General features: G+C 65.3%; 51 protein-coding genes, 1 tRNA gene and 1 pseudogene. 30 read left to right on the top strand and 23 right to left on the bottom strand.

Annotated features, from left to right (window positions below; translation table 11 throughout):
* A partial coding sequence (locus ACT53T_RS11920; protein WP_476161506.1) for a transposase occupies positions 1 to 149 on the bottom strand: 149 nt, incomplete at its 3' end.
* A 63-nt stretch (positions 150 to 212) separates the two neighbouring features.
* On the opposite strand from ACT53T_RS11920, the pseudogene ACT53T_RS11925 reads away from it, so the two are divergent.
* Positions 213 to 680: pseudogene (locus ACT53T_RS11925) on the top strand (transglutaminase-like domain-containing protein); the annotation flags it as partial.
* Positions 681 to 947: 267 nt separating this feature from the next.
* Here ACT53T_RS11925 and ACT53T_RS11930 read toward each other — a convergent pair.
* The gene (locus ACT53T_RS11930; RefSeq protein WP_476161357.1) at positions 948 to 1,511 is read right to left on the bottom strand and encodes a hypothetical protein; all 564 of its coding nucleotides are present in this window, start codon (positions 1,509 to 1,511) and stop codon (positions 948 to 950) included.
* A gap of 458 nt (positions 1,512 to 1,969) precedes the next feature.
* On the opposite strand from ACT53T_RS11930, the gene ACT53T_RS11935 reads away from it, so the two are divergent.
* From ACT53T_RS11935 to ACT53T_RS11950, 4 genes are all read left to right on the top strand, one after another.
* Positions 1,970 to 2,203: an AI-2E family transporter gene (locus ACT53T_RS11935; protein WP_185966546.1), complete on the top strand. Its 234-nt coding sequence runs from the start codon at positions 1,970 to 1,972 to the stop codon at positions 2,201 to 2,203.
* Positions 2,200 to 2,616 (top strand): CsbD family protein, encoded by a 417-nt coding sequence (locus tag ACT53T_RS11940; protein ID WP_476161358.1) that lies wholly within the window; start codon positions 2,200 to 2,202, stop codon positions 2,614 to 2,616. Before ACT53T_RS11935 ends, ACT53T_RS11940 begins: the two co-directional genes overlap by 4 nt.
* 213 nt (positions 2,617 to 2,829) lie before the next feature.
* Positions 2,830 to 2,973, top strand: a complete 144-nt coding sequence (locus tag ACT53T_RS11945) for a DUF3096 domain-containing protein (protein ID WP_083967044.1) — start codon at positions 2,830 to 2,832, stop codon at positions 2,971 to 2,973.
* A 164-nt stretch (positions 2,974 to 3,137) separates the two neighbouring features.
* Positions 3,138 to 3,773 carry a VIT1/CCC1 transporter family protein gene (locus tag ACT53T_RS11950; protein WP_476161359.1) on the top strand — a complete coding sequence of 212 codons (636 nt, stop codon included), beginning with the start codon at positions 3,138 to 3,140 and terminating at the stop codon, positions 3,771 to 3,773.
* 1,170 nt (positions 3,774 to 4,943) lie between these two features.
* Here the strand turns inward: ACT53T_RS11950 and ACT53T_RS11955 are convergent.
* From ACT53T_RS11955 to ACT53T_RS11965, 3 genes are all read right to left on the bottom strand, one after another.
* Entirely contained in the window at positions 4,944 to 5,780 is an 837-nt protein-coding gene (locus tag ACT53T_RS11955) for a TauD/TfdA dioxygenase family protein (RefSeq protein WP_476161360.1), read from the bottom strand.
* 123 nt (positions 5,781 to 5,903) lie between these two features.
* On the bottom strand, positions 5,904 to 6,581 hold the full coding sequence (locus ACT53T_RS11960; RefSeq protein ID WP_018264844.1) for a DUF3313 domain-containing protein: 678 nt from the start codon (positions 6,579 to 6,581) through the stop codon (positions 5,904 to 5,906).
* 296 nt (positions 6,582 to 6,877) lie between these two features.
* Positions 6,878 to 7,537, bottom strand: coding sequence for an outer membrane protein (locus ACT53T_RS11965; protein ID WP_476161361.1), 660 nt, complete (start codon positions 7,535 to 7,537; stop codon positions 6,878 to 6,880).
* Positions 7,538 to 7,709: 172 nt separating this feature from the next.
* Here ACT53T_RS11965 and ACT53T_RS11970 point away from each other — a divergent pair, with 172 nt between their 5' ends.
* On the top strand, positions 7,710 to 8,399 hold the full coding sequence (locus ACT53T_RS11970; protein WP_476161362.1) for a TetR/AcrR family transcriptional regulator: 690 nt from the start codon (positions 7,710 to 7,712) through the stop codon (positions 8,397 to 8,399).
* Positions 8,400 to 8,796: 397 nt separating this feature from the next.
* Here ACT53T_RS11970 and ACT53T_RS11975 read toward each other — a convergent pair whose 3' ends face one another.
* The 4 genes from ACT53T_RS11975 to rpe form a co-directional block, all read right to left on the bottom strand.
* Positions 8,797 to 10,821 carry a tyrosine-type recombinase/integrase gene (locus ACT53T_RS11975; protein ID WP_476161363.1) on the bottom strand — a complete coding sequence of 675 codons (2,025 nt, stop codon included), beginning with the start codon at positions 10,819 to 10,821 and terminating at the stop codon, positions 8,797 to 8,799.
* A gap of 95 nt (positions 10,822 to 10,916) precedes the next feature.
* Positions 10,917 to 10,991 (bottom strand) — tRNA-Gln (locus ACT53T_RS11980).
* A gap of 79 nt (positions 10,992 to 11,070) precedes the next feature.
* Positions 11,071 to 12,561, bottom strand: a complete 1,491-nt coding sequence (locus ACT53T_RS11985; protein WP_476161364.1) for a pyruvate kinase — start codon at positions 12,559 to 12,561, stop codon at positions 11,071 to 11,073.
* 83 nt (positions 12,562 to 12,644) lie between these two features.
* A complete protein-coding gene (rpe, locus tag ACT53T_RS11990) occupies positions 12,645 to 13,331 on the bottom strand; it encodes a ribulose-phosphate 3-epimerase (RefSeq protein WP_476161365.1) in 687 nt (228 codons plus the stop codon).
* Between the two features lie 177 nt (positions 13,332 to 13,508).
* Between rpe and ACT53T_RS11995 the strand changes: the two genes are divergently transcribed.
* Positions 13,509 to 13,871 (top strand): hypothetical protein, encoded by a 363-nt coding sequence (locus tag ACT53T_RS11995; protein ID WP_476161366.1) that lies wholly within the window; start codon positions 13,509 to 13,511, stop codon positions 13,869 to 13,871.
* A 53-nt stretch (positions 13,872 to 13,924) separates the two neighbouring features.
* Here ACT53T_RS11995 and fba read toward each other — a convergent pair whose 3' ends face one another.
* From fba to ACT53T_RS12010, 3 genes are all read right to left on the bottom strand, one after another.
* On the bottom strand, positions 13,925 to 15,007 hold the full coding sequence (gene fba / locus ACT53T_RS12000) for a class II fructose-bisphosphate aldolase (protein WP_400767176.1): 1,083 nt from the start codon (positions 15,005 to 15,007) through the stop codon (positions 13,925 to 13,927).
* 265 nt (positions 15,008 to 15,272) lie between these two features.
* Positions 15,273 to 17,273: a transketolase gene (tkt, locus tag ACT53T_RS12005; protein ID WP_476161367.1), complete on the bottom strand. Its 2,001-nt coding sequence runs from the start codon at positions 17,271 to 17,273 to the stop codon at positions 15,273 to 15,275.
* Positions 17,274 to 17,286: 13 nt separating this feature from the next.
* A complete protein-coding gene (locus ACT53T_RS12010) occupies positions 17,287 to 18,162 on the bottom strand; it encodes a phosphoribulokinase (protein WP_400767179.1) in 876 nt (291 codons plus the stop codon).
* On the opposite strand from ACT53T_RS12010, the gene ACT53T_RS12015 reads away from it, so the two are divergent.
* The 9 genes from ACT53T_RS12015 (at position 18,152) to ACT53T_RS12055 (ending at position 26,085) form a co-directional block, all read left to right on the top strand.
* Entirely contained in the window at positions 18,152 to 18,412 is a 261-nt protein-coding gene (locus ACT53T_RS12015; protein WP_476161368.1) for a hypothetical protein, read from the top strand. The two genes, ACT53T_RS12010 and ACT53T_RS12015, sit on opposite strands and share 11 nt — an antisense overlap.
* A 68-nt stretch (positions 18,413 to 18,480) precedes the next feature.
* Entirely contained in the window at positions 18,481 to 19,482 is a 1,002-nt protein-coding gene (locus ACT53T_RS12020) for an adenosine kinase (protein WP_476161369.1), read from the top strand.
* Between the two features lie 162 nt (positions 19,483 to 19,644).
* Positions 19,645 to 20,406, top strand: a complete 762-nt coding sequence (ubiE, locus tag ACT53T_RS12025) for a bifunctional demethylmenaquinone methyltransferase/2-methoxy-6-polyprenyl-1,4-benzoquinol methylase UbiE (protein ID WP_142862480.1) — start codon at positions 19,645 to 19,647, stop codon at positions 20,404 to 20,406.
* Positions 20,407 to 20,442: 36 nt separating this feature from the next.
* Entirely contained in the window at positions 20,443 to 22,011 is a 1,569-nt protein-coding gene (gene ubiB / locus ACT53T_RS12030; RefSeq protein ID WP_400767183.1) for a 2-polyprenylphenol 6-hydroxylase, read from the top strand.
* A gap of 5 nt (positions 22,012 to 22,016) precedes the next feature.
* Complete coding sequence (locus ACT53T_RS12035; RefSeq protein ID WP_476161370.1) at positions 22,017 to 22,925, top strand: hypothetical protein; 909 nt, start codon at positions 22,017 to 22,019, stop codon at positions 22,923 to 22,925.
* Positions 22,926 to 23,085: 160 nt separating this feature from the next.
* Positions 23,086 to 23,766, top strand: coding sequence for an FAD-dependent thymidylate synthase (gene thyX / locus ACT53T_RS12040; RefSeq protein ID WP_476161371.1), 681 nt, complete (start codon positions 23,086 to 23,088; stop codon positions 23,764 to 23,766).
* A 6-nt stretch (positions 23,767 to 23,772) separates the two neighbouring features.
* Positions 23,773 to 24,645 (top strand): bifunctional DNA-formamidopyrimidine glycosylase/DNA-(apurinic or apyrimidinic site) lyase, encoded by an 873-nt coding sequence (gene mutM, locus ACT53T_RS12045; protein WP_476161372.1) that lies wholly within the window; start codon positions 23,773 to 23,775, stop codon positions 24,643 to 24,645.
* 109 nt (positions 24,646 to 24,754) lie between these two features.
* Entirely contained in the window at positions 24,755 to 25,630 is an 876-nt protein-coding gene (locus ACT53T_RS12050; protein WP_476161373.1) for an FkbM family methyltransferase, read from the top strand.
* Positions 25,631 to 25,692: 62 nt separating this feature from the next.
* On the top strand, positions 25,693 to 26,085 hold the full coding sequence (locus tag ACT53T_RS12055) for a hypothetical protein (RefSeq protein ID WP_476161374.1): 393 nt from the start codon (positions 25,693 to 25,695) through the stop codon (positions 26,083 to 26,085).
* A 276-nt stretch (positions 26,086 to 26,361) separates the two neighbouring features.
* On the opposite strand, the gene ACT53T_RS12060 is transcribed toward ACT53T_RS12055, so the two are convergent.
* Positions 26,362 to 26,610 carry a hypothetical protein gene (locus tag ACT53T_RS12060; RefSeq protein ID WP_018264892.1) on the bottom strand — a complete coding sequence of 83 codons (249 nt, stop codon included), beginning with the start codon at positions 26,608 to 26,610 and terminating at the stop codon, positions 26,362 to 26,364.
* A 149-nt stretch (positions 26,611 to 26,759) separates the two neighbouring features.
* Between ACT53T_RS12060 and ACT53T_RS12065 the strand changes: the two genes are divergently transcribed.
* From ACT53T_RS12065 to ACT53T_RS12080, 4 genes are all read left to right on the top strand, one after another.
* Positions 26,760 to 27,551, top strand: coding sequence for an ABC transporter ATP-binding protein (locus tag ACT53T_RS12065; protein WP_476161375.1), 792 nt, complete (start codon positions 26,760 to 26,762; stop codon positions 27,549 to 27,551).
* Positions 27,548 to 28,333, top strand: coding sequence for an ABC transporter permease (locus ACT53T_RS12070; RefSeq protein ID WP_476161376.1), 786 nt, complete (start codon positions 27,548 to 27,550; stop codon positions 28,331 to 28,333). The genes ACT53T_RS12065 and ACT53T_RS12070 overlap by 4 nt, the downstream gene beginning before the upstream one ends.
* Before the next feature lie 153 nt (positions 28,334 to 28,486).
* Positions 28,487 to 29,167, top strand: a complete 681-nt coding sequence (locus tag ACT53T_RS12075) for a response regulator transcription factor (RefSeq protein ID WP_476161377.1) — start codon at positions 28,487 to 28,489, stop codon at positions 29,165 to 29,167.
* Between the two features lie 11 nt (positions 29,168 to 29,178).
* The gene (locus ACT53T_RS12080; RefSeq protein WP_476161378.1) at positions 29,179 to 30,612 is read left to right on the top strand and encodes a sensor histidine kinase; all 1,434 of its coding nucleotides are present in this window, start codon (positions 29,179 to 29,181) and stop codon (positions 30,610 to 30,612) included.
* On the opposite strand, the gene ACT53T_RS12085 is transcribed toward ACT53T_RS12080, so the two are convergent.
* From ACT53T_RS12085 to ACT53T_RS12095, 3 genes are all read right to left on the bottom strand, one after another.
* Positions 30,573 to 31,415, bottom strand: a complete 843-nt coding sequence (locus ACT53T_RS12085) for a tRNA nucleotidyltransferase (RefSeq protein WP_476161379.1) — start codon at positions 31,413 to 31,415, stop codon at positions 30,573 to 30,575. The two genes, ACT53T_RS12080 and ACT53T_RS12085, sit on opposite strands and share 40 nt — an antisense overlap.
* Before the next feature lie 56 nt (positions 31,416 to 31,471).
* Complete coding sequence (locus ACT53T_RS12090; protein ID WP_476161380.1) at positions 31,472 to 33,220, bottom strand: SulP family inorganic anion transporter; 1,749 nt, start codon at positions 33,218 to 33,220, stop codon at positions 31,472 to 31,474.
* 71 nt (positions 33,221 to 33,291) lie between these two features.
* Positions 33,292 to 33,561 (bottom strand): helix-turn-helix domain-containing protein, encoded by a 270-nt coding sequence (locus ACT53T_RS12095; protein ID WP_476161381.1) that lies wholly within the window; start codon positions 33,559 to 33,561, stop codon positions 33,292 to 33,294.
* A gap of 132 nt (positions 33,562 to 33,693) precedes the next feature.
* On the opposite strand from ACT53T_RS12095, the gene ung reads away from it, so the two are divergent.
* From ung to ACT53T_RS12110, 3 genes are all read left to right on the top strand, one after another.
* Entirely contained in the window at positions 33,694 to 34,359 is a 666-nt protein-coding gene (gene ung / locus ACT53T_RS12100; RefSeq protein WP_036290088.1) for a uracil-DNA glycosylase, read from the top strand.
* 292 nt (positions 34,360 to 34,651) lie between these two features.
* The gene (locus ACT53T_RS12105; RefSeq protein ID WP_476161382.1) at positions 34,652 to 35,590 is read left to right on the top strand and encodes a phosphatase PAP2 family protein; all 939 of its coding nucleotides are present in this window, start codon (positions 34,652 to 34,654) and stop codon (positions 35,588 to 35,590) included.
* A gap of 306 nt (positions 35,591 to 35,896) precedes the next feature.
* Complete coding sequence (locus ACT53T_RS12110; protein ID WP_018264901.1) at positions 35,897 to 36,424, top strand: hypothetical protein; 528 nt, start codon at positions 35,897 to 35,899, stop codon at positions 36,422 to 36,424.
* Positions 36,425 to 36,523: 99 nt separating this feature from the next.
* Here the strand turns inward: ACT53T_RS12110 and ACT53T_RS12115 are convergent, their stop codons facing one another.
* The 4 genes from ACT53T_RS12115 to recF form a co-directional block, all read right to left on the bottom strand.
* A complete protein-coding gene (locus tag ACT53T_RS12115; RefSeq protein ID WP_161914382.1) occupies positions 36,524 to 36,781 on the bottom strand; it encodes a hypothetical protein in 258 nt (85 codons plus the stop codon).
* Positions 36,782 to 36,844: 63 nt separating this feature from the next.
* A complete protein-coding gene (locus ACT53T_RS12120) occupies positions 36,845 to 37,654 on the bottom strand; it encodes an SGNH/GDSL hydrolase family protein (RefSeq protein ID WP_476161383.1) in 810 nt (269 codons plus the stop codon).
* A complete protein-coding gene (locus tag ACT53T_RS12125; protein ID WP_476161384.1) occupies positions 37,609 to 38,709 on the bottom strand; it encodes an OpgC family protein in 1,101 nt (366 codons plus the stop codon). Before ACT53T_RS12125 ends, ACT53T_RS12120 begins: the two co-directional genes overlap by 46 nt.
* A gap of 108 nt (positions 38,710 to 38,817) precedes the next feature.
* Complete coding sequence (gene recF, locus ACT53T_RS12130) at positions 38,818 to 39,981, bottom strand: DNA replication/repair protein RecF (RefSeq protein ID WP_476161385.1); 1,164 nt, start codon at positions 39,979 to 39,981, stop codon at positions 38,818 to 38,820.
* Between the two features lie 144 nt (positions 39,982 to 40,125).
* On the opposite strand from recF, the gene ACT53T_RS12135 reads away from it, so the two are divergent.
* Positions 40,126 to 40,554: a hypothetical protein gene (locus ACT53T_RS12135; RefSeq protein WP_476161386.1), complete on the top strand. Its 429-nt coding sequence runs from the start codon at positions 40,126 to 40,128 to the stop codon at positions 40,552 to 40,554.
* Positions 40,555 to 40,888: 334 nt separating this feature from the next.
* On the opposite strand, the gene ACT53T_RS12140 is transcribed toward ACT53T_RS12135, so the two are convergent.
* Positions 40,889 to 41,299 (bottom strand): hypothetical protein, encoded by a 411-nt coding sequence (locus tag ACT53T_RS12140; protein ID WP_476161387.1) that lies wholly within the window; start codon positions 41,297 to 41,299, stop codon positions 40,889 to 40,891.
* Between the two features lie 408 nt (positions 41,300 to 41,707).
* Here ACT53T_RS12140 and coaBC point away from each other — a divergent pair, with 408 nt between their 5' ends.
* From coaBC to dnaA, 6 genes are all read left to right on the top strand, one after another.
* On the top strand, positions 41,708 to 42,958 hold the full coding sequence (gene coaBC / locus ACT53T_RS12145) for a bifunctional phosphopantothenoylcysteine decarboxylase/phosphopantothenate--cysteine ligase CoaBC (protein WP_476161388.1): 1,251 nt from the start codon (positions 41,708 to 41,710) through the stop codon (positions 42,956 to 42,958).
* Positions 42,955 to 43,440, top strand: a complete 486-nt coding sequence (gene dut / locus ACT53T_RS12150; RefSeq protein WP_476161389.1) for a dUTP diphosphatase — start codon at positions 42,955 to 42,957, stop codon at positions 43,438 to 43,440. The genes coaBC and dut overlap by 4 nt, the downstream gene beginning before the upstream one ends.
* Positions 43,437 to 43,883 (top strand): RrF2 family transcriptional regulator, encoded by a 447-nt coding sequence (locus ACT53T_RS12155; RefSeq protein WP_476161390.1) that lies wholly within the window; start codon positions 43,437 to 43,439, stop codon positions 43,881 to 43,883. The genes dut and ACT53T_RS12155 overlap by 4 nt, the downstream gene beginning before the upstream one ends.
* A 37-nt stretch (positions 43,884 to 43,920) precedes the next feature.
* A complete protein-coding gene (locus ACT53T_RS12160; RefSeq protein WP_476161507.1) occupies positions 43,921 to 44,694 on the top strand; it encodes an enoyl-CoA hydratase in 774 nt (257 codons plus the stop codon).
* A 147-nt stretch (positions 44,695 to 44,841) separates the two neighbouring features.
* A complete protein-coding gene (gene rpsT, locus ACT53T_RS12165; RefSeq protein ID WP_108918235.1) occupies positions 44,842 to 45,108 on the top strand; it encodes a 30S ribosomal protein S20 in 267 nt (88 codons plus the stop codon).
* Positions 45,109 to 46,012: 904 nt separating this feature from the next.
* Entirely contained in the window at positions 46,013 to 47,500 is a 1,488-nt protein-coding gene (dnaA, locus tag ACT53T_RS12170) for a chromosomal replication initiator protein DnaA (RefSeq protein WP_476161391.1), read from the top strand.
* 22 nt (positions 47,501 to 47,522) lie between these two features.
* Here dnaA and ACT53T_RS12175 read toward each other — a convergent pair whose 3' ends face one another.
* The gene (locus tag ACT53T_RS12175) at positions 47,523 to 49,553 is read right to left on the bottom strand and encodes an O-linked N-acetylglucosamine transferase, SPINDLY family protein (protein ID WP_476161392.1); all 2,031 of its coding nucleotides are present in this window, start codon (positions 49,551 to 49,553) and stop codon (positions 47,523 to 47,525) included.
* Positions 49,554 to 49,650: 97 nt separating this feature from the next.
* Entirely contained in the window at positions 49,651 to 56,109 is a 6,459-nt protein-coding gene (locus tag ACT53T_RS12180) for a hypothetical protein (RefSeq protein ID WP_476161393.1), read from the bottom strand.
* Positions 56,110 to 56,448 lie beyond the last annotated feature (339 nt).

Genomic DNA, 56,448 nt, shown 5'->3' on the forward strand with positions numbered 1-56,448 from the left:
GCGTCCTTCCATTGCAGGCCGTTCTTGATGACGTAGACGATCCCGCTGACCACGCGGCGGTCGTCCACCCGCGGCACTCCGTGCGCCAAGGGAAAATGAGGGGAAATCCGCGCCATCTGCGCTTCGCTCAGCAAAAACAAATCACCCATCAAAGCCTCCATATCGGAGACCTTGAATCACGCCTCACTCGAAATTAATAGGTCCTGAGCCTAGAACTCTCCTGGACGCTATTCGGCTCCGCGACGCCCGGACGAGGTCGGGTACAGGCGATCTGCGACTTCGTGCATCACCATATCTGCTTTGGTTACGAGCACGCGCGGGCGACGCGAACGGCATGCGAGGCCTATGAAGAGCGTCTCGGCGTCTGTCGCGATTATGCGCATCTGGCCATCGCTTTTTGCCGCGCGCTGAACATTCCGGCGCGCTACTGCACCGGCTATCTCGGCGACGCGGGGACGCCGCCTCCCTATCCGCCCGGGGATTTCGCTGCTTGGTTCGAGGCCTACATCGGCGGCGCTTGGCAAACATTCGATCCAAGGAACAACACGCCCAGGATCGGGCGCGTTCTGCTGGCGCGCGGGCGCGACGCAGCGGATGTGGCGATGGTCACGACCTTCGGTCCCAACAAGCTGGAAAATTTTCGTGTCTGGACAGATGAGGTCACCGAAGACGCCGAGTGATCCACGGCTGTCGTGAGCTGGCAATTGCTCCTTCGATGATCATCTGCGGGGCGCGAGCTTACAGGTCTCAGGCGCAGCAGAGTCCACCGGCCCGTTCGGCGATCGATCGGAGCAATCCTCGACGGCGCCCGCGGCTCGGGAGGACGTGTTCGTGAAACGCGATGAAGCTTTGCTCGCGAACAATTCGATGGGCCTGCTGCATCTGGGCGTGCAAATCGATGGCGGCCGCAAATTGCTTGCTCGAGGAACTCGAAGCGGACCAGGCCTTCACGCCGCAACGTGAACGATATGCCCCCTTCGCGCTCGCGCGAGCGGGCTTGCATGGACCTCCAAACGCGTCGGCTTCAGGCCCGCCAAAATCGCATGGGCTCGTGTCGACTCCGCGCCACGTCCATGCACAAAGACCAAAAATCCATCGGCCCTCAATGTTTGCTCGCAATCGAGAACGCTGTCCTCCGGAATGCCGAGACCGCAGAGCGCCGCGACCAAGGCGCTCGCGCCGCGGGATGACATCGCGCCGGCGACTTGCCGGTGGATGAGGGCGGCAATGGCGCCGAGCGCCACTACCGGTCCGGTAGATGGCGAAGTCGAAAAGACGCCTCCAGCGGATAGCTCACATAGGCCACCCCAAAATGCGCCATAGTTTTCCCACATTCGGATCTGTCCGCCGACGTTGTGAAAGCCCACGCCATCTCTATCAGAGCAATATCCGCGTCCGACGACGCTCAATCGCCCGGTATCGAAGCCTGCCTGCGAGAGCGTCTTGACCGCGGTCGCGGCCTGAAAGTGGTACGCGAAACTCGCGATCGATATTTCGTCGAAGCGTTTCATGAGAGCCTCCTTTCGAGAGGGCGAATGGGGCGACGAGCGCGACGCTGTGGCATCGACGCTGTGAACGCGCCGAGCAGCGGGGAAATGCGCGCAAGCCTAACGATCGCGCCGAGCGTTGCCCGCGGCCCGGAGCACGACCACGAGTTTTCCAAAGACGGCGCTCGAGCGAAGTTCATCGAGCCGAGCGGCGCGGACGTTCTGAGCGTCGATGGACGCGATTTATCGCCAACTCGTCGCGCGCACGAAAGGATTGGGCCTTCGTTGCGAGATCCGGTCTCGATATCGAGCGGTCGACATCTGTAATATAGGCACCTGACTGGCGACGATCAGCCTCGGTAAATACTCTAGCCGCTGCGCAGGGTCGCCATGGCGATATTGCGCTTTATTGGGAGAACTTCGACAAGCCCGAATGCAACGAGGAGGCGACCTGCAAAATCGACAGATATGCTCGCCTGGGCGTGCTCATCGTCAATCCGACCGACAATTTTCTCGAGCCGCTGCTGATCAGCAGCGCCGCCGACATTCCTCTCGTCATCGCCTTCCTCGGCGCGATGGGCGGCCTGCTCACCTTCGGCTTGGTCGGATTGGTTCTCGGCCCGCTCATTCTCGCCGTGCTGTTCGCCATATGGCGGAAATGGCTGGAAGGAAACGCGCCCGAAGTGGAGCGCTGCCCTCGCAACGCGCCGCATTGATCGATGTCGAGGCGATCATTTCGCGTCGACGTCCGCGTCCCGATACGGTGCGTGAAAAAAGCCACGGCTCCGCCGACCTGCCGCTCTCGGCCAGCGCACCCATCTCGAGGCGGCGTCACATGTCGCCGGAAAAGCGCCCACTGCGCCACTCGTTAAACTCCGTATGCGCCCTAGTTAATGACGAACCAACGGGACATAAACCAACAGGGGATCATGTCATGGACAAGGAAAGCATCAAGGGCGCGGGACAGAAGATAAAGGGCAAAATCGAAGAAGTCGCGGGGAAGGTTCTCGGCGACAAGGAGCTCGAGCTGCATGGCAAAGCCGATCAACTCGGAGGTGCGGTTCGAAGCGCGGTCGGAGAGGCGAAGGATACGATAAAGGACGCGATCAAGGACGCCAAGAAAGTCTAAAGCGCGATCTGACTAAGGGAACGAAACCGTCGTCGACCACGGAGGCGTACGGCCCCCGCGCCTCTGCGGGTTTCCCTTCGCGATTTTCACTGTCGGCGCCTGACAATCGGAGCGAAATCGGTTCATCTCGGATTGCGATTTCGCTCCGTCGGCCTAATTCAAGGTATGATCCGGTTCGTGAAATCTCCAAAAATTGCTTTAAGGAGTAGGCCCATGAACATCAGCATCGAGCACCTCCAGCCGATCGTCTCGCTGCTCGCCGGCGTTCTCATTCTGATCATCCCTCGGCTCCTCAACTACATCGTCGCGATTTTTTTGATCGTATCGGGAATTCTGGGGCTCGGGTGGATCAAGTGACGACGAGCGATAGCACTCCGAAATGTCTTCTCCGAGCGGCGACGCACGCCGCTGAAAAGCGATAGCGTGCAATTAGGTTTTGGCCATTGAATGCATTTCCTCGGGTTGTCGCGACGTCGGCGCGCCCGAGAGGGCGGAATCGCATCGGTTGGCTGAGAGCCGCAGTGCTCGGGGCCAATGATGGGATTGTCTCGACCGCGAGCCTGATCGTCGGCGTAGCCGCGGCGACCGCGACGCGAAACGATGTTTTGATCGCGGGCGTCGCTGGACTGGTGGCCGGAGCCATGTCGATGGCGGCGGGCGAATATGTGTCCGTCAGCTCGCAATCCGACACCGAGCGAGCGGATATCACGCGTGAACGTAAAGAGCTCAGCGACAACATCGCGTTCGAACTCGATGAGCTCGCCGACGTCTATGTCACACGCGGTGTCGATCGAGAGCTCGCGCGTCGAGTCGCCGAGCAAATGATGGCGAAAGACGCTCTGACTGCCCACGCGCGCGATGAACTCGGAATTTCAGAGATCACCACCGCCCGTCCTGTGCAAACGGCGTTGACATCCGCAGATACGTTTTCGCTGGGCGCCGCCATGCCCTTGCTCATGGTCGTCGTGGCGCCTGTCGGCACGCTCGTCCCCGTCGTTTCCGTCGCGTCCTTGGCCTTCCTCGCGCTTTTAGGCGCCATCGGAGCAAGAGCAGGCGGCGCCGATGTTCTGCGCGCGACAGCCCGAGTGACATTCTGGGGCGCGTTGGCGATGGCCCTCACCGCCGGCATCGGAAAAGTTTTCGGCACGGTCGTTTGAAGATTGGATTCGGAAGAGACTCACTTTGTGAGAGCGGAAGCGAGCGACGCAGGGGTTCCGCTCGTGGCTACGATCAAAACATTCGTTGCAGAGCGGGGACGGGAACGGGAACGGGAACGGGAAGAGTCTGAGCAGGTTGGCGCGAACAAGAAGCGCGGCGATGGGAAATCCGACGCGAAGAAGAGTTAGACGATCGGCGGTGGGCTCGGTTCCGAGAGAAGACCGACAACTGGGGAGAGTATGCCCGGCTTGTTGCATTGATCGCCGGACTCACAGCCCCTCGAGTCCGAAAGAGACGTCGAGATCGGAGCCTGTCCTTTCAGCGAATGGCTCGTACGGGCGCAGACAAAAGCCGACGCGCTCGATCCCTTTTCACGACGGCCTCGCCGGCCTCTTCGACTCGATCAATCGGTGACGCCATTTTCGGCAAATCCTCGCCGCTGGCGCTTACCGACAACCGCATATCGGCCAACCCGGAAGCTCGGCAGGCTTGCCGCTTGCCGACTCCTTGCTACGATTTTTTCTATTTCTAATAACTATCTGTACTTATAAAAAAGGCCTGTAATTCGCGACTGAAAAGCGCAAATCTCGACCGATCGGTCATTTCCGCGGTTTCCTCGAATTTTGCATCGACGACGTTCTCTCTGCTCAATTCGTTGACGGCGATCCTGGAGGTTGCGAGAGCCAACATAACAATCCCAATCTGGACGATGGCTTGAAGCGCCGCTTGCGTGGAGGAAGCTGATTCGCGCCAAAGTCCGGTCGCCCATCGATGAGAGACGGGCAGGCGCAACTTCAGCGGAAGGACATGTGGACTCCACTCCCGGCAACGGCCGAGTGACGTATCCGGGAATGTCGGCTTTCGGCGAAAGCGGTCGCTCGCCCTTCGAGTGGGACGCGCCCGCAACGGGTGAAGCTCGCCCTTCGCCCTCGAGAAGGGGGAGCTCGCGCCAGAAAGGTCACTCGTCGGACGCGACCGGCGGCGAAGGATTGCCGCGTCTTCGAGTTCCGAGCGGCGGCGCGGCGCATAGAAAATTTGGCCAGAGGGATCGAGGCGACCAACCACCGCCCGTGCGAGCCATTAGCTCGGCTCGGGGCCCCGGCATTCCAAAGCGGAGCGGGCGGCGACGCCGAGCGGCCCGCTCCGACGCGCCCGAGCCGAGGCGCTCGTCAGTTCAAAGGCTCCTCGCCGGCGATGGTCGTTCGCGTCATCAGCCGGCCGCTCTCCGCGTCATAGGGCGTGACGCGATGCATGGTTCCGGCGTTGTCCCAGATGAGCAGATCGCCTAGGCTCCATTCGTGCCGATAGACGAAGCGCGGCAATGTCGCCCATTTCGTGAGCTCGGCGAGAAGCGCGCCGCTGACATCGGGCGTCAGACCTTCGATATGCGACGCCGTGCATCCGAGCGCGAGCGACTTGCGTCCTGATTTGTGAGTCCAGACCAGTGGATGCGTCTTTGGCGCATGACGTCGCCATCGGCGCAGCTCGTCTTCCGTGGGCGTGGGGTTCACGAGACGCTGGGCCGCTTCGACGCTATGAACGACGCGGAGTCCTTCTATGGACGTCTTGACCGAGACCGGCAGCTCGTCCCAAGCTGCGTAGCAATTGCTGAATTCGGTCTGACCGCCGGTCGGCGACAAACGCTTCGCATTCAATATCGCCGCGCACGCCGGAACATCGTCGCTCGCCCCATCGAAATGCCAAAAGAACGATCCTCTCAAATATTCGGCCGCGAATGCGTTGACGTGTCTGTCGAGCGTGATCGGCATAAGTCCGTCTCCGCGCAAGGGGACGATCTCGCCGAGCGTCCGGGAGAGCGCGAGGTGCTGCGCATCATCGAGGTGCAGCCGAGGAAAGACGATCACGCCGCGTCGTTCCAGAATGTCGCGAATCTCCGCCGCATATTCCCCGCGCGTCAGCGCCGCGACATCCATCTCGATCGAGGATCCGATGCGCGGCGTCAAATCGAACATCTCGAAGCCACGCCGAATGGTGATGGCGTTCATGCTCGCCTCCTCATGTATGTATCGAGCCCCCGCGCCCGTGACATGGAAAGAAACTCGGCTCGCCGAAGACGATGTGAGCGCTCGGGCCGCGCTGTCTCGTCGCGACCCGCAGCGGAAACGGCGTCAGGACTTCGCCGAGCGGGAAAGCTGCTCCAACAGGTCTTCAGCGCCTTTCTCTATCCCCGTCCGCGCGGCGGATAGCGCGCCGACGCTCGCCGGAATATTCAGCGGGCTGGGATATTGCTTGGCGACGAAAGCCGTGAGCAGTCGATTGTCGGAGGCGTCGCGTATCTCGACCGCGTAGATCGCCGAGCCGGTCATCAGACCTTCGCCGCCGCGCACCGTCTGCACGCCATTATAGAGGCCGCCCGCGAGATCGAAGCGGGACAATGTGCTGAGGACGGGCGTGCTCGTTACAGCGCCGGTCAAAGTCAATTTCAGCCGCAGCGTATTCGCGCCCGGCCTGTCCGTGATGGTGAAACGGCTTTTGAGCTTTTCGGCGAATTCGCTCTGCATGTGCTCGACGAGCGAGGCCTTGTCCGCTTCGGCCATATCGCCGAACTGATGATCGGCGCCGCGATAGATCGCGACGGGATCGATGATGATCTTATTATACGCTCGCCAGTCGGTCACGGCGGCATAACGAAAGGGGATGCGCTTGGCGTCGCCTTGCCGATTGGGAGCCAAATGCGCCGAGGATGGAAGCCCGGCATAAGCGATCGGCTCCACGCTCGAACAGGCGCTCGCTCCGAGGCAGAGCAGCGCGACAGTCGGTCGAAGCGCTTTATCCAGTGTCGCCATGCTATTCTCCGTTGCGCCCGGCGCCGCGCATTTGCGGCCCGGCGTCGACTTTCGTGGTCGGATTTCGAAGTTTGTGAGAGCGCGCCCGCGTCGGAACCTCGGACCGATCGGAGACGCACTCCGGTTTTGCGCCATGCGACGCCGCAGGAACGAACAGCAGCCGCGTCCGCCGAGCTATCGGCGGCAGGGCGCACGATCATCTGGCCATATCGAGTCGAAGCTCACGATTGCATTCGGCGCGGCGACAGCGGTCGCCGCGTCATCGGCTTCGCCACTTCATCCTCGCCCTCGCATCGTCACGGTTGCGAGAACAGATCGAAGTGATAGTTCACGCCGACTCGGATCGTGTGGAATCGCGCGTGCCGATCCGAGGCGTTGTTCCTGATGTCGCGAAAAATATCCGTATAGAGATATTCGAGCTTCGCGGACCATTTGGGCGCGAAAGCCCATTCGACGCCGCCGCCCGCGGTCCAGCCGACGCGCAGCTTTCCGTCGCCGGCGATCTTCGGCTCGCCGAAGGCCATGCCGCCCGCGCCGTAGATCAACAGGCGCGGCTCCGTGAGCGCGACGCCGACGCGTCCGCGCGCCGTTCCGAACCATGGCAGCGACGCGTCGCGATGATAGGGGCCGTCGTCTCGCGCCTTCAGGCTCGAGGCCTGAAAATCATTTTCCGCGCCGATGACGAAGTGAGGCGTCAATTGATAATTGAAGCCGATCTGACCTCCGCCGACGACGCCGCTCGGCGATTTGTCGCTATACGCATCGGCGCCGAAGCCCGCGCCCACTGCGCCGCCTGCGTTCAGGCCGCCGTATAGGCCAGTCCAGGTGAAGGCCGACGGCGGTTCGAAAGCGATAGCCGGCTTCATATACGGCAGATCGGCTGCGCGCGCTGCGCTCGCGCTCGCCGCGATGACGCAGAGCGCCCCCGCCAAATACGTCGAATATTTCTCGATCATGTTTTCGTTCCCCTGCGCTCGGGCGTCGTCCGAGCCGCCGAGAAGGAAAATACGCGAGACCGACCGAATGTCAACAAGGTTGACACAACAATGTTGACACATGCGCCTTCGGGACCCATTTGACGGTCGTCACGAGACGAATAATCTGCGCGGAAACGGGAGGCGGTTCGATATGGCGACGCTGGCGGAGCTTCAGGAAAAGCGCGGCGGAGAGATCACGCGGCGGCGCATACTCGAAGCGGCGCGCGCGCGTTTCTCCACCGCCTCCTATGAAGACGTGAAGCTGCGCGACATCGCCGCCGAGGTCGGAGTGGATGTGGCGCTGGTCCATCGCGCCTTCGGCTCCAAGGAGCAGCTGTTTTCGGCGGTTCTCTCGACCTCCAAGGAGGTCGAGTCGCGGTCTGCTCTCGACGCGAGTCGGCTCAGCGCCGACTTCGCGGACGGATTCTTCAGCGCGGCAGGCCAGAACGAGACGCTTCAGATCGTCGTGCGCTCGCTGACCAATCCGCAAGCGCGGGAGGTGTTGCGCGCTCGCAGCCTCACAGAGTTCATCGGACCCGTCGCCGGCGCGCTCGAGGGGCCGTCGGCGCACGAACGCGCGACCTTGTTCAACGCCTGCCTCGTCGGAATGGCGATCTTTCGCGAAGTCTTGGGGGCGGAGGCGCTGCAAGACGACAATAGCGCCAAGACGCGGCCCTTGATCGAGAGGATTCTGGCCGCCTGCCTCGCCGAGGGCGGCGCCGCCGAGCCGAAAGAGGATGTTTCGACAAAGGCGCCTCGTCGAACGAGGAGGACAATAGAGAAGCCGGCGACTACGAAGGTGGGTAGACGACGCGCGCCGACGAAAACGCGCAATGCCTGACCTCACCCTGGGCCCGAGCCGTCACGAATCGGACTTGCCGAACGACATTGCCACAAATCGAGACTTCGCTTTGAACCGGTCCGTGGCGGCAATGGCGCTCTAATCGGCTATTGCCGTCGTCGCAGAACTCGAGAAGCTTCGGAAAGCGGCGCCAGGGCGGCTCGCGGACCCGATCGGAACGCTCGACGCGCGGCCGTCGGCGATGCGCGACTTCAGCAGCTCGACGACTTAGGACCGAGCGGCGCCGGCGACCGGAAGCAGCGCCGATCGGCGCGAAACCGAAACGCGAGCGCCTCGGCGCTCGCGGCCGAGCGGCTCCGGGTCGATGGATCCAGCGCGGAAGCCTCGCTCGATCAGACCTTCCACGGCGGGGCCACCAGGACGTCGGCCATCCGATTCATGAACCAGAGGCCGGGACGGAACCACCGGCATTGCCGTTTTTTCGCCTCGGCTTCCTGCCGATTTTCTTGACCACATTCTCGCGCAGAAGGATCGGGCAAGCCTGCAATTGAGCGGTGACATTCGGAAGCTTCTTCAGCGCTCTCAGCTTCCTGCGCAGGGCGACGTCGTCGCGATAACGTTCCTCGACCTCACTCGTGCCTTTGTGGCCCATGATGTCCTGCCGCCAGTCGGGGATCACCCCCGCCTCGACGAGCTGCTGATTCCCGAAATGGCGGATGGAATGGAAGACTTTGCCCTCTTCGACCGCCGCGGGCGCCGTATGGGTCAGCAGAGGGAGCCATTCGCGGTGAAACTGGTTGCCGAGCACCGCCTTTCCGCTGGCGGGCAGCAATTCTGGAAACAGCAGATCATATCCCAGAGCCGCGATTGCTTCGATATAGGCGCGAAGACCAAGACGCAGCAGCTCGGGATGGATCGGAATTTTCCGCTTGGACTGTGGGTTCTTGAGGCGGCGGTATTTGTTGCGGACGATATTGAAATACGGAACGGGGACGTCGAAATGAACGTCGACGATCATCAGGCCGCATATCTCCTCGCGCCGCATCAGCGAGTAGATGGCGATCAGCGGCGCCCAGTAGAGCGAGTCGTGGATCACCATCTGACCGGGTTCTAGACGTTCGGCCTCGCTGAGGCATCCATGCCAGGGCGCGCCCTTCAATATGGCCCGAATATCGTCGAGCGTCATGGGCGGTCTCTGGTCGCGATCGCGTTCCCCTTCCTTTGCCCGCAAGCCGGTCAGGTCGATCGTTTCCGCCGTGCGGAGACCGTAGGACGCCGCAGATTTGAGAATATTGCCGAGCTGGGTCATATGGCGATTGATCGTCGGCGCGATCAGCCCACGCTTTTCCTCAGGCAGCGCTTGGCCTCGGGCGAGAAGCTCGGCGACCGACCTTTGCGCGTCCTTGGATGATTTTCCGTAGGATTTTGGCAAGCCGAGCAGCACGTCGCGATATTTCGCAACGTCGCATTGCCGCAGGCGCGCGAACTCGTCGTGCTGGACGATGCGAGTCAGCAGGCGCGCGACGGAGATGTGCTGGCCGGCCGTTTTTTCGTCCCAATTTCCCAATTGTAGCCGAGTCGCCGCGAGCTGCGCGGTGTGGTCGGTGATCGTTGTCGGTATGTCCGGGTCTTGCGCGGCGCTTACGACGACGGGGGTGGGCGAGACTTTTGTCGCGAGATCGGCGGCTGGCTCCAAATCCGCTGAGGCTGTTGGAACGGCAGGCGGAGGCGGAGCGGTCGTCGATCGCTTCGGTTCCGTGGTCGATGGAGCGGGCGCGGCGCGATTTTTGCGCGCGGCGCGCATCAGCTCGACATCGTCGGACGTCGTGTCGCTCCAGCGTTCATCGGTGTCGAGGCAGGCCGCTGCTTTGCCGCGATAGAAAGCATGGGCCGTCTCGGCGAGCACGGATGCGGAGGGCTCGACGTCCGGCGCATGCTCGGCGAGCAGCTTGCGAAGCTTCCACTCCGGCGCCGGAACAAGACCTTGCCGCCGCAACACCTCGAGCGTCGCCTGAACCTGAAACGCTTCAGCGGCCGGGAGGCCGCAGCGCGCCAGAAAGGCCGCCGAGTCGGCGTCGAGCCGCGCCGACGTCCCTCGCTCCGCGAGCAGCTTATAGACGGCGCCGACAACGCGGTCGGCGCGGGCGCCGCTCATTGGCTCCGGCTCGGAGCGGGCGCGATCCGCCGTCGCCGCCCGGGCGAGCAGGTCCGACTGCTCGAGCGCCGCGGCGATCAAAATCTCCCGCGCCGCCTCCGGGCTGAGACGGGCGAGGCGGATTTCCTCGAAAAGCTGCTCGCTCATATGGGTCAACGCTGCTCCACGCCGACGCGCTACATCCAGGTCTTTCGTGCCCAGGCTGACGACGACGACGCCTCCGACGTCGCCGCCGGGGACGCCTATGATTCGCCGTCGCCAGTAGTATACGGCGCCGCGACGAAAGACGTGAGAGACGGCCGGCATGTGGCACACCCTTGTGTTACAGTGATGTGCAACAGACCGCAAAACCGCCCCAGCTAAGGGAGCTTTTGCTTAATTTTCAGATGGTTGTTTGGCTATGGCTGGGGCGGGAGGATTCGAACCTCCGTATGGCGGAATCAAAATCCGCTGCCTTACCACTTGGCGACGCCCCAATGCGCCGACCGGCCGAGTCGCCGGGCGGCGGCTATCCCATAATGCCCCGGCGTCGCCTCCGCAACCGTCTCGCGCGCTTCAGTCCCAGGCGCGCAGCGGGGTGAAGCGGGCGAATTTCTTCGATTGGTGGCGATCCATGCGGGCCAGCACGTCGCGCAGGAATGTCACCGCCTCGGCGAGAAACGGCCCCTTGTTCAGCATCACGCATTCGGCGCGCTGCGCCATGGCGGCGTCCGTGGTTTCCGCCCGGCTCGGCGCGCCGTCCTTGATGAACTGGTCGAGCACCTGCGTCGCCCAGATCACCGGCACATGGGCGGCCTCGCAGAGCCATAGAATCTCCTCTTGCATTTCGGAGAGGCGGGCGAAGCCGAGTTCGACCGCGAGATCGCCGCGGGCGATCATCACCGCCGTCGGATGATGCTGCGCCGAGCGCAGAATGAGCCGCGGCAGATTGCGCACGGCGAGCGGCGTCTCGATCTTGAGCACGATCGTCTGCTTGGGCAGGGCGCCGCGGCGCGCGGCGAGATGGTCCTGCAGGAGATCGACGTCGGCCGTCTCCTGCACGAAGGAGAAGCCGACGAGATCGGCCTCGGCGGCGACGAAGTCGAGATCGCGAAAATCTTTCGGCGTCAGCGGCGGCAGGCGCAGATCGGTCGTGGGGAAATTGAGGCCCTTCTCGACCTTCAGCCGCTCGCCCTTGCCGCGCGCGCTGAACACTTCCAGCTCCACGGCGCCGGCGCTCGCGCCGACGACGCGTGCGCCGATCTTCCCGTCGTTGATCCACACTTCCGCGCCCGGCGCGAGCTGGCCGATCGTCTCGGGAAAGGACGGCTGGATGGCGACAGGCCCGGCGGCGCGCGGATCGAGCGTCGCGACCATGGCGAAGCGGTCGCCGCGATAGAGGCGCAGCTTCTCGGGCGCGCGCAATTGCTCGATCCGGCACTTCGGTCCGGCGAGGTCCATCAGCACGCGGCAATTGCGGCCGAGCGCGCGCTCGCTGGCGCGTATGTTGGCGATCATCGCTTTCCAGGCGGCGGCGTCGTCATGCGCGCAATTTATGCGCGCGCAGCCCATGCCGGCCTCCATCAGGCGGCGGATCAGCTCGGGCTCGCTCGCCGCCTCGCTCGGCAGCGTGACCATCACGACGGCGTGCGGCGTCGCAGGGACGGCGCCGAAAATCAAGTCGCGCGCGGCGCTCAGAGCGTCCTCGCCGGCGCGCATGGCGGCTAGGGTAGGGTAGGGGGCGTCGGTCTCGCCGCAGAGCCTCCGCAGCGTCGCCAGAAGCGCATCCAGCGCCTCTATCACCTTGGCCTCGCTGCGGCCGAGCGAGGAGAGGCCGAAAGCCGAGAGGCGCGCTTGCAGATCGCTGAGATCGCGGCGGCGCAGGGCGAGATAATGGGCGAGATTTTCCGCGGCCGGCGCGAATTCTGTCGAAAACGGCCCGCCCCAGCTCGCGATGAGCGCATGGCCGTCGGCGTCGACCTCCTCGCGCAAGCGCGACAGGGCGGTCAGCAATTCTCGGAGATCGGCGCGAGCCTCGCTCGCCGGCCTGAATTCGGCGTCCTTCATTCGGGTGACGTCCACTCGCCGCGGGGGCTGAAGCTTTCTCCCTACATTGTGACGCTTTCGCAACGCTTCTGTGCGGCGCGCCGTCACACGGCCAGCGCGCCGGCGGCCGCCGCCGCGCCGCGCAGGGCGGCGATGTTCTCGCGATAGGCCGCAGCGCCGCTCCCGGCGAAGACGGCGGAGCCGGCGACGAGAACATCGGCGCCGGCTTCGACGATCGCCGTCGCCGTCTGCCGCGTCACGCCGCCGTCGACCTCGAGGAAGATCTCGCGCCGGCCGATCATCTCGCGGATGCGGCGAATCTTGTCGATCTGCGAGGGGATGAAGCCTTGCCCGCCGAAGCCCGGATCGACGCTCATCACCAGAATGAGATCGACGTCGTCGAGCACATAATCGAGCGCGCGCTCGCTGGTGCCGGGATTGAGCGAGACGCCGGCCTTTTTGCCGAGCGAGCGAATGAGCCGCAGCGAGCGGTGCAGATGCGCGCCGGCCTCGGCGTGCAGGGTGATGATGTCGGCGCCGGCCTCGGCGAAGGCGGCGACATAAGGGTCGACCGGCTCGATCATCAGATGCGCGTCGAAAATGCACGCGGCGTGCGGGCGCAGCGCTTTCACCACGCCGGGGCCGAAGGTGATGTTGGGCACGAAATGCCCGTCCATCACATCGAGATGAATCCAATCCGCGCCGGCGGCGACGACATCGCGCACCTCCTCGCCGAGCCGCGCGAAATCGGCGGAGAGAATGGAAGGGGCGATGATGATGTCATTCGTCATGTGAGGGGCTCCGTCGCAGCCGGCGGTCGAGTTGGTGGCGGGTCGCCAAGGGCAAATGCGCTCCGGGGGCTGCGTCGGCTTGCGTCACGCAGGCTTCGCAATGGCCATGCACGAGTGAGATGGCGGCGCGCGCTCTGAACCGCTCGTCCGCCGCACATCACATAGAGGGGGGATCCCATGAAAAAAGCCATTGCTCTCGCCGCGCTGCTGGCGCTGTCGGTTACGAACGCTCTTGCCGCCGATTGCGTCGTTCACATCAAGCGCACGGCCTGCGCCGGTCAGGAGGCGGAATCGTACAAGAAGTGCGACGGCAAGCAGGAGTGCGATACGCAGGAAACGGTTGCGAGCGAAGCCGAATGCTCCAAGGCGGCGTTGAAGCACTGCGACAACTCCCGCACCGACATCACCAAATACAAGGTCGTGACGGCGACTTTCAAGGGCGCTGTGCTGACGGGTGGTTTCGCCGCCGGCGGAAAGGCCGATGCGAAAGGCGCGAATTTCTGCGCCGCCGATCGTCCCGATCTCAACCAGTGCAAATAAGCGCGAAGCGAGCATTGGCGCGCCCGATATTTCAGGGCGCGCCGTTTTAGACCTCACTCCGCGGCCTTGGCCCCGGCGAATTGCGGATCGAGCGCGCCGCTGGCGTAGCGCTTGGCCATGTCGGCGAGCGGGATCGGCTTGATCTTGCTCGCCTGGCCCGCGGCGCCGAATTCCTCATAGCGCTGCTTGCAGACCTTGCGCATCGCCTCCTGCGCCGGCTTCAGATATTTGCGCGGGTCGAACTCGCCCTTGTTCTTCAGCAGAGTCGCGCGAATGGAGGCGGTGACGGCGATGCGGCAGTCGGTGTCGATGTTGATCTTGCGCACGCCGAATTTGATGCCGCGCTGAATCTCCTCGACCGGCACGCCCCAGGTCTGCGGCATCTCGCCGCCGGCCTCGTTGAAGGCGTCTTGCAAATCCTGCGGCACAGAGGAGGAGCCGTGCATCACGAGATGCGTGTTCGGCAGGCGATTGTGAATCTCCTCGATCACATGCATCGCGAGAATGGCGCCGTCGGGCTTGCGCGAGAATTTGTAAGCGCCATGCGAGGTGCCCATGGCGATGGCGAGAGCGTCGACCTTGGTGCGGGCGACGAAATCCACCGCCTGGCTGGGGTCGGTCAGCAGCTGGTCGTGGCTGAGCTTGCCCTCGGCGCCATGGCCGTCCTCTTTCTCGCCCTCGCCAGTCTCCAGCGAGCCGAGCACGCCGAGCTCGCCCTCCACCGAGGCGCCGACCCAATGGGCGAGATCGACGACGCGGCGCGTCACCGCGACATTGTAGTCATAGCTCGCCGGCGTCTTGCCGTCGGCCTCCAGCGAGCCGTCCATCATCACCGAGGTGAAGCCGAAGCGAATGGCGCTGGCGCAGGTGGCTTCGCTATTGCCATGGTCCTGGTGCATGACCAGCGGAATGTCGGGATACATGATCGCCAGCGCCTCGATCATCTTGGCCAGCATCACGTCATTGGCGTAGGAGCGGGCGCCGCGGCTCGCCTGGATGATAACCGGAGCGTCGACGGAGGCGGCGGCCTCCATCACCGCGAGGCCTTGCTCCATATTGTTGATATTGAAGGCCGGCACGCCATAGTCGTGCTCGGCGGCGTGGTCGAGCAATTGTCTCAGGGTGATGAGCGCCATTTGCGGTGTCCTCCCAGTGCCGGAATTCGATTAAAGTCTAAGACGGCGCCGCCAGAGCAATATGGGGGGCGCAGGCCGATTCCGCTGATAGCGATATAGCGGAGCGCGGGCGATGTCATCACCTCCCGCAGCCGCGCGCCGAGAATTGCGGCGTCCTCTCGCGAGGGTTTCTCTTGGTCTATTCGTTCGAGCTCGAAATCGACTATTCATTTCTGCCGGCGCGACGCCCGCGAAGCCGCGGGCGCCGTTCCGATTACGCCGATCGTCAGAGCAGCGCTTGCGCGGTTCCGGCGACGCCTTCGGCCGTTATGCCGAAACGGGCGTAGAGCGCATCCGCCGGCGCGCTCGCGCCGAAGCCGGTCATGCCGACGAAAGCGCCGCGCTCGCCGATCCAGCGATCCCAGCCGAGGCGCGCGGCGGCCTCCACCGCGACGCGCGGCGCCGAGCCGAGCACGCTGGCGCGATAGGTCGGCGATTGCGTCTCGAACAGCTCCCAGCAGGGCATGGAGACGACGGCCGCGCGCACGCCTCGCGTCCACAGAAGGTCGGCCGCGGCCAGAGCGATCTGCACCTCCGAGCCGGTGGCGATGAGCGTCACATGGCGCCCGCCGCTCGGCTCGCGCAGCACATAAGCGCCGCGGGCCGTGAGATTCTCGCCGATCGGCCGCTCCAGCGTCGCCAAATTCTGGCGCGACAGGCTCAGCACGGAGGGCGTCGTCCGCGCATTGAGGGCGATTTCCCAGCTCTCCGCCGTCTCGATCGCGTCCGCCGGGCGGAACACGTAGAGATTGGGCAGGGCGCGCAGAGAGGCGAGATGCTCGATCGGCTGATGCGTCGGCCCGTCCTCGCCGAGGCCGATGGAATCATGCGTCAGCACATAGACGACGCGCTGGCCCATCAGCGCGGAGAGGCGGATCGCGCCGCGCGCATAATCGGAGAAGACGAGAAAGGTTCCGCCATAAGGCACGAAGCCGCCGTGCAGCGCTATGCCGTTCATCGCCGCCGCCATGCCGTGCTCGCGCACGCCATAGTGAATATAGCGGCCGGCGAAATTCTCCGCCGAGACGGAGCCGAGCCCTTTGGTGATGGTGAAGTTCGAATGGGTGAGATCGGCGGAGCCGCCGATCGTCGCGTCGGTCGCGGCGTTGATGACGCCGAGCACGGTCTCGGAGGACTTGCGCGTCGCCACCTTGGGCCGCTCGGTGGCGAAGCTCTCGCGCAACGCGCGCAGCGGCGCGGCCACGGCGCCGGAGACGTCGCCCTTCAGAAAATTCTCGAATTCGTCGCGCTTGGACGAGGCGGCGAGGCGCTGCTCCCAGGCGAGCCTTTCGCTCTCGCCGCGACGGCCGGCGGCGCGCCAGGCCTCCAGCGTCTCCGCCGGAATCTCGAAAGGCTCATAGGGCCAGCCGAGCTCGGCGCGGGCGAGCTCGATCTCCGAGGCGCCGAGCGGCGCGCCGTGAACTGTCTCCTTGCCCTGCTTGCCCGGCGAGCCATAGCCGATGACGCTGCGGCAGGCGATCAGCGACGGGCGCGAGTCCTGCTGCGCGGCGGCGAGCGCGGCGGCGATCTCCGTCGGCGCATGGCCGTCCACGCGCTGCACGTGCCAGCCGGAGGCGGCGAAACGCGCCAGCTGATCGGTGGAGGTGGAGAGCGTCGTCGGCCCGTCGATGGAAATGCCATTGTCGTCCCACAGCACGATCAGCCGGCCGAGCTTCAAATGGCCGGCGAGGTCGATCGCCTCATGGCTGACGCCTTCCATCAGGCAGCCGTCGCCGGCGATGACATAGGTGCGATGGTCGACGATCTCGTCGCCGAAACGCGCCGCCTGCAGCCGCTCGGCGATGGCGAGGCCGACGGCGGTGGCGAGTCCCTGGCCGAGCGGTCCGGTCGTCGTCTCGACGCCGACGGTGTGGCCGAACTCGGGATGGCCGGGGGTCTTGGAGTCGAGCTGGCGGAAATTCTTCAGATCGTCGATCGTAATGCCCGGATAGCCCAGCAGATAGACGAGCGCATAGAGCAGCATGGAGCCATGCCCCGCCGACAGCACGAAGCGGTCGCGGTCCGCCCAGTCCGGCGCCGAGGCGTCGAATTTCACGAACTGACGAAACAGCACCGCGGCGACGTCGGCCATGCCCATGGGCATGCCGGGATGGCCGGATTTGGCCTTCTCCACCGCGTCCATCGCCAGCGCGCGAATGGCGTTGGCGGCGCGGCGCTCGTCCTCGGCCGCGGCGACTTCGGCGACAGTCTCCAAAACATTCGACATCGGGTTCGTTTCCTCAGGCTTCGCCACGTTTGCGTTTCATCAGCTCCAATATCCGCGGCGTGAGTATGAGCTGCATGGCGAGATCGAGCTTATTGCCCGGAATGACGATGGAATTGGCGCGGGACATCCAGCTGCCGGCGATCATCGTCACGAGATAGGGGAAATCGACGCCGCGCGGATCGCGAAAGCGGATGACGACGATCGATTCGTCCGGGCTCGGAATGGAGCGCGCGACGAAGGGATTGGAGGTGTCCACCGTCGCGGCGCGCTGGAAGTTGATGTCCGTCTCCGAGAATTGCGGGCAGATGTAATACACATAATCGTGCATCCGGCGCAGGATCGTCTCGGTGACGGCCTCGGTGGTGTAGCCGCGCGTGTTGCGGTCGCGATGGAGCTTCTGCGTCCATTCGAGATTGATGACCGGCACGACGCCGATCTTCAGATCGGCGTAGCGCGCGACATTGACGTCCTCCGTCACCACGGCGCCGTGCAGACCTTCGTAGAACAGAAGGTCGGTATTGGCGGGCAGCTCGCGCCAGGGCGTGAATGTGCCGGGCGGCGAGGCGAGCACGGCGCCCTCGTTCGCGTCATGGACATAATGGCGATATTGGCCGGTTCCGGTCTCGCCATATTCCTTGAACAGATTCTCGAGCTCGCCGAGCAGATTGGCCTCTGGGCCGAAATGGCTGAAATGGGCGTTGCCCTGCGCCTGAGCCTCGCTCATGGCGGCTTTCATCTGGTCGCGGTCGAAGCGATGGAAGGAATCGCCTTCCACATAGGCGACCTCCACCTTCTCGCGGCGGAAAATCTGCTCGAAAGTCTGCTTGACTGAGCTGGTGCCGGCGCCGGACGAGCCGGTGATCGAGATGATCGGATGCTTGATCGACATGACGACGCTCACCGCGGGCCGGAACGGGACGCGCGAGCCGGAGGGCCGCGCTGCAATTCTCCTACAAGAAAAGCCGGGCGTTTGCTCGGCCCGCGCAAAAAAAATCTCGAACGCCGCCGCGCGCCGCCCGCCTGGGCGGAACATGTTCTTAATTATCGTTGTTTTTCAAAATGTTGTTGTCTCGTCTCGGCGCTCCGGCCTAGCCTTGGCCTCGGCGGCGGTCCGGCGCCTTCCCGGCGCGATCGGTTGACGTCGCGGCCGGCTCGATTAGAGAGGGCCGTCCGGCGCTCGCGCCAAAGTTCTGAAGCAGGTGATTTCATGTCCGCCACCTATGACCTCCTCGGAATCGGCAACGCCATCGTCGACACTCTGGCGCGCACGGAAGACGATCGGCTGGTGGCCGCCGGCCTCCACAAGGGCGCGATGCAGCTCGTCGACGAGGCGCGCGCCGCCGAAATCTACGCCGCAATGGGGCCGACGACGGTGATGTCCGGCGGCTCGGCGGCCAATACTCTGGTGGGCGCGGCGAGCTTTGGCCTCAGCGCGGCCTTTATCGGCAAGGTGAAGGACGACGACGCCGGGCGCGAGTTCGCCCATGACATTCGCAAGGCCGGCGTCGCCTTCGACACGCCCGTCGCCGCCGACGGCGCCGCCACCGCGCGCTGCCTCATTCTGGTGACGCCGGACGGCCAGCGCACCATGAACACTTTCCTCGGCGCCTGCCAGGCTCTGGGGCCGGCGGATGTCGACGAGGCGCTCGTGCGCTCCGCCAAGATTCTCTATCTCGAAGGCTATCTCTGGGATCCGCCGGCCGCCAAGGAGGCCTTTCTGAAGGCCGCCAAGGCCGCCCGCGCCGCCGGCAATCGCGTCGCGCTCTCGCTCTCGGACGCGTTCTGCGTCGATCGCTATCGCGGCGAATTCCTCGGGCTGGTGCGCGAGGGCCTCGTCGATATTCTCTTCGCCAATGAGAGCGAATTGCATTCGCTCTATGAGACGGCGGATTTCGCGACCGCGGCCAAGGCGCTCGGCGCCGAGGCCAATCTGCTCGGCGTGGTCACGCGCTCGGAGAAGGGCGTCGTCGTCGTCGAGGGAAGCAAATGCGTCGCCGTCCCCGCCTATCCGGTGGAGGAGGTGGTGGATACGACCGGCGCCGGCGATCTCTTCGCGGCGGGCTTCCTGGCCGGCCTCGCGCGCGGCGCTCTCTATGAGGGCGCGGCCTCGCTGGGCGCGCTGGCGGCGGCGGAGGTGATCTCCCATGTCGGCGCCCGGCCGCAGAAGGACCTGCTCCAGCTCGCCCGCGACCACGGCCTGCTCGCCTGAGACGTCGGCGCTTCCGCCTCTCGCTCGCCGGGGAGGCCGGGCGCCGCTTCTCATTCGCCCTGCGCCCGCCCTTCTCGAAGCGGGATGGTTTTCGCCCCCAGCCATAGCCATAGGCGCAAAGGCGCGTTATATCGCCCCGAACGCCACCGGACGCGAGAGATTATGACCTCTGAGCACGAGACCTCGACCCATTTCGGTTTCTCCGAAGTCGGATTGGACGAAAAGCAAGGCCTCGTGGACGATGTTTTCCACAAGGTGGCGCGCCGCTACGACATTATGAACGATCTGATGTCCGGCGGAATGCACAGGCTGTGGAAGGATGTCTTCGCCGCCAAGGTGCGGCCCTCCCGCCGCGGCCCCTTCCGCCATTTGGACGTCGCCGGCGGCACCGGCGACATCGCCTTCCGCATCGCCAAGGCGGCGGGGCCGGAGGCGGAGATCGTCGTGCTCGACATCAACGGCGACATGCTGGACGTCGGCCGCGACCGCGCCCAGGAGCGCGGCCTCTCCGACAAGCTGGAATTCGTCCAGGCCAACGCCGAATCCCTGCCTTTCCCGGACGCGCATTTCGACGCCTACACGATCGCCTTCGGCATTCGCAACGTGCCGCGGATCGAGGTCGCGCTGGCCGAGGCGCATCGCGTGCTGAAGCCGGGCGGGCGCTTCTTGTGCCTAGAATTCTCGCAGGTCGCGATTCCGGGCCTCGACAAGATCTACGAGGCCTATTCCTTCAATGTGATCCCGGCGATCGGCAAGCTCGTCGCCGGCGACGGCGAGCCCTATCGCTATCTCGTCGAGTCCATTCAGCGCTTCCCCCGCGCGGACGAGTTCGAGCGGATGATCCGCCGCGCCGGCTTCCGCCGCACGGGCTTCGAACGGCTGACCGGCGGCGTGGTGGCGATCCATTCCGGCTGGAAGCTCTGATCTTTCCATAAACGAAAACACGAACGGCGGCTCTTCGTGCTCATCGGCTTCGGGCATTTCTTCCGACTGGCGCGCGCCGGCTTCATTCTGGCGCGCGAAGGCGTGTTCAAGAGCGTCGATCCGGCGATTCTGCCCGTCCCGGCGCAATTTCTGCTGCGTTTCGGCAATCTCCTCGCCAAGCCCGGCAGCAGCGCCGGCGGCGCGCCGCAGGCGCTGGTGCGCGCCTTCGCGCAGATCGGCCCCTCCTATGTGAAGCTCGGCCAGTTTCTGGCGACGCGCCCGGATGTCGTCGGCGGCGAGATCGCCGACGCGCTGACCGCGCTGCAGGACCGCATGGAGCCCTTCGGCCGCAAGGCCGCGGTCGAGATCATCGAAAAAGCCTTCGGCAAGCCGATCGACGAGATTTTCCTCTCCTTCGGCGAGCCGGTGGCTGCGGCCTCCATCGCCCAGGTGCATCCGGCCCGCGTCGCCTATGCGGAGGGCGAGCGCAAGGTGGCGGTGAAGGTGCTGCGGCCGGATGTGGAACGCCAGTTCCGCCGCGATCTCGCCGATATGTATATTCTCGCCCACGCGGCCGAGCGTTTCTCGGCCGAGGCGCGGCGGCTGCGGGTGATCCAGGTCGTCGACACGCTGGCCCGCTCCGTGAAGCTCGAGACGGACTTTCGCCTCGAGGCGGCGGCTGCCTCGGAGTTTCGCGACAATGTGGCGGACGACCCCGACATTCGCGCCCCCGGCGTCGATTGGGACCGCACGACGCGGGAAGTGCTGACGCTGGAATGGATCGACGGCGCGCCGCTGTCGGACATCGCCCGCGTCGCCGCCATGAGCCATGATCTGAAGGATCTGGGCCGCAAGGTGCTGCAGTCCTTCCTGCGCACGGCGATGCGGGACGGCTTTTTCCACGCCGACATGCATCAGGGCAATCTCTTCGTCGATCGCAAGGGACGGCTCGTCGCCATCGATTTCGGCATTATGGGCCGGCTCGGCTTCAAGGAGCGGCGCTTTCTGGCCGAAATCCTGTTCGGCTTCATCACGCGCGATTACAAGCGCGTCGCCGAGGTGCATTTCGAGGCGGGCTATGTGCCGCCCATTCATTCGGTCGAGGAGTTCTCGCAGGCCCTGCGCGCCATCGGCGAGCCGCTGCATACGGCGAATGCGCAAGACATTTCCATGGCGCGGCTGCTCACTCTGCTCTTCGAGGTGACGGCGCTGTTCGACATGCGCACGCGCACCGAGCTGGTGCTGCTGCAAAAGACCATGGTGGTGGCCGAGGGCGTCGCCCGCTCGCTCGATCCCTCGCTGAATATTTGGCGGACGTCCGATCCGGTCGTGCGCAGCTGGATCGAGGATAATCTCGGCCCCAAGGCCAAGCTCGAGGACGCCGGCCGCGCCGCGATCGAGGTCGCCAAATTCACGACGCGACTGCCCAAGTTGCTCAATGACGCCGAGGCGGCCGTCGAAATGCTGGCCTCCGCAGGCACGAAGGGCTTGCGCCTCTCGGAAGATTCGCTCGAAGGTCTGGCGCGGGCGCGGCGGCGGGCGGATCGCTGGTTCATGCTGGCCGTCGTGCTGGCGGCGCTGCTGGCCATTCACTGGATGAGATGAGATCGATGTTGTCGAAAACGGTTTCGCTCGCGCTCCTGCTCGCCTTCACGCCTCTCGCCGCCGCGGCCGCGACGCCGGAGGAGGCCTATCTCTCCCACCGCAATCGTGCGACCGCCAAGCTGCGCAAGCTGGAGGCGGCCGGCAAAGCCGCCGGAGCGGCCGAGGCGGAAGAGCGAAAAACTCTCAAAGAGCTCGGCGAGAAGATGGAGGCGATCATCGGCCCCGTCTCCGTCCCCGGTTTTCAGAAGCTCGGCAAATACAGCATAGAGACACTGTTCGACGGTATCGGCGCGGATCAGCTCGACGGCCTCGCTTTCACCGGCGACGACGAGAAATCGCTGCTCACCGTCTCGACACGAGGCCTCGCCGAGGCTTTTTTGCGCGCCCGTCGCAAGGATTGGGAGAAAAGCGAGAAGCCGCCGCGAACGCTCGGCGAGGCGCTCGCTTCGCCCTTGTTCTACACTCTGGCGGTGAGCCCGGACGCGGGCGTCGAGATATACGCCGACTTGCCCATCGCCAAGCCCGCGGCGGCGACGCTGGCGACCGCCGTCCTCGATCTGCGCAGCCAGGACGACGCCGGCGGCGCGCTGCCCGACGAGATCATCGTCGCCGTCGCTAGCGAGGGACGGTTCTATATCGCCTCGACGCCGGCCAAGGCGAAGATCGAAGCCGGACCCGCCTGCGAGAAAATCTGGAGCGAGCATCAGGCCGAGGCCAAGAAGGCGATGGACTCCTATTCCGCTTCCGGCCGGGCCGACGAGAAGGATTTCGAGAAATATTCGAAGCTGCAGGAGGAAGGCTCCGCCGCCTTCCGCCGCTGCTTCGCCGAGCATGCGAGATCGGAGAAATTCTTCGCCGCGCTGACCGCGCAAGCGCAGGCGCTCGCCGATGAATTGGCCGCGGTGAAGCGCTGAAGGCGTCGGATCGCAGCAGGGCGCGCTAGAGGGCGGGGTGGGCGCGCTCGTCGCAGCGCCGTCATGCTGCGTGCGCTGCCCAAAACGCGCAAACATGGTATCGATGCGGCGGGGCTCGTCCGGCTGGCAGGGCGAGCAGGGGAGGGCGGAACGGCGTCGCATGTCAAATCAGATCAAAGTCCTGGACCATGGCTTCGTCCGCCTCGTCGATCATATGGGCTCGGACCTCTCCATCGTGCGCGCGGCCCGCGTCTCTTATGACGCCGCCTGGCGCGCCGGCGAGAACGAGGGCTCGGACAAGAAGCTCATCGATTACCTCTGGAAGAACCGCCATACGACGCCCTTCGAGGCGGTGGAGTTCCAATTCGAGGTGATGGCGCCGATCTTCGTGCTGCGCCAATGGCACCGCCACCGCACCTGGACCTATAATGAGCTTTCCGGCCGCTACCGCGAATTGCCGGAGACCTATTACCTTCCCGACCCCGAGAATATCGGCGAGCAGGCGGTCTCCAATAAGCAGGGCCGCCAGCCGGGCGGCGATCTCGAGGCGCGCCGCGCCGAGGTGGAGAAGCTGCGCGCCGGCTTCGAGGCCGCCTTCGCCACTTATCGCGAGCTGCTCGCCGCCGGCTGGCCGCGCGAGCTCGCCCGCACGGTTCTGCCGCTCTCCACCTACAGCCATATGTTCGCCAAGGTGAGCCTGCTGAATTTGTTCAAATTCCTGTCACTCCGCGCCGATCCGCACGCGCAATATGAGATTCGCGTCTATGCGGAGGCGATGGAAAAGCTCATCGAGCCCATCGTCCCGGTCGCCGTCGCGGCCTGGAAATCGAGCAGGCTCTGAGCGCCCATGCCCGAGCTGCCCGAGGTCGAGACGGTCCGCCGGGGGCTCGAGCCCGTCTTCACCGGCTCCGACCTCGAGCGCGTGGAGCTGCGCCGCCCCGATCTGCGCTTTCCCTTTCCCTCGGGCTTCGCCGCGCGGCTCGCGGGACGGCGCGTCGAGGCGCTGAAGCGGCGGGCGAAATATCTCTTGGGCGAGCTGGACAGCGGCGAGACGCTCGTCATGCATCTCGGCATGAGCGGCTCCTTCCGCATCGACGCCGACGACCCCGAGGGCGCCTATCACCGCGCCGTGAGCACAAAGCCGGCGCATGACCATGTCGTGTTCCGTTTCACGAGCGGCGCCAGCGTCACCTATAATGATCCGCGCCGTTTCGGCTTCATGCTGCTGGTCCCGCGCGGCGAGATGGCGACCCATCCGCTGTTCGACGGGCTCGGTGTCGAGCCGCTGGGGCCGGAGCTGACGCCGCAGCGTCTCGCCGAGGAGCTGCGCGGCCGCAAGGCGCCGCTGAAAGCCGCTCTGCTCGATCAGCGCATCATCGCCGGCCTCGGCAATATTTATGTCTGCGAGGCGATGCATCGCTCGCATCTCTCGCCCCTGCGCGCCGCCGGAACGCTGGTCGACGCCAAGGGCAAGCCGAAGCGCGGTCTCGCCGATCTCGTCGAAGCGATCAAGCAGGTTCTGGGCGAGGCGATAGAGGCGGGCGGCTCCAGCCTGCGCGACCATCGCCAGACCGATGGCTCGCTCGGCTATTTCCAGCATTCTTTCCGCGTCTATGACCGCGAGGAGGCGCCCTGTCCGACGCCGGGCTGCCGCGGCCATGTCTCGCGCGTGATCCAGAGCGGGCGCTCGACCTTCTTCTGCCGCGACTGCCAGAAGTGAGCGCGCCAGTCCCGCGCAAGCGGCGGCGCTCAAAGCTCGCTCATATCAGCGGATGATTCTGAGCGCTCCGTCCTCGCCGATCGACGCGCCGGCCATCGGGCGAGGCTTCATGGAACCTGCCGACCTTCTCCCTCCCTTCATCGAGCTCGCCGGGGCGAGCGTCCCGCATAAGATCGTCGATATTGGCGCGCGCCATATCAGCGGCGAGCCGGTCTATGCGCCGCTGCTGCGCGGCGGCGAGGCGACCATCGTCGGCTTCGAGCCCGATGAAGCCGCCGTCGACGAGCTGAACGCGCGCAAGAATCCGGGCGACGTCTATCTGCCGCACGCCGTCGGCGATGGCGGACGCCATACGCTGCACATATGCGCGGCGCGCGACATGACCTCGCTGCTGAAGCCCAACCCGGCGGCGATGGAGTTGTTCCACGGCTTTCCGGTGTGGTCGGAAGTCGTCGCGACGCCGGAGATCGACACTGTGCGGCTCGACGACGTGCCGGAAACAGAGGGCGCGACTTTCCTGGAATTGGACGTGCAGGGCGCGGAGCTGATGATCCTGCAGAACGCCGTCGAAAGATTGCGGCGCGCCTATGTTCTGCATGTCGAGGTCGAGTTTCTGCCGCTCTATGAGGGGCAGCCGCTATTCTCGGAAATCGAGCTGTTTCTGCGTTCGCAGGGCTATGTGCTGCATCGCTTCACGCCGCTGATGAGCCGCGTGCTCAAGCCTTTGATGCTCGGCAATAATGTCTTCGCCGGCATGAGCCAGATCGTCTGGAGCGACGCGATTTTCGTGCGCGACTTCATGCGTCTCGATCTGCTCGCCGACGACGAATTGATCGGCGTCGCGCAGATCGTGCATGATTGCTATCGCTCGGCCGATCTCGCTCTGCGCCTGCTGACCGAGCATGATCGAAGAAGCGGCCGCAATCTGGCGCGCGCTTATATGTTCGGCCTGCGCCATCGGGCGCCGCGTGAGGCGGCGGAGTAGGCGATAGCGCGAGAGGCGATTTACGAGACAACGACGTCGAGGCGCCGCGGATGGAGATGGTCTTGGCTTTCGTCGCCGTTTACTCGGCGCTGTGCCTCCCCGCATTCCTCGCGGTCTATGCTGCGCCTGGCCGAAAGTGGTTGATCGTCGCATTGGCGATTCTGTTGCCGCTCGTCCTATATGGAGGTCTATCCGAGACGGCGATGACCTGCGGGCCGAGCCTCATGGTTCTCGCTATGCCCGAGCCTTCGGACATTTGGTTTGTCAACGCTCTCGTTCTCCTGGTCGGCGCGGTTCTTCGAACGATCCAGCTCATTGTCGGCGGTCGGCTGGACGCCTGGAAGGGGCGACTCGTCGTCGGAGTGATCGCGCTCCCATTGGCCGTATTCTTTTCGTTCAGAATCGTGCATTCGATCGAAGCTTTTCTCGGCGTAGCGCAATGTAGCGGTCGTTGAGCCGCGTCATCGATATGCAGAACGTCCGCTCCGAGTTCGCATTTCAACGCATTTTGCCGATAAGTCTCACTTTCCCGAAACCCAGCGTCCGCCCATCGTGCCCGACAACTCCACCACTCTCCGCGTCGCCGGCGTCTCCAAAACCTACGCAGAAGCGGCCGCAATCTGGCGCGCGCTTATATGTTCGGCCTGCGCCATCGGGCGCCGCGTGAGGCGGCGGAGTAGGCGCGAGGGACGTCGAGGAGGGGCGGGCGGCCCCTCCGCGTGCTTTTAGCGTCAGAAGCCGAAGAATTTCTCGCGCAGCGCGTCCTCGTAATCTTCTTTCGCGGCCAAGGCGATGTTGCGCGCCTCGTCCTCGTCGAAATGCGCTTGCTCCCATTTGTCGACCTCGGCCACGGAATGCGGCGCGACCACGACGAGCGCCTCTTCCTTCCGTATCGCCGCGATCCATTTCTCCATCGCCGCTTTATACGCGGTCTGCAACTCGTCGAGCTCGGCGAATTCTTCGGCGGTCTGTTCAGTCATGTCCGTCGTCCCTTTCCGCGTCGGGGAGCTGCAGGATAGGCGGTTCAAATGAAGGGACTGCGACGAGACGCGCTCGCCCCGCGGAATTTGCTTTCCCGTGGGATTTTGCCGATAAGACGCCGTTCTCCGCAAAACCCCGCGCATCGGCCATGTCGCTCGAAAATTTTTCCGTCCTTCGCGTCGCCGGCGTCTCCAAAACCTACGCCGAGACCGTGGCCGTGAAGCCGCTGAGCTTCGCGCTTCCCGCCGGCTCGGTGACGGGTCTGCTCGGCGGCAATGGCGCCGGCAAGACCACGACCATCGGCATGGTCATGGGCCTCATCGAGCCGACGACGGGAACAATCGAAATCTTCGGCCGTGATTTTCTGAAAGACCGCTATCACGCGCTCGGCCGCATGAATTTCGAGAGCCCTTATGTGGACATGCCGCATCGCCTCACCGTGCGGCAGAATCTCACTGTCTTCGGCCGGCTCTATGGCGTGCGCAATGTGGCGGAGAAGATCGAGGAGCTGGCCGCGGATCTCGCCTTGAAAGAATTTCTCGATCGTCCGAGCGGGCGTCTTTCCGCCGGGCAGAAGACGCGCGTCGCGCTCGCCAAAGCGCTCATCAACGAGCCAGAGCTGCTACTGCTCGACGAGCCCACCGCCTCGCTCGATCCCGACACCGCCGATTGGGTGCGCGGGCATCTCGAGGATTATCGCCGCCGGCGCAATTGCGCGATCCTGCTCGCCTCGCACAATATGGCGGAGGTGGAGCGCCTGTGTGATCGCGTGATGATGCTGAAAGAGGGAAGCCTCGTCGACGACGGCTCGCCGGCGGAGCTGCTCGCGCGCTATGGCCGCGCCAATCTCGAGGAAGTGTTTCTCGATGTCGCGCGCGGGCGCGGCAATGGAGGCGCCGCGCGTCTCACGAATTCTCGCTCGCGCGCGTCGGCGCGATGACCTTGCGCTATTCCTATCTGCTGCGCTCCTCGCTGCCGCGCATGCTGGAGATGATGTATTGGCCGACGGTGCAGATGCTCACCTGGGGCTTTCTGCAGACCTATCTCCTGCGCGCGCCGGGCGGGCTCGCGGGCGCGGACAAGTCGACGATCGCCGCCGGCTCGCTGATCGGCGCCGTGCTGCTGTGGGACATATTGCTGCGCGGCCAGCAGGGATTTTCCTTCTCCTTTCTCGAGGAGATGTGGTCGCGCAACATGGCCAATCTCTTCATGAGCCCGCTGCGGCCGGCGGAATTCGTCGCCTCCATGATGGCGATGAGCCTCATTCGCCTCTTCGTCGGCATGGTTCCGGTGACGATCCTGGCCATTTGGTTCTTCGGCTTCAATCTCTGGGCGCTCGGCTTCGCTTTCGCGGCCTTTTTCGCCATTCTCATCTTCTTCGCTTGGAGCGTCGGCCTCTTCGTCGCCGGCCTGCTGCTGCGCTATGGATTGGGCGCGGAAAATCTCGTCTGGTCCTTGATGTTCGTCATTCAGCCGCTCGGCTGCGTCTATTATCCGGTCTCCGTTCTTCCCGGCTGGCTGCAGCCGATCTGCTGGGCCTTGCCGCCGACCTATGTGTTCGAGGGGCTGCGCGGCGTGCTCGTCGATCATGCGCTGCGGCTCGATCTCATGTTTTATGGCTTGGCGCTGGATGCGGCGCTGTTCTTCGCGGCGGCTTTCGCTTTCACGCGCCTGCTCGCCGCGGCGCGGCGGGCCGGGACCTTGCTGCAGACGGGCGAATGACGCGCCTTTCGGCGGCCCGTCGAAGGCGGATTTCCTGTTGCGGCATGGCGATCGGCGCTCGATAATGGATCGACAGCCGCTCGTTCGGCGCGCCGACGCCTCGCGCGCGCCTTCGCTCATCGCCTGTCGATGCTCGAGGGACACAGCAGCTCGATGCGTATTCTGATCGTCGAAGATCAACCGGATATTTCCACGCTCATCGCCGATCGCGTTCGGCGCGCCGGCTACGCTCCCCATTGCGTCCAGGCTCTCGCCGATATTCCCGAGGCGCTCGGCGCCTGCGACTATTCGGTGATGCTGCTCGACCGCCGCCTGCCCGACGGCGACGGCCTTTCGGTGGTCGCTGCGGCCAAGCGCATTCGTCCCGGCATGCGCATTCTGGTGGTGACGGCGGCCCGCTCGATCGAGGATCGCGTGGATGGGCTGGACGCCGGCGTCGATGATTATCTGACCAAGCCCTTCTCGACCGAGGAGCTGCTGGCGCGCATTCGCGCCAGCCTTCGGCGTCCCGGCGGCGAGCCGGCGCCGCCGGTCATCGTCGGCAGGCTCTCTTTCGATCTCAATTCGGAGAGTGCTTCCGTCGGCGGATTTCCGCTCATCGTGCCGCGACGGGAGCTGATGCTGCTGGGCGCGCTGATGCGCCGCGCCGGGCGCGCGGTCACTTTCTCGGCGCTGCTGCAAGAGATTTACGGCTCCGACGAGCAAAAGCACATAGGCGCGCTGAAGATGGTGGCGATGCGCTTGCGTCATCGCCTGGACGAGCAGGGCGCCGGCGTCGAGATTCACGCGCCGCGCGGCATCGGCTATCTCATCCGTGAGGCGCGCGGGTCGTGAGGCTCGGCGCGATGAGGCTGCGCTCGCTGTCGTGCCGATTGATCGTCTATGCGATCATCGGCTCCATTCTCGGCTATCTCATTCTGCCGCTCGTGTTCATGATCGGCATGCTGGTTCTGGTCCGGCCGGGTGGGATCGACGCGCTCGACGAGCTGCTGCGCCCGCGCGTGCGCGAAATCATGCTGGCGGCGCTGCGCAAGGACGCGGGCGGCGAAAGATCGCTCGCGATGACCGACGCCTTGCGGGATTTTATTTCCGAGCACCCGGATTTTCGTTTCGGCGCCTTCGATCCGCGCACGGGCGCGGCGTTCTCTGGATCGTCACCCGAAATAGTGCAGCGCTTCGAAGGCGTCGGTCGCCTGAAGCTGTCGAGATCGTCCATTGCGGTCACTGTCGACGGCGCGTCGCGCCGAGGCGAATCCTACGTCCTCGACTCGCCGGTCGGCGACGTCGTCGTCGCCACGGGCGGCCTGCGGTTCGGGTGGCGTGATTTGTTTCGCTTGCCGGTCTACACGGTCTCCTTCCCCGGCGCGATGTTCCTGCTTCCGCATTGGGCGGCCATGTGCCTCATCGCGCTGTTCGTGGTCAATCGCGGCCTCGCGCCCATGCGCGCGGCGGCCGCGAAGATCGCGACGATCGACGTGAACTCGCTGAAGGAGCGCATCGCTCCCGACGAGGCGCCGTCGGAGATGCGGCCTTTCGTCGAGGCGGTGAACAAGGCTTTCGAGCGCGTGCGGGAAGGCGTGGAGCGGCAGCGGCGCTTCTCCGCCAATTCCGCGCATGAGCTGCGCACGCCGATCACCATCTTGCGCGCGCGCGTCGGCAAGATGGAGGAGGGGGCGCTCAAGGCCGAGATCGAGCGCGACGTCTTGCGCGTGCAGACGATCGTCGAGCAGATGCTGCTGCTCGCGCAGATCAGGGAGCGCGGGCCGATCTCGCCGCAGAGGATCGATCTCCACGATATCGTGCTCGGCGTCGCGGCCGATCTCGTGCCGATCGCGCTCGGCGACGGGCGCGACATTCAGTTCGAGGCGCCGTCGCGCCATGTGATCGCGCTCGCCTTGCGTTGGAGCGTCGAGAGCATCGTCGCCAATCTCATCGCCAACGCCGTGCGCGCCGAGCCCAGAGGCGGCGCCGTCGTCGTTCGCGTGCTGCCCGATTGCGTGATCGAGGTCGTCGATCATGGAAGCGGCGTCGCCGAGGCCGATCGCGGCCGCATCTTCGAGCCCTTCTGGCGCAAGGACGAGACGACGCCCGGCACAGGGCTCGGCTTGTCGATCGTTCGCGAGCTGGTCGAGCTGCAGGGCGGCGCGCTCGGCGTCGCGGAGACGCCCGGCGGCGGCGCGACCTTCCGCGTGCGTCTGCCTGTGGCCGGCGCCGAGCCGGAGCCGGCCGAGCGCGCCGTTCAGCCCTCGCTCGACCAGCGCTGCGAGCGCAGCGCCTGAGCGATCGCCTCGGCCCGCGCCTCGGGCGTCGCCGGCTCGATCGGCAGGCAGGCGTCGCGCGCCGTCTCCAGCAGCACGGCCTTGGGATAGGCCTCGCCGGGGCGCCCGGAATGGGCGGCGAAATCGCAGCTGCACACTTCCATCAGCAGGGCGAAGCTCTCCGGCGCGTCGAAGGCGCCGAGCCGCTCCAGCATTTGCGCCACCGGGCCGGCGCGCACTTCCGAGGCGCGATGCACGCGCTCGCATTCCGAGAGCGCCGTCAGCGCCAGGGGGACGCAATCGGCGGGAACGCCGAAACGCTCGGCGATCCCGTTTATGCGCGGGCCGCCGCGGTCTATGTGCTTGTAATGATGCGGCAGATGCTCTCGTGGCGAATCCCCCTTGCCGACATTCATGACGAGCAGGGCGTAGCGCACGGGGAGCGGAGCGTCTCTGCGTCCGGCCTCGTCCAGCGAGCGCAGCAAATGGGCGCCGAGATCGACCTCGCTTTGGCCGTCCGACAATTGCGGCACGCCGAACAGCGCGTCGACCTCTGGCAGAATTGCGCGCAGCGCGCCGCAGATGCGCAGCACGCGGAACGCCTTGCCGGGCGCCGGCCCTCCGAGCGAGAGCAGCAGCTCCGGCCAGATATCGGCCGGGTCGAGGCCGGCGAGGCAGCCGCTCTCGACCTGCTCGGCCATGAGATCGAGCGTCTCCTCGCCGGGATCGTCATCGGTCTCGGCGAGCAGAGCCGCCATTCGGAGAAGGCCGAGGCCGGGGTCTGTCTGCCCGAATTCGGGCAGGAAAAAAGGTTCTGAGGGCATGAGGCTTCGCGCGTGAGTGGTCGGCTGACGGGCAAGCAAACCTCTTGCCGCGCGCCTCACGCTCGGCCGGGCAGGGCGGCGCGGCTCAGCCGTGGGGCGCGATTTTCGGGCGCCTGCGGCGCCGTGGCGCGGCGGCGCGCATCGGCGACCGTGCCGGCGTAGAGGGTCTCCGGCTCGTGTAGCCCGGCTGAGAGCAGCGCCCGACGCACGGCGGGCCGCGCCCCCGCGACGCAAACCACGGTTCCCGCCTTTCGCAATCGCGCGACAAAGCTCTCCAGCGCGCGCGCCGCCGTGCTGTCCACCAGAGGCGCCTCGCTGAAATCGAAGATGAAGACGCTCGGGTAGCGGCCGATCTCGTCCAGCGCCGCGCTCACTGTCGCCGAGGCGCCGAAGAAGATCGCGCCGCTGATCTTATAGACCATCACCTCGGCGTCGGAGGCGGCGGCGGAATCATAGGCGGGGCGATGGCCGCCGTAATCATCCGCCTGATCCTCATCGAGAAAGGCCTCGCCCGTCTGCACCTCGACGCTCTCGGCGAGGCGATGCAGGAAGAGGAAAGCGCCGAGCGTCACGCCGACGCCTATGCCGACGGTCAGATCCTCGAAAATGGTGAGCAGAAAGGTGGAGACCAGCACCAGAGCGTCGCCGCGCGAGGCTTTGAAAAGAGCTGCGAATTCCTTCTTCTCCGCCATGTTCCAGGACACGACGGCGAGCACGGCGCCGAGCGAGGCGAGCGGAATATAGGCCGCCAGCGGCGCGGCGATCAGCATGAAGCCGAGCAGGAACAGCGCATGCAGCATTCCTGAGACCGGGCCTTTGGCGCCGGAGCGCACATTGGTCGCGGTGCGGGCGATGGTTCCCGTCACCGGAATGCCGCCGAACAGCGGCGCCACCACATTGGCGACGCCCTGCGCCGCGAGCTCGCAATTGGAGCGATGGCGCCGCCCGCTCATGCCATCGGCGACGACGGCCGAGAGCAGCGACTCCATCGCGCCGAGCACGGCGATGGTCAGCGCGTCCGGCAGCAGCGCGCGCAGCCGGGCGAGATCGAAATGCGGGACCGCCGGGGCCGGCAGCGTGCTCGGCACGCCGCCGAAGCGCGAGCCGATCGTCTCTATGTCGAGATGCAGCGCCGCCGTCGCCGCCGCGCAGACCGTCACGGCGATCAGCATTCCGGGCCAGCTCGGACGCCAGCGCCGCAGGCCGAGGATGATCGCCAGCGCCAGCGCCGAGACGCCGATCGTCGCCGGCTTCAGCGTGGCGCGCGCCTCCCATAGGGCTGCGAGCTTGGGGCCGAGCGCGGCCGGCTCATTGGCGAGGGAGAGGCCGAAAATCTCCTTGAGCTGGCTGGCGAAGATGATGACCGCTATGCCGGCGGTGAAGCCGACCGTCACCGGAAAGGGGATGTATTTTATGTAGGTGCCCCAGCGCAGCAGGCCGATGGCGAAGAGAATGACGCCCGCCATCATGGTGGCGAGCGCGAGCCCGTCATAGCCCTGACGCTGCACGATGGCGAAGACGAGAACGATGAAGGCGCCCGCCGGCCCGCCGATCTGGAACCGGCTGCCGCCGAGCATGGAGACCAGAAATCCGCCGATGATCGCCGTATAGAGCCCGCGATCCGGGCTCAGCCCCGAGGCGATGGCGAAGGCCATGGAGAGCGGCAGAGCGACGATCGCCACAGTGAGGCCGGCGATGGCGTCGGCGCGCAGATCCGCGAGGCCGTAGCCTTCGCGCAAAATGGTGACGAGCTTGGGCGTGAACAGCTCGATGAAGCTCGGCTGGCGAAAACGTCGATCTCTCAACACTGGCTCCTTTGATCGAGGAGCGGCGGGATCGTCGGCGCGAAGTCGGCGGTCGTCGTCGCGATTAATCCTCAAGTCGTCGGTTTGGGCGGGCCGGGACGGCGCAGCCTCACGCCGCGTCCGGCGCCCTCGCTGCGGGCGTTCTCGCCCAACAGCTCGACGCCGGCCTCGTTCAGCGCCTCGACGACCTTGGTGAGCGTTTCGATCACGCCGCGGACATTGCCGTCGCTCGCCTCCATGCGCTGTATGGTCGGCAGGGAGACGCCGGAAAGCTCCGCCAGCTTCTTCTGATCTATGCCGAGCAGCGCCCGTGTGGCGCGCAATTGAGCGGCGGTGATCATCTCATATGCTCACGCTTCATATATTAGCAGACATGTTTTACATCGCCAATATGATGTTTGAAACATCATCGGCGCGTTTTTGCGACACGGCCGGGTTCTCGTCCGGCGCCGACGCATGTTAGCTTGGCGGATATGAACAAACCCGTGCAGATCGACGAGAGCTGGAAGCTGCGCCTTTCGGCGGAATTCGAGCAGCCCTATTTCGACGCTCTGCGCCAATTCGTGCGCGAGGAATACGCCCGCGCTCCGGTCTATCCCCCGGCCAAGCAGATTTTCCGCGCCTTCGACGAATGTCCCTTCGACGCCGTCGAAGTGGTGATCCTCGGCCAGGACCCCTATCACGGCCGCGGCCAGGCCAATGGCCTGTGCTTCGCCGTCGGCCGCGACATTCCGCCGCCGCCTTCGCTGCAGAACATCTTCAAGGAAATCGAGAGCGATCTTGGGCGTCCCGTCTCGCGCGATCCCGATCTCTCGCGCTGGGCGCATCAGGGCGTGCTGCTGCTCAACGCCACGCTCACCGTGCGCGACAGCGCCGCAGGCTCGCATCAGGGCAAGGGCTGGGAGCGCTTCACAGACGCCGCCGTGCAGGCGCTCTCGCGCGAGCGCGAGGGAATCGTCTTCCTGCTCTGGGGCAATTATGCGCGGCAGAAGGGCGCGGGCGTCGATCGCTCCAAGCATTTGGTGCTCGAGAGCGCGCATCCATCGCCGCTGTCGGCGCGCGGCTTCTTCGGCTGCAGGCATTTTTCCAAGGCCAACGCCTATCTCGAATCGAAAGGACGCGCGCCGATAGACTGGTGAGACGCCTATATTACTGGAAAGCATCATAAAATTAGTCGTTTACCGAAATGTAACCGCGGTTTCGTAGTCCAGTATTCGTTGGAGCGCCGACGCGAGTCGGCATAATTCTGGGGCGCTTTCGTCGAGTCCGGCGGCGCGTCTCCAAATCATTTCGAGACGCGAGTTTCGCATGTATTTGACGTTGCTTTGCAATTTTCTTCATGCTTCCCGCCGGCTTTGCGACCTTTGTCTCGATTATCAACGATCGCGGTTCATCGGCGTTCCATTTGCCGCCGCGTGGCTCAGCCTCGCGATGTTGGCGAGCGCCTATGTCGGCGCAAAAGCGACGGGGCTGACGCTGCCGTCCCTCCCGGACCCGAGCCTTTTCGTCGTCGCGGTCGTCGCGCTCGACGTCTATTGTCGCTTCGCCTCGCCGAGCTTGGTCTCGCGCGCCGCGCCGATTTTCGTCTATTCAATGATCTATCTGGTCGCGACGTCGCTCGCGGGCGCCTTTGCGAGCTATGCGACGCAGCGTCTCGCCATGCCGCTGCAGGACGAGCTGTTTCTCTCGCTCGATCGATGGCTCGGCGTCGATTGGCTGGCCTTCGTCCATTATATCGACGATCGTCCCGTGTTGGCGGAATGGCTGCGGAAAGCTTATGCGAGCATGGCCATTCAGATCATCGCGCCGGTGCTTCTGCTGGCAGCGCTCGAGCGCATCGACGAATTGCGCGTCTATCTTCTCTCCTACGTGATCGCGCTCACGGCGACGATCGTCATCGCCGCTCTGCTTCCGGCCTCGAGCGCGGTCACTCTCGTCGACAATTCGATGTTTCACGAGCTCCGGTTCGCCGGCCGCACCCCGCTGGATCATCTGGCGCGCTTGCGTGAGGCCGGTCCATTGAGCTTCGCGAACAGCGGAATCGGCGGCCTATTGAGCTTTCCGTCCTTTCATGCCGTGGTCGGCGCGCTGACGCCTCTCAGCCTGCGCTCTGTGCGCCCGGTCTTCTATGTCTTATGCCTCGTCGACACAGCTCTGATGGTGGGCACGGTGACGGACGGCGGGCATTATGTCGTGGACCCTATCGGCGGAATCGCGGTCGCCTATCTGTCCTATCGAATGGCGCAGCGGATCGAGAGCCGGCGGCGTCGATCTATTCCATGTATCGGCGATACAATTGGATATCGCGCCGAGCGTCTCATGATCGAGAATGCGCATCCGTCGCCGCTTTGCTGCGAGCGCGAGCGGTGAGGGCGCCGCTCCTCGTCGCCACTGCGGCGTAAAAATTGCTTTACGTGTCCTGAGGAGCGACGAGCGTCGTCGTGCGGATCGAAAGCCGACATTTTTGTCGGCTCCGCGTCAGCGACAATGGAACGAATTGCTCTCGCTCGACCTTTCGAGAGCGCTCCTTTTTTCGTTTTCCTCGATGATCGACCTCGCGACGCGTCGGGCGGCGCGTGCGTTGTCGACGCGAGCCATGTCTCATCTATCTCCCCGCGAAAATCGACCGTCACGGTCTCGAATGTTTCGAGAAGGGGCGGATAGCGAAAGCCGAACATGACGTCTATCGAAACGACCGCCTTCCAGCGCCTCGACGCCGAGGGCCGGCTCTTGAAGCCCAGCCACAAGGGAGCGACGCATCACGCCGGCCGCTTCGGCTTTCGCGGCGAATTCGCCGTCACGCTCGATCCGCTGCTCGCATTGGAGGGAGTCCACGCCACGGCGCAGGAGGGCGAGGCGGCGCTGTCGTTTCTCGCCGGATCGCTCGCCTCGTTTCGCGAGCTTCCCGCTCTCGTCGCGGCGCTCGGCGCGAGCGCGAAGCCGGAGGGCAAATATTTCATCTATGTCTCCGATCTCGACCGCGCCTCGCGCTACGAGATCAGCATAGAGGGCGTGCCGCTCTATGTTCTGCCGATCGACGACACCTCCGTCTACAATGAGCTGATCGAGCTTCTCTATCTCGATAAGACGAAGATGAAGAAATACGACACGGCGGAAAAGATCGACACGCTCGCCGACGGCGCCGCCAAATATGACCAGCGCTTCGAGTCCATCAGCTTCGAAGAAGGGCTGAAGCGGCTCTGACGCTTCGTCGCTCGTCGGCGCCGCGGCCTTCGCCTCGCGCCGACGTTTGCGCCAAATGCTCCATTATGCGGAGATCGCCGATTGTCGTGATTATCCGTGTTAACGGAGCGTCTCGCCTCGACCCAATCCTACGTCCGAAAGCCCAGCAGCCAATCGTGCGATAGAATTCTTATCGAGGTAGAATTCATCCACGCTTCCAGCTCCGCTGATATTCAGCACACCAAAAATCCCATCTTCATTTTGTCGGCATTCTAAAGTGATGCAGAATGGCGCTTTGCTGATATCAATTCTCTTCACGAGTTCGCCTTCGAAGCGCGCGCTGCCCAAGAGCTTACAAAAGAATGCTTTCCAGTCCATTCCCTCTGCCTCCTGTCGGCAAAACGAGTGTGTCGAAAAGATGCGCTCTCCGTCGATGAAGCGTCAATTCCCGCTCGGGCGCCGCTTGGCGAAGACGCCGACGATCACCGCTCGCGCAATATGCTCGGCCATGCATTGATAGCCGAGATCGTTGAGATGGAAATTGTCGCGCGACATCATTTGCAGATTGGCGTGGTTCTGCGCGATGAAGCGCATGGCGTCATAGCGGCGCACATAGGCGACATTCTCCGCCGTGGCGACGCGCTGCAGCACATTGCGGATCGCGAAATATTCCTCGTCGCGCGAGAAGCGCGAGCTGTATTGCAGGCCGACGAGAACGACGTCGATCTCATTGGCCTTCAGCCAGCGTATGGTCGAACGCACCGTATTCTCGAACTCTTCCGGCGCGACGCGCACCAGCGCGTCATTGGTGCCGAGCTGCCAGAGCAGGAGATCGGGCTTCTCCCGCGCCACCTCGCTCTTGATGCGCTCGGCGGTGACGGCCGCCACCTCGCCGGAGACGCCGCGATTTTCGACGATGACGTCGACGCCCTTCAGCGCGCCCTCGAGAATGGCCTCGAGCTGAGCCGGATAGCTCTTGGCGTCGGAGGAAGCGCCGACGCCCGAGGTGGAGGAAGAGCCGATGGCGAGAATGCGCGCCGATTTGCGGTCGCGCAGCGCTTTTGCGAAATGCGGCAGCATGGCCGGCGCGGCTATGTCGCCGGCCGGCGCCTCGCAGGCGGGACTGAGCGGCGGCGCCTCGGACGGCGGCGCGGACTCAGGCGCGCGTTCTTGCGCGAGCGCGAGCGACGCCGCGAGCGCCAGCGCTACGCCGGAACCCGCGCCGATTTTGCCCGCAGCCTTTCGCGCCATTCCGAAGCCCATGCGGTCGCCCCCATCGCAACGATGCCGAACATAACGATAAAAGCGTCGCTTACAACATCTCCGCCATAGGCGAAGCGGAAGATCTGCCCGGCGAGGCTCAGCAGAGACCCGGCGCAGAATACATTTAGCGAATTGCGGCCGAGCGTAGAAAGAAAATCCGCGATGCGCGGAACGCCTCGCGAGATCGCGCCGAAAGAACCCGCGAAGAGAGCGACGATCGCCAGGCTGGAGAGCAGCCGCGCCGGCGACAGAAAGGTCTTGTCGAAGACGAAGAACAGCTTGGGCTCCGGCAGAGCGATCGGCGAGGGATCGAATTCGGTCCGCGCCGCAGCGACGCCGAGCAGCACGATCGGCAGCGCCGCCCACCACAGAGGCTTGCGATAGCGGCGCACGAGGCCGCCGATTCCATCCTCGCCGGCCAGCAGAAAGCCGAGCACGAAGACGAGCTGCCAGGCCAGCGGATCGAAGAACCAGGCGCCCTCCACTGGCCATGTCGGGAAGTTGACGCCGAAGGCCAGCGCATAGGCCCAGATGGCGAGCGAGGCCGGCAGCAGCAGCGCTCGCGCATGGCGATAGGCGAGGGCGATCAGCGGCGAGGCCAGCATCAGCACGACATAGAGCGGCAGAATGTCGAAATAGCCGAGCTGAAAGGTCAGCAGCACGAGGCCGAGATTGGCGCGCACCGGATCGGTGAAAATGCCCGAGGCGTTGTTCCAGTCGAGCAGAAAGGGCGCGTCCAGCAGCAGCGAGGCGCCGGCCTGCAGCGCGACGGCCAATTGCGCGATCACCAGCTGCGCCAGATAGACGGTGAAGGCGCGCCCCTCGAGCCGCAGGATCAGATAGCGCGCCGACAGCGTCCGCGCCGGCCCGTCGACCAGCTTGCGCAGCGCCCAGCCGGCGAGAAACACGAACAGCTCCGCCGAATCGGAGATCGCGACATTGCGAAAGGTGAAGCGCTCGAAGAAAATCCCCGGAATGTGATTGATGAAAATGGTGACGAGAGCGAAGCCGCGCCAAAAATCGATTTCATTCGGCTCGCGCATGCGCTTCTTCGATCGTTCGGCGGCTACGTTTTCCCCCGGACCCTAGGGGTCGGGGCGCGTCTGTTCAGGGCCTCGAATGCGGCCTTTTTTGGGAGCGTCGAGAAAGACTCACATCGTGCGCTCGGTGCGGCCCGGAAAGACGCGCAGCAGCTGCGCGCGGCCGCCGAGCGAAGCGAACACGTCCGGGTCGGCGCCCGTCATCCACACTTGTCCGCCGAGGCGTTCCAGCTCGGCGTAGAGCGCCTCGCGCCGCAGCGGATCGAAATGCGCCGCCACCTCGTCCAGCAGCAGCAGCGGCGCGCGCCCCGTGGTCGCCGCCACAAGACGGGCGTGGGCGAGAACGAGGCCGGCCAGCAGCGCCTTCTGCTCGCCGGTGGAGCAGGCGCGCGCCGCCTCGTCCTTGGGGCCGTGGCGCACGGAGAGATCGCTCGCCTGCGGGCCTTCCAGCGTGCGGCCGGCGGCGGCGTCGCGGCGGCGGGCGGCGGCGAGCCGCGCGCGATAGCGATCCTCCACCTGCAGCGCCGGCTCCTCGGCGATCATGCGCTCCAGCTCCCCCTCTATCGAAACCTCGGCCCAGGGAAAGGGCGAGCTGTCGTCGCGCTCTCTCGCGATGAGCGCGCGCAGCCGCAGCACAGTCTCGCCGCGCGCCGCGGCCACGGCGACGCCCAGGGCGGCGATCTCGCGCTCGGCGGCGTCCAGCCAGCGGGCGTCGGCGGTCTCCTCGGCGAGCAGGCGGTTGCGATTGCGCAGAGCGCGCTCGAGCCTGGCCGCGCGCGCGCCATGTTCGGCGTCGACGCTCAGCACCAGCCGATCCAGAAAGCGTCGCCGATCGCCCGCCGGCCCGGCGAACAGCCCGTCCATCGCGGGGGTGAGCCACAGCGGGCGCAGATGATCGGCGAAAGCGCGGGCGGAGGAGACCGGCGCCCTGTCGATGCGAAAGCGCCGCGCCGCGCTCTGCTCGCCGCTGGCCGGCTCCAGCCCATGGCCGAGCTGCGTGACGACGCCATCGGCGACGAGCTCGATCGAGACGGCGAAACCGCCGGAGCCCTGCCGCCGCGCGCAATCGGCCAGCTCCGCCCCGCGCAGCCCGCGCCCGGCCGAGAACAGCGACAGCGCCTCGAGAATATTGGTCTTGCCGGCCCCATTCTCGCCGGTGAGCGCCACCAGCGGCGCCTCTATCGCGCAATCCAGCGCGGCATAGGAGCGATAATCGGCGAGCTGCAGCCGCCGCGCCATGGGGGCGAGAATCGCGGGGGAGGGGCCGGGCGTCATGCGGGACGCTTTGCCACGGCGGGGGGCGGAGGGCTAGCGGGGGAGGGGGCGGGCTGCGCCCTTCGCGCGCTGTTCCATGTTGGGCAATTATGCGAATGCTTGGTAATTGGTTTATGGATTGCGTCTCAGAAAGGCATGATGGCAGTGAGCAGCTGGAAACGAATTGCAATTGAAAGGTTGCCCAAGCACAAATCAATGATTGAAAGCGCAAAGAGTCCGATGGCTCTTTGGATAAATTTGTGGTGCGAATTCACAAAATCATTCGAGGCGGACGATATGGATGGAATTCATCAAACGATGGCCTATGCGCGGTATTGTCTAAGCGCCCCAAGCGATGATGTGAGAACTGCTGTTGCATATGCATTTATAGAACATCTACCTACAAACAAAGGCATTATGGCTGTATTGCCAGACTTGCTGACTGCTGCCGAGTTTCGTAGCCTCAAGCACATCATCAGTTACCATGTTGGCGAAGCCGTCGCTGACGAAATAGAGCAGGATTATCGACGAAAAAACGTTCCTTTTATACGCTCGAAAATAGACGCACAAACAGACCGGTACAAGAGACGCTGAGGCATCGGTCGCTAGCCAATGCCTGTTGTGCGAAAGTCAAGATTTTTTCAAATTGACATAGAGGAGATTTACACGTGTCCGGATGGTTGGAAAGCACTTTGGGCGCGGTTCTTGGCCTCGCCCTCGTGGGAGGCGTCTTCTGGTTCGTGTTCCGGCGCCCGCCTGAACGACGAAGCGACGGAGGTCTTACACAGGATGACGCCAGCAATTACGCCTCAGGCGACTATTACACCTTTGGCGACGATAGCGGCCATCATCCCGATTGAGGGAGACGGCACGAGGTTTGTCTTGAACTTCAACGACCGCTTAGGGTCCAAGCGGACTCGGTCTCCCCTCACGCCCGCCCATAAACCTCCGCCCCCGCCAGTAGCCGCAGACGGAAGCTCGCCACGTCGAAGACGGCCTCGCCGTCCGCCTCCTCTATGAGCGGCTCGGCGGCGGCGGCTTTCAGCAGATCGGGGTGGACGAGGCTGGCGCGGAGCCCGCCGCCGGGGGTCGTCCAGCCGCGCAGCGCATCGAGGCTCTGCAGGCGCAGCAGAGCGGTCACGCGCAGGTCTATGGCGACGGCAACGATGTCGGCCGTGTCGGTCAGCCCGCGGCGCTCCAGCATGTCGTAGAGCCGGGACGAGCGGGAGCCCGAGGCCCAGCGCTCCTCGACGGGCAGCGCGCGCAGCATGTCCATGACCTCGCCGAGCAGATCGGCCGAGATCGGTATGCGATTCACCTTGTCCAAATAGTCCGACATCCCTTCCCTCATTCCTGCGCGCGCGAATATAGACCATGGCGCCGCGACCGGATACGGCTTCTAGGGGAGGGCGATCGGGCAGGGCGGCGACCCCACCCCGGAGGACCGTTGCACGGTCCGACCCTCCCCTGAAGGGGAGGGTGGAAAAGCGGCGCTCTTTCCGGGCCGGAGCGAAAAAGAGTATTCTCTTCCCTCTCTACGGCTTCCGGCTGATTGGTTCGCGCAATATTTGCCGCTTTCCTTCTCCCCGCATTGCGGGGAGAAGGTGAGGATGAGGGGCTCGGGGCGTTTTCCGTCTGTGGCTCACGCCCCGAGCCCCTCGCCCCGGCCCTCTCCCCGCGAGCGGGGAGAGGGGGAGCGCGCCGAACCATTCAGCCGGAAGTCGTATCCTAGCAGCGGAGCCGTCGCTTGGTTTCTTCCGATCCGCAGAGCCTTTCGGGCAAGCGCATTCTGCTCGTCGTCGGCGGCGGCGTCGCCGCTTATAAGTCGCTGGAGCTGGTTCGCCGGCTGCGCGAGCGCGGCGCCTTCGTGCGTGTCGTGCTCACCGCGGCGGCGGCGCGTTTCGTCACGCCGCTGTCCTTCGCCAGCCTCTCCGGCGAGCGCGTCTATGAGGACCTCTTCTCGCTCATGGACGAGCAGGAGATGGGCCATATCCGGCTCTCGCGGGAGGCCGATCTCGTCGTGGTCGCGCCGGCGACGGCGCATCTTCTGGCGCGCATGGCGCAGGGGCTCGCCGATGATCTGGCGACGACGCTGCTGCTCGCCACCGACAAAAGGGCGCTGCTGGCCCCGGCGATGAATCTGCGCATGTGGCTGCATCCGGCGACGCAGCGCAATGTCGCGACCTTGCGCAGCGATGGCGCGCTCTTCGTCGGGCCGGACGATGGCGAGATGGCCTGCGGCGAATTTGGCCCCGGCCGCATGGCGGAGCCGCTCGCCATCGTCGCCGCCATAGAGGCCGCGCTGCGCAGCGATACGGTTCTGCCGCTGCCCTGCGCGGGGCAGGGGAGGCTCGCCGGGCGCCATGTGCTCGTCACCTCCGGGCCGACGCGCGAGCCGATCGATCCGGCGCGCTTTCTCTCCAACCGCTCCTCCGGCAAGCAGGGCCACGCCATTGCGGCGGCCGCGGCGCAGGCCGGCGCGCGTGTCACTCTGGTCAGCGGCCCGGTCGAGATCGCCGATCCGAATGGCGTCGCCGCGCGCCATGTGGAGACGGCGCAGCAAATGCTCGAGGCGGTGGAGGCGGCTCTGCCGGCCGATGTGTTCATCGGCGCCGCGGCGGTCGCCGATTGGCGCGTCGAGCCTTCCGCCGACAAGATCAAGAAGGGCGCCTCGCGCGAGCCGCCGACGCTCGTGCTGCGCGAGAATCCGGATATTCTCGCCAGCGTTGCGCAGAGGCGCGAGGGACGGCCGGCGCTGGTCGTCGGCTTTGCGGCGGAGACGCGCGACGTGCTCGCCCATGCGCAGGAGAAGCTCGCGCGCAAGGGTTGCGATCTCATTGTCGCCAATGACGTCGGCGCTGGAGTCTTCGGCGCGGACAGCAATGAGGTTCACCTCGTCTCGCGCGCCGGCGTCGCCTCCTGGCCGCGCTTGGACAAGACCGAGGTCGCGGCGCGGCTCATCGCGCATATCGCCGACACGCTGGGAGAGACGCCGTGACCAAGATCGCCATCCGCCGCCTTCCGCATGGCGAAGGCCTGCCGCTTCCCGCCTACGCCAGCGCGGGCGCGGCGGGGCTCGATCTGCGCGCCGCGCTCGCGCCCGGCGGCAAGCTGGTGCTGGAGCCCGGCGCGCGCGATCTGGTGCCGACGGGCCTCTCGCTGGCGCTGCCGCCGGGCTATGAGGCGCAGGTGCGGCCGCGCTCCGGCCTGGCGTTGGAATTCGGCGTCAGCGTGCTCAACGCGCCCGGCACCATCGATAGCGATTATCGCGGCGAGGTGAAGGTTCTGCTGGTCAACTTCGGGACGCATCCATTCGAGATCTCGCGCGGAATGCGCATCGCGCAGCTCGTGGTGGCGCGCTACGAGCATGTCGAGCTCATCGAGGCGACGGAAGCGCTGGAGGAGACCGCGCGCGGCGACGGCGGCTTCGGCTCGACCGGGACGAGCGAGGTCGCGCCGGGCGAGGGCGGAGCCGAATGAGCCTGCTGCCGCGTCCCGCGCGTCTCGCCGTGCTGGCGGCGCTCGACATCGCCTTGCATGCGCGGGCGCGGCCGGTGTCGTCGCGGGCGCTGGCGGCGCGTCACGATCTGCCGCCGCGGCATCTCGAGAGCATGCTGCAGGCCATGGTGCGCGCCGGCATTTTGAAGAGCGTGCGCGGCCCGGCCGGCGGCTATGAGCTGGCGCGCGAGCGTCGCCGTCTCTATGTCGGCGAGATCGTGCGCGTCGCTCTGCGCGCGGAGGAGGGCGCGCAGAATGGCGAGGAGCCGCGTCTTCTGGCGCTCGCGGTCGATCCGCTCTTCGCGGAGGCGGAGCGTCAGGCGCTCGCCAGGCTCGACACCATCACGCTGGACGAGCTGCATGGGCGCGCGGTCGCCGCCGGCCTCGGCGAGATCGAGGCGAATGAGGGCGACTTCGAAATTTGATGGGCGCATGATAGCGACGAAAAAGCAGGAGGCGGCCTTGGATTACGAGACGATCGAGATCGAGACGCATGATCGCGTCGCTTTGCTGCGGCTCAACCGGCCGCGCGCGCTGAATGCGCTGAATGCGCGGCTGATCGGCGAGGTCGCCGACGCTCTGGCGCGTTTCGAGGCCGATCCTCAAATCGGCTGCGTGGTGCTGACCGGCTCGGCGGAGGCCTTCGCCGCCGGCGCCGACATAAAGGAGCTGCGCGACAAGACCGTCGCCGAGGCCTATCTCGACGATTTCCTGGCGCGTTGGGACGGCGTGGCGCGCGCGCGCAAGCCCGTCATCGCCGCCGTCGCCGGCTATGCTCTGGGCGGCGGCTGCGAGCTCGCCATGATGTGCGATTTCATTTTGGCCGCGGACACGGCCAAGTTCGGCCAGCCCGAGATCAAGCTCGGCGTCATTCCCGGCTCCGGCGGCACGCAGCGGCTGGTGCGCTCCATCGGCAAATCCAAGGCGATGGAGCTGGTCCTCACCGGCCGGCTGATGGGCGCGGAGGAGGCGGAGCGCTGTGGCCTCGTCGCCCGAATCGTGCCAGCGGACAAGCTCGTGGAAGAGGCGCTGAAGAGCGCGCGGACGATCGCCGCGCTGTCGCTGCCGGCCGTGCTGATGGCCAAGGAGGCGGTCGAGCGCGCCTATGAGACGCCGCTCTCGGAAGGCGTGCGTTTCGAGCGGAGATTGTTCTATTCTCTGTTCGCGACGCATGATCAGAAGGAGGGTATGACCGCCTTCATCGAGAAGCGCCCGCCCAAATTCGAGCATCGCTGAGCGTCCCTCTCTTCGGCCCATGGCCCGGCCATTGACGAAACGACGCCGGCCCGCGTATAAGGCCCGCGAACTGGCCGCGATTTCGGGGCCGCTTTGCTTTTTTGGGCGGCGCCCCCGCCTCACGCCTCGACCGTCGAAGGAAAAAAGATGGCCAACACCAGCTCGGCCAAAAAGGCCGTCCGCAAGATCGCCCGGCGCACGGCCGTCAACCGCGCGCGTCGCAGCCAGCTGCGCACGCAGGTCCGCAAGGTCGAGGAGGCGATCGCCAGCGGCGACGCCGCGACGGCCGCTGCGGTGCTCAAGAGCGTCGCGCCGGTCGTGATGCGCGCCGCGCAGCACGGCGTCATTCACAAGAACACCGCATCGCGCAAGGTCTCGCGTCTCACGGCGCGCGTGAAGGCTCTTTCGGCCTGATCTTTTCTTGCGCAAACGGCGTGTTTCGAAAGCCCGGCTCCGCCGGGCTTTTTTGCGTTCTGCGTAATATTTCGACGCGCGGGCAAACCGACTCCGCTAGTCTTCGTAGTGTGAGATTTTTTTTCACACGCTTTTCTTGTGCGCAGCGTATATGGTTTAAAAACAGTTAATTACGTTAAAGGCCCGCTGCGTCGCCAACGCTCGCCGGGCTTGACACGCCCGGTTCGTTAACGCGCGCGCTGCAACAGAGCGAAGATCGCCGCGTCGCGCCTCCCATCGTCGTAAATTTTTCTGAGCGACGAATCATGACTTTATCCTGGCAAACTGCGTCACTGCGGCGGCGATGCGGCGACGTTCGGCGCATTCTGCGGCTCGACCATCGTTGCGTGCGCAAAAGCGGGCGTGTAGGTTCGAAATGTGGCGTGGCGCTGAGGAGCGGCGTCGCTTGGATGGGTGAGTAGACGCATGTAAGCCTTCGGGTGACACCTTCTCTGCGATGGACTGCCCGACGCGTTCCACGAATGCGTCGACCACACCACGAATGCATCGGCCGATAGCCGCTAGGTGCGTTTCTGTCTGCGTATCTTCAGATCCGATTATCAAGACCGCGACGGGCTTTCGCTCATCGCGGATGTAGGGGTGATGTGATGGCTTTTGGGCGGCGAGCCGACACGAGACCGAGCGACGACGCAGCGCTGCGCTGCGAGCCGCGAGGTCGCAGTCGAAAGGACGGACGAAGTCCCTTCGACCTCGGCGAAAATTCCGTGGGTCCGCCGAGCCGGCCGTAAGCGTCCTCTAGAGCGTCGATCGCGCCTATCGATCGAAACCGACCATTTATCCGCTTCACTATGACGACGCTGTCGCGGCGCCGCGCCTCGACTCGTCTTCAGCGCGAAAGAAAGCCATGTCCGATAATAGCGATGACCAGTCGAATTCCAGCGAGCTGTCGGCGGAAGCCCGGCAGAAATGGGAGCGCGTGCGCGGGCGGCTGCGCGCCGAGCTCGGCGAGGCCGTCTACAGCTCCTGGTTCGCGCGGCTGGAGCTCGAAGGTCTGAAGGATGGCGCTGCGCTGCTGACAGTGCCGACGAAATTTTTGAAGAGCTGGATTCAGTCTCACTATGCGGATCGCATCCGCACGCGGCTGTGCGCCGAATTCACCTCGCTCGAGCAGGTCATCATCGACGTGCGCTCGCCGACGCGCCGTCCGCGCGCTCGTGATGCGGAAGCCGTTTCCGGCGCCATGGTCGAGAAGGCGTCGCCGGCGCCCGCCGCCATTGTCGTCGAGCGCGCGGAAGCGCAGCCCGCCAAGGCGCCGATGCGCCCCGCGGCGCGCGGCGATGGCGAGTCTTTCGGCGGCTCGCCGCTCGATCGTCGTCTGTCTTTCTCGACCTTTCTGGTCGGCCCTTCCAACCAGCTCGCCTATGCGGCCGCCTGTCGCGTCGCCGACGCCCGTCCCGGCGAGCATCCGCTGTTCAATCCGCTCTACACGCATGCGGCCGTCGGACTCGGCAAGACGCATCTTCTGCAGGCGGTGGCGCGCTCGGCCAATGACAATAAGCGGCGCGTGCTCTATCTCACCGCCGAGAAGTTCATGAGCGGCTTCGTCTCTGCGTTGTCTCAGCAGAATTCGATCGCCTTCAAGGAGCGGCTGCGCAACATCGACGTGCTCATCATCGACGATGTGCAATTTCTGCAGGGCAAGTCCATTCAGCAGGAGTTCTGCCACACGCTGAACTCGCTCATCGACGCCGGCAAGCAGGTCGTCGTCGCCGCCGATCGTCCGCCCTCCGACCTCGAGACTCTCGACGAGCGCGTGCTCTCGCGCTTCAAGGGCGGGCTCTGCGTCGACATCGGCCCGCTCGACGAAGAATTGCGCATGAAGATTTTGGAGGCGCGCATCGCCGCCGCGCAGGAGGCGCAGCCCAATTTCCATGTGCCGCCGGCGGTCATGTCCTATATCGCCAAGACCATCGTCACCAATGGCCGCGATCTCGAAGGCGCGGTCAATCGCCTGCTCGCCCATTCGACGCTGAACGGCGCGCCGCTCTGCGTCGAGACGGCGGAGAACGCCATTCGCGATCTCGTGCGCAGCGCCGAGCCCAAGCGCGTCAAGATCGACGACATTCAAAAGCTCGTCGCCAGCCACTACAATATCTCGCGCGCGGATATTCTCTCCTCGCGCCGCACCGCCAATGTCGTGCGCCCGCGGCAGATCGCCATGTATCTGTCCAAGGTGCTGACGCTGCGCTCGCTGCCGGAGATCGGCCGGCGCTTCGGCGGACGCGACCATACGACCGTGCTGCACGCCGTGCGCAAGGTCGAGGAGCTCGCCTCCAAGGACAAGAGCCTGTCCGAGGTCATCGAGCTGCTGAAGCGAATGCTCGCCGAGTGAGCGGGGGAACACGGCCGCGCGCTCAGCGCGGCCGCCACATGCGCGCGTCCGGCTCTATCGGATAGGCGGCGTCCCACTCCGCCAGCTTGCGCTGATAGAGCGCGTGATAATCGGCGTCGCTCAGCAGCTCCATCTTCTCGAGATCGAGGTCGAGCCCGATCTCGTGATAAATGTCGAGATTGCGCAGGTCGGGCCGCGGCAGCTCGCCATTCTCGTAGTCGCGCCACATGTCGCGATAGAGCTGCTCCAAATCGCCGACGAGCCGCGGCGTGTCGAAGAGCAGCGATGTCTCGCGCACATTGGCGAGCCGGTCGCGCAGGCCCGCGAGCTTGCGCCTGTCCTTGCCGAGCTCTATCGCGAGCGCGACGTAATCCTCCGCGCTGGCGCAGGCGAGCTCGCCGACGCCCGCCGCGCGCACCAGGCTGGCGCAGACGCGCGAGGCGAAGCTGCGGCCGGCGAAGGTGACGATCGGCACGCCCATCCACAGCGAGTCGGCCGCCGTCGTATGGGCGCCATAGGGGAAATTGTCGAGAAAGAGATCGGCGAGCGGATAGCGCGCCAAATGATGGGGATTGGCCATCTTCTCGGCGAAGACGATGCGCTCCGGCGCGACGCCGCGCGCTTTCGCCTCCGCGCGCACGCGGGCGTTGGTCTGCTCCGTGCCGGTGAGCAGCCATAGCACGCTGCCGGGAACCGCCGTCAGTATGCGCGCCCAGCGATCGAAGGTGAGGGCGGTGAGCTTCTGCATGCCGTTGAGCGAGCAATAGACGAAAGCGTCCTCCGGCAATCCCGCCTCGGCGCGCGTCGGGCGCTGCGGCGCGACCACGCGCTTGCGATCATTGGGCTGGTAGCAGGCGAGCCGCGCCACCTTCTCTGAGTAGTAGATCTCCGCGCCTTTGGGAATGATCACCGGATCGGCGATGATGTAATGATGATAGGGGCTGCCCATCGTGCCGGGGAAGCCGAACCAGTTGACGATGATCGGCGCCGGCCGCAGCGAGAACACCTTGGTGCGCGCATCCTTGGTGTAGCCGTTGAGATCGACGAGAATGTCGATCTCGTCCGCGGCGATTTTTCGCGCCGCCGTCTCATCGTCCATTCCATTGATGTCGGTCCAGCGATCGACGGCCGCGGCGATGCGCTCGCGCGTCGGATCATTGCGCGCGATGCCACAATAATAGGCGTAGATCTCGAAATGCGCGCGATCATGCGACTCCAGCACATCGGTCATGGCGAAGCCGACCGCATGCTCGCGCAGATCGGAGGAGACATAGCCGATACGCAACCGCTGCTTGCGCGCCCGCTTCGGCTCTGCTGGGCGCAGCCCGCGTTTGGGCCGGCCGATGGAGCGCTTCTCGTAATGATGCGCCTTGGCGAGCTGGAACATCGGATCGTCGGCATGATTGGCGAGCGACAGCGACGATATGCCATTGGCGAGATCGGCGAGGCTCACATGCTCGGAGGGCAGAACGACAGGCCATTTGCATTGGCGCTGGCGCAGCGCGATCCAATGCTGCACGACCTCCTGCCGCTTGGGATCGATCTCGAGAATCTGCCGCAGCGCGTCTTCCGCCGCCTCGTCCTTGTTGAGGCTCTCGAGCACGCGCCCCGTCTGCTGCAGCGCGCTGAGCTTATGCGCGACCGAGTCGCCATTGACGGCGGGGGTCCGCTCGATGAGCGCCATCCATTGTGCGACCGCCGCGCCGACGAGGCCGGAATCCTCGAGCAGCCGCCCGAGATTTATATAGGGCGGCTGGAAATCCGGCTGAATGCGGATCGCCTCGCGCAGCGCATTGATCGCGCCCGGGCGATCGCCCGAGTCGGCCAAAGCCGTCGCATAATTGAAATAGGCCGCATAGACGACGGGATCGTCGGCGTTGAAGGCGATCCAATGCTTGTAGAGCTCGGCCGCCCGCTGATCGAGCCCCAGCGCTTTCAATTGCGCGGCGGCGGTGAACAGATCGGCGATGGTCAGCTTGCGCGAGTAGGATTTTTCGATCGCTGCCTGGAACAGCGCGAGGGCGGTCTCCGATTCGTTCGGCTGCGTGGTCATGTCGACGTCCATTCGAGAGGGCGGCGCCCGGGCGATGCCGCCCGGAGCGTCGTTGCGGACGGGTGACGAAAGTCACCGCGTCTCGCGCCCCTCGCCGTCAGCCGATGAGAGACACGAGCGCGATAGCTTGATCCACGGACATTGCCTGAATCTGGGTTGTCGTGAAGGCGTTGCCCTGGGTCGTGCTGAGCGCGGCGATATCCGCGGTGGTGAGGCCGGCGATGGCCGTGGTCGTCAGCGCCGGAATGCCCGTCGTGCTGCTCAGAGCGCTGAAGTTGGTCGTGCTCAGAGCGGTGAGCTGCGTCTTGGTGAGGCCCGCGACCTGCGTGCTGCTCAGCGTGTTGATCTCCGTCGTGGTCAACGAGTTGATCGATGTCGCCGAGAGCGCGCCGACCTGCGCCGAGGTCAGCGCCCCGACCTGCGTCGAGGTGAGATTGCCGACTGCGGTCGAATCCAGTCCGCCGATCTGGCTCGTCGAGAAGTCGCCAGCGTCGATGGCGTCCAGGTAGCTCGCCGACAGCCCGTCCAGCTGCGTGGCGGTAAGGCCGCGGACCTGCGTCGAGGTCAGATCAGTGACCTGCGTGGTGGAGAGGTTCGACAGAGCGGTCGTGGTGAGCTTGCCCAGCTGCGTTGCGGTGAGGCCGGCGAGCTGCGTGGAGGTGAAGGCCTGCACCTCCGTGGAGGTCAGCGCGCCGAAGGCGGTGGCGGAGAGCGAGCCGATCTGGGTGGCGGAGAGATTGCCGACCTGGGTCGTGGAGAGGTTTCCGGTGACGGTGGCGTCGAGCGCGCCGATCTGGCTGGTCGAGAAGTCTCCGGCGTCGATGGCGTCGAGATAGGAGGCGGAGAGGCCGCCGATCTGCGTTGCAGTGAGGCCGCGGACCTGCGTCGAGGTCAGATCAGTGACCTGCGTGGTGGAGAGGTTCGACAGCGCTGTGGTGGTGAGCTTGCCGATCTGCGTGGCCGTGAGGCCGGCGAGCTGCGTCGAGGTGAAGGCCTGCACCTCGGTCGAGGTCAGCGCGCCGAAGGCCGTGGCCGAGAGCGAGCCGATCTGAGCGGCGGAGAGATTGCCGACCTGGGTCGTGGAGAGATTGCCGGTGACGGTTGCGTCGAGCGCGCCGATCTGGCTGGTCGAGAAGTCTCCGGCGTCGATCGCGTCGAGATAGGAGGCCGAGAGGCCGCCGATCTGCGTGGCAGTGAGGCCGCGGACTTGCGTCGAGGTCAGATCAGTGACCTGCGTCGTGGAGAGGTTCGACAGCGCTGTGGTGGTGAGCTTGCCCAGCTGCGTTGCTGTGAGGCCGGCGAGCTGCGTCGAGGTGAAGGCCTGCACCTCGGTGGAGGTCAGCGCGCCGAAGGCGGTTGCCGAGAGCGATCCGATCTGGGTGGAGGTGAGATTGCCGACCTGGGTGGTGGAGAGATTGCCGGTGACGGTGGCGTCGAGCGCGCCGATCTGGCTGGTCGAGAAGTCTCCGGCGTCGATCGCGTCGAGATAGCTCGCCGACAGGCCGCCGATCTGCGTTGCGGTGAGGCCGCGGACCTGCGTCGAGGTCAGATTCGTGACCTGCGTGGTCGAGAGGTTCGAGATTGCCGTGGTGGTGAGCTTGCCGATCTGCGTTGCTGTGAGGCCGGCGAGCTGCGTCGAGGTGAAGGCCTGCACTTCGGTGGAGGTCAGTGCGCCGAAGGCGGTGGCGGAGAGCGATCCGATCTGGGCGGCGGAGAGGTTGCCGACCTGCGTTGTGGAGAGATTGCCGGTGACGGTGGCGTCGAGCGCCCCGATCTGGCTGGTCGAGAAGTCCGCCGTATCGATGGCGTCGAGATAGGAGGCGGAGAGTCCGCCAATCTGCGTCGCCGTGAGGCCGCGGACCTGCGTCGAGGTCAGATCAGTGACCTGCGTGGTGGAGAGGTTCGAGATTGCCGTGGTGGTGAGCTTGCCGATCTGCGTGGCGGTGAGGCCGGCGAGCTGCGTCGAGGTGAAGGCCTGCACCTCGGTGGAGGTCAGCGCGCCGAAGGCGATTGCCGAGAGCGAGCCGATCTGGGCGGCGGAGAGATTGCCGACCTGTGTCGTCGAGAGATTGCCAGTGACGGTGGCGTCGAGCGCGGCGATCTGGCTGGTCGAGAAATCGCCAGCGTCGATGGCGTCGAGATAGGAGGCCGCGAGTCCGCCGATCTGCGTTGCGGTGAGGCCACGCACCTGCGTCGAGGTCAGGTCAGTGACCTGCGTGGTGGAGAGATTCGACAGAGCGGTGGCGGTGAGCTTGCCCAGCTGCGTTGCGGTGAGGCCGGCGAGCTGTGTCGAGGTGAAGGCCTGCACCTCGGTGGAGGTCAGCGCGCCGAAGGCGGTTGCCGAAAGCGATCCGATCTGCGCTGCGGAGAGATTGCCGACCTGGGTTGTGGAGAGATTGCCGGTGACGGTGGCGTCGAGCGCGGCGATCTGGCTGGTCGAGAAGTCGCCGGCGTCGATGGCGTCGAGATAGGAGGCGGAGAGGCCGCCGATCTGCGTTGCGGTGAGGCCGCGGACCTGCGTCGAGGTCAGGTCAGTGACCTGCGTCGTGGAGAGGTTCGAGATTGCCGTGGTGGTGAGCTTGCCGATCTGCGTTGCGGTGAGGCCGGCGAGTTGCGTCGAGGTGAAGGCCTGCACCTCGGTGGAGGTCAGCGCGCCGAATGCGGTTGCCGAGAGCGATCCGATCTGAGCGGCGGAGAGATTGCCGACCTGGGTCGTGGAGAGATTGCCGGTGACGGTGGCGTCGAGCGCGCCGATCTGGCTGGTCGAGAAGTCTCCGGCGTCGATGGCGTCGAGATAGGAGGCGGAGAGTCCGCCGATCTGCGTTGCGGTGAGGCCGCGGACCTGCGTCGAGGTCAGATTCGTGACCTGCGTCGTCGAGAGGTTGGAGAGCGCCGTCGTCGTCAGCTTGCCGATCTGCGTGGCGGTGAGGCCGGCGAGCTGCGTCGAGGTGAAGGCCTGCACTTCGGTGGAGGTCAGCGCGCCGAAGGCGGTTGCCGAGAGCGATCCGATCTGGGCGGCGGAGAGATTGCCGACCTGTGTCGTCGAGAGATTGCCGGTGACGGTTGCGTCGAGCGCACCGATCTGGCTGGTCGAGAAGTCGCCAGCGTCGATGGCGTCGAGATAGGAAGCGGAGAGGCCACCGATCTGCGTCGCCGTGAGGCCGCGGACCTGCGTCGAGGTCAGGTCAGTGACCTGCGTGGTGGAGAGGTTCGACAGAGCGGACGTGGTGAGCTTGCCCAGCTGCGCTGCGGTGAGGCCGGCGAGCTGCGTGGAGGTGAAGGCCTGCACCTCGGTGGAGGTCAGCGCGCCGAATGCGGTTGCCGAGAGTGAGCCGATCTGAGCGGCGGAGAGATTGCCGACCTGGGTGGTGGAGAGATTGCCGGTGACGGTGGCGTCGAGCGCCCCGATCTGGGAGGTCGAGAAGTCGCCGACGTCGATGGCGTCGAGATAGGAGGCCGCGAGTCCGCCGATCTGCGTTGCGGTGAGGCCGCGCACCTGCGTCGAGGTCAGATTCGTGACCTGCGTGGTGGAGAGGTTCGACAGAGCGGTCGTGGTGAGCTTGCCGATCTGCGTTGCGGTGAGGCCGGCGAGCTGCGTCGAGGTGAAGGCCTGCACTTCGGTGGAGGTCAGCGCGCCGAAGGCGGTGGCGGAGAGTGATCCGATCTGGGCGGCGGAGAGATTGCTGACCTGGGTCGTCGAGAGATTGCCGGTGACGGTTGCGTCGAGCGCACCGATCTGGCTGGTCGAGAAGTCTCCGGCGTCGATGGCGTCGAGATAGGAGGCGGAGAGGCCGCCGATCTGCGTCGCCGTGAGGCCGCGGACCTGCGTCGAGGTCAGGTCAGTGACCTGTGTCGTGGAGAGGTTCGACAGCGCTGTGGTGGTGAGCTTGCCGATCTGCGTGGCGGTGAGGCCGGCGAGCTGCGTCGAGGTGAAGGCCTGCACCTCCGTGGAGGTCAGCGCGCCGAAGGCGGTGGCGGAGAGCGAGCCGATCTGAGTGGAGGTGAGATTGCCGACCTGGGTCGTGGAGAGATTGCCGGTGACGGTTGCGTCGAGCGCGCCGATCTGGGAGGTCGAGAAGTCCGCCGTATCGATGGCGTCGAGATAGGAGGCGGCGAGTCCGCCGATCTGCGTTGCGGTGAGGCCGCGCACCTGCGTCGAGGTCAGATTCGTGACCTGTGTCGTGGAGAGGTTCGACAGCGCCGTGGTGGTGAGCTTGCCCAGCTGCGTTGCGGTGAGGCCGGCGAGCTGCGTCGAGGTGAAGGCCTGCACTTCCGTGGAGGTCAGCGCGCCGAATGCGGTGGCGGAGAGCGATCCGATCTGGGCGGCGGAGAGGTTGCCGACCTGCGTGGTGGAGAGATTGCCGGTGACGGTTGCGTCGAGCGCGCCGATCTGGCTGGTCGAGAAGTCGCCGACGTCGATGGCGTCGAGATAGGAGGCCGCGAGTCCGCCGATCTGCGTTGCGGTGAGGCCGCGCACCTGCGTCGAGGTCAGATCAGTGACCTGCGTGGTGGAGAGGTTCGACAGAGCGGTCGTGGTGAGCTTGCCCAGCTGCGTGGCGGTGAGGCCGGCGAGCTGGGTGGAGGTGAAGGCCTGCACTTCGGTGGAGGTCAGCGCGCCGAATGCGGTGGCGGAGAGCGAGCCGATCTGAGCGGCGGAGAGATTGCCGACCTGGGTCGTCGAGAGATTGCCGGTGACGGTTGCGTCGAGCGCGGCGATCTGGCTGGTCGAGAAGTCGCCGGCGTCGATGGCGTCGAGGTAGCTCGCCGACAGGCCACCGATCTGCGTTGCGGTGAGGCCGCGCACCTGCGTCGAGGTCAGATCAGTGACCTGCGTCGTGGAGAGGTTCGACAGAGCGGTTGTGGTGAGCTTGCCCAGCTGCGTGGCGGTGAGGCCGGCGAGCTGCGTCGAGGTGAAGGCCTGCACTTCCGTCGAGGTCAGCGCGCCGAATGCGGTAGCCGAGAGCGAGCCGATCTGGGCGGCGGAGAGATTGCCGACCTGGGTCGTCGAGAGATTGCCGGTGACGGTGGCGTCGAGCGCGCCGATCTGGGAGGTCGAGAAGTCGCCGGCGTCGATGGCGTCGAGATAGGAGGCGGCGAGGCCGCCGATCTGCGTTGCGGTGAGGCCGCGGACCTGCGTCGAGGTCAGGTCAGTGACCTGCGTGGTGGAGAGGTTCGACAGAGCGGTCGTGGTGAGCTTGCCGATCTGCGTGGCGGTGAGGCCGGCGAGCTGCGTGGAGGTGAAGGCCTGCACTTCGGTGGAGGTCAGCGCGCCGAAGGCGGTGGCCGAGAGCGATCCGATCTGGGTGGAGGTGAGATTGCCGACCTGGGTGGTGGAGAGATTGCCGGTGACGGTTGCGTCGAGCGCGCCAATCTGGGAGGTCGAGAAGTCTCCGGCGTCGATGGCGTCGAGATAGGAGGCGGAGAGGCCGCCGATCTGCGTTGCGGTGAGGCCGCGGACCTGGGTCGAGGTCAGGTTGGTGACCTGCGTGGTGGAGAGGTTCGACAGAGCGGTGGTGGTGAGCTTGCCCAGCTGCGTTGCGGTGAGGCCGGCGAGCTGCGTCGAGGTGAAGGCCTGCACTTCGGTGGAGGTCAGCGCGCCGAATGCGGTAGCCGAGAGCGATCCGATCTGCGCTGCGGAGAGATTGCCGACCTGGGTTGTGGAGAGATTGCCGGTGACGGTTGCGTCGAGCGCGGCGATCTGGCTGGTCGAGAAGTCGCCGGCGTCGATGGCGTCGAGGTAGCTCGCCGACAGGCCACCGATCTGCGTTGCGGTGAGGCCGCGCACCTGCGTCGAGGTCAGATCAGTGACCTGCGTCGTCGAGAGGTTCGACAGCGCGGTGGTGGTGAGCTTGCCCAGCTGCGTGGCCGTGAGGCCGGCGAGCTGCGTGGTGCTCCACGCCTGGACTTCCGTCGACGAGAGGCCGGCGAAAGCCGTCGCCGACAAGGCGCCGATCTGCGAGGATGTGAGGTTTTCCGCCTGCGTGGTGGAGAGATTGCCAGCCGCGGCGCCGTCGAGGCCGGCGATCTGCGAGGTGGTCAGATTGGCGAGATTGACCGCGATGAGATCGGCGGTGGTCAGCGCATTGAGCTGCGAGGTGGTGAGGCCGCGGACCTGCGTCTGGCTCAGCGTCGAGATTTGCGTCGTCGAGAGATTGCTGATCGCCGTGGTGGTGAGCTTGCCGATCTGGGTGGAGGTGAGCGCGCCGAGCTGTGTGCCGTCCCAGCCTTGCAGCTCTGTCGAGGTGAGCGCGCCGATCTGCGAGGTGGTGAGCGCCGCGACCTGGGTGGCGGTGAATTCGTCGGCCTGCGTCGTCGTCAAATTGCCGATCTGCGCGAGCGAGAGGCCGGCGATGGCGTTGGCCGAGAGCGCCGCGATCTGCGTCTGCGCGAAATATTGGAGATCGGTCGAGTTGAGCGCGTTGAGCTGCGTCGATTTGAGCGCCGCCGTCTGCGTGGTGCTGAGCGCCGCTATGTCCGTCGTCGTCAGATTGGATATGATGGTCGTGGTGAGCCCGGCAACCTGAGTGGCGTTGAGAGAGGTGAAGATCGAGGTCATCGGGCGCTCCGCTTCCAATGAAGCTGTTTACGAAGAAACGAAAGTGTGACGGCGTGACGGTTCTCGGCCCGAGCGCGCTCGGTCCGCATCGGGCGTGAGCGCAGGACGCAGCGAGGACGCGCGAGCGATCGCTCCGGCGCGAGGGGCCGGCGGCTGTGCCTTGGTTCACGAAGGTTTGGAGAACACCGTCGCGCTTGGCCGTGCCTCCGACGGAGACCTGCGAGCCGAACGGGGCTCGAGATTCCTGTGCCGGGCCGGCGGCGGACAGATCATCTGTCCTGTTCGGCGCGAATACGAAGCGATCCCTTATCGGAGGCTTCGCGGTTTTGAAGATCGCAT

The sequence above is a fragment of the Methylosinus sp. DMC45 genome, from assembly GCF_056313885.1.

Coding starts and splice junctions, on each gene's coding strand:
- tkt (WP_476161367.1), bottom strand. CDS start 17,273: ATGTCGAATGTTTTGGAGACTGTCGCCGAAGTCGCCGCGGCCGAGGAC.
- ACT53T_RS11975 (WP_476161363.1), bottom strand. CDS start 10,821: ATGCCGGCCGTCTCTCACGTCTTTCGTCGCGGCGCCGTATACTACTGG.
- dnaA (WP_476161391.1), top strand. CDS start 46,013: ATGTCCGATAATAGCGATGACCAGTCGAATTCCAGCGAGCTGTCGGCG.
- ACT53T_RS11965 (WP_476161361.1), bottom strand. CDS start 7,537: ATGATCGAGAAATATTCGACGTATTTGGCGGGGGCGCTCTGCGTCATC.
- ACT53T_RS12120 (WP_476161383.1), bottom strand. CDS start 37,654: ATGGCGCGAAAGGCTGCGGGCAAAATCGGCGCGGGTTCCGGCGTAGCG.
- ACT53T_RS12065 (WP_476161375.1), top strand. CDS start 26,760: ATGTCGCTCGAAAATTTTTCCGTCCTTCGCGTCGCCGGCGTCTCCAAA.
- ACT53T_RS12035 (WP_476161370.1), top strand. CDS start 22,017: ATGTTGTCGAAAACGGTTTCGCTCGCGCTCCTGCTCGCCTTCACGCCT.
- mutM (WP_476161372.1), top strand. CDS start 23,773: ATGCCCGAGCTGCCCGAGGTCGAGACGGTCCGCCGGGGGCTCGAGCCC.
- ACT53T_RS11970 (WP_476161362.1), top strand. CDS start 7,710: ATGGCGACGCTGGCGGAGCTTCAGGAAAAGCGCGGCGGAGAGATCACG.
- ACT53T_RS12105 (WP_476161382.1), top strand. CDS start 34,652: ATGTTGGCGAGCGCCTATGTCGGCGCAAAAGCGACGGGGCTGACGCTG.
- ACT53T_RS12075 (WP_476161377.1), top strand. CDS start 28,487: ATGCGTATTCTGATCGTCGAAGATCAACCGGATATTTCCACGCTCATC.
- thyX (WP_476161371.1), top strand. CDS start 23,086: ATGTCAAATCAGATCAAAGTCCTGGACCATGGCTTCGTCCGCCTCGTC.
- rpsT (WP_108918235.1), top strand. CDS start 44,842: ATGGCCAACACCAGCTCGGCCAAAAAGGCCGTCCGCAAGATCGCCCGG.
- recF (WP_476161385.1), bottom strand. CDS start 39,981: ATGACGCCCGGCCCCTCCCCCGCGATTCTCGCCCCCATGGCGCGGCGG.
- ACT53T_RS12095 (WP_476161381.1), bottom strand. CDS start 33,561: ATGATCACCGCCGCTCAATTGCGCGCCACACGGGCGCTGCTCGGCATA.
- ACT53T_RS12115 (WP_161914382.1), bottom strand. CDS start 36,781: ATGGACTGGAAAGCATTCTTTTGTAAGCTCTTGGGCAGCGCGCGCTTC.
- ACT53T_RS12085 (WP_476161379.1), bottom strand. CDS start 31,415: ATGCCCTCAGAACCTTTTTTCCTGCCCGAATTCGGGCAGACAGACCCC.
- ACT53T_RS12070 (WP_476161376.1), top strand. CDS start 27,548: ATGACCTTGCGCTATTCCTATCTGCTGCGCTCCTCGCTGCCGCGCATG.
- ACT53T_RS11960 (WP_018264844.1), bottom strand. CDS start 6,581: ATGGCGACACTGGATAAAGCGCTTCGACCGACTGTCGCGCTGCTCTGC.
- ACT53T_RS12110 (WP_018264901.1), top strand. CDS start 35,897: ATGACGTCTATCGAAACGACCGCCTTCCAGCGCCTCGACGCCGAGGGC.
- ACT53T_RS12125 (WP_476161384.1), bottom strand. CDS start 38,709: ATGCGCGAGCCGAATGAAATCGATTTTTGGCGCGGCTTCGCTCTCGTC.
- ACT53T_RS12175 (WP_476161392.1), bottom strand. CDS start 49,553: ATGACCACGCAGCCGAACGAATCGGAGACCGCCCTCGCGCTGTTCCAG.
- ung (WP_036290088.1), top strand. CDS start 33,694: ATGAACAAACCCGTGCAGATCGACGAGAGCTGGAAGCTGCGCCTTTCG.
- ubiE (WP_142862480.1), top strand. CDS start 19,645: ATGACCTCTGAGCACGAGACCTCGACCCATTTCGGTTTCTCCGAAGTC.
- ACT53T_RS12010 (WP_400767179.1), bottom strand. CDS start 18,162: ATGTCGATCAAGCATCCGATCATCTCGATCACCGGCTCGTCCGGCGCC.
- ACT53T_RS11945 (WP_083967044.1), top strand. CDS start 2,830: ATGAACATCAGCATCGAGCACCTCCAGCCGATCGTCTCGCTGCTCGCC.
- ACT53T_RS12140 (WP_476161387.1), bottom strand. CDS start 41,299: ATGTCGGACTATTTGGACAAGGTGAATCGCATACCGATCTCGGCCGAT.
- ACT53T_RS12060 (WP_018264892.1), bottom strand. CDS start 26,610: ATGACTGAACAGACCGCCGAAGAATTCGCCGAGCTCGACGAGTTGCAG.
- rpe (WP_476161365.1), bottom strand. CDS start 13,331: ATGACGAATGACATCATCATCGCCCCTTCCATTCTCTCCGCCGATTTC.
- ACT53T_RS11995 (WP_476161366.1), top strand. CDS start 13,509: ATGAAAAAAGCCATTGCTCTCGCCGCGCTGCTGGCGCTGTCGGTTACG.
- ACT53T_RS12180 (WP_476161393.1), bottom strand. CDS start 56,109: ATGACCTCGATCTTCACCTCTCTCAACGCCACTCAGGTTGCCGGGCTC.
- ACT53T_RS11955 (WP_476161360.1), bottom strand. CDS start 5,780: ATGAACGCCATCACCATTCGGCGTGGCTTCGAGATGTTCGATTTGACG.
- ACT53T_RS12155 (WP_476161390.1), top strand. CDS start 43,437: ATGAGCCTGCTGCCGCGTCCCGCGCGTCTCGCCGTGCTGGCGGCGCTC.
- ACT53T_RS12080 (WP_476161378.1), top strand. CDS start 29,179: ATGAGGCTGCGCTCGCTGTCGTGCCGATTGATCGTCTATGCGATCATC.
- ACT53T_RS12020 (WP_476161369.1), top strand. CDS start 18,481: ATGTCCGCCACCTATGACCTCCTCGGAATCGGCAACGCCATCGTCGAC.
- ACT53T_RS11930 (WP_476161357.1), bottom strand. CDS start 1,511: ATGAAACGCTTCGACGAAATATCGATCGCGAGTTTCGCGTACCACTTT.
- ACT53T_RS11985 (WP_476161364.1), bottom strand. CDS start 12,561: ATGAAGGACGCCGAATTCAGGCCGGCGAGCGAGGCTCGCGCCGATCTC.
- fba (WP_400767176.1), bottom strand. CDS start 15,007: ATGGCGCTCATCACCCTGAGACAATTGCTCGACCACGCCGCCGAGCAC.
- ACT53T_RS12050 (WP_476161373.1), top strand. CDS start 24,755: ATGGAACCTGCCGACCTTCTCCCTCCCTTCATCGAGCTCGCCGGGGCG.